The sequence below is a fragment of the Bacteroidales bacterium genome, assembly GCA_014860585.1.
Taxonomy (GTDB): Bacteria; Bacteroidota; Bacteroidia; order Bacteroidales; family 4484-276; genus RZYY01.
Map to the genome: position 1 here is coordinate 1 of JACZJL010000002.1, position 51,165 is coordinate 51,165.

The window sequence follows — 51,165 nt, forward strand, 5'->3', positions numbered from 1 at the left end:
GTTCCGAACAACTTGACATTCGGAAGGTTTTTGGTGTATGGAAACTCTTTTTCAGGGATTTTGTAGTTGGCTTTTTTGTAGCCGGTCTCCTCCATCTCGAGGATGGTTTTGATGTCAATCCCAATGTTGTAGCCGGTTGGAATTTTCATCACAATATGTTGATCGTCATCATTTTCGGAGCGCGGTAAAATAGTGCCCGCAAACGGCCCGCGGGTAGTATTCACTTTAGCCTGCCCCCAAACCCGCACATTGTATTTTTTCAATGTTTCGAGCGCTCCCCCTTTGTATCCCTGAAAAATGTCTTCGTTCATGCTTTTCCTTTAGTTTTTTTGATTGCTAATATTTCGGATTATCCGGGATAATTATTATTCAAAAACGCATTGATATTCCCTTCCACTCTTTTCAGCACAGCCGAAACATCGGCTTTTTGAAATTTCTCGCCGGTAATCTTTTCGTAGAGCTCGATGTAGCGTTCCGAAATTGAAGTGACAATGGCTTCGGTCATTTCGGGAACCTGCTGACCAGGGTCGCCCTTGAAGTTATTGGCCATCAGCCATTCACGTACGAACTCCTTTGAAAGTTGCTTTTGAGCCTCACCTTTGGCCTGCCTTTCTTCGTAACCTTCAAGGTAAAAATACCGCGATGAGTCGGGTGTATGGATTTCGTCAATCAGGTAGATTTTCCCGTCTTTTTTCCCAAATTCATACTTTGTATCCACGAGAATAAGCCCCTTTTGCGCAGCAATCTCGGTACCACGTTTGAATAGATCGAGTGTGTATTTTTCCAAAAGCTGGTAATCTTCATCCGAAACCAATCCCTGGTTGATGATTTCTTCGCGCGTGATGTCCTCATCGTGGCCGGTTTGTGCTTTTGTTGTGGGGGTGATGATTGGTTCGGGGAAGCGCTCGTGCTCTTTCATTCCATCGGGAACGGGAACGCCGCAAATTTCTCTTGCTCCTTTTTGATAAGTGCGCCATGAACTGCCGGTGAGGTAACCGCGGATGATCATTTCAACCGGGAAAGGATCGCAATAAACGCCCACTGTAACCATTGGATCAGGAACGGCAATTTTCCAGTTGGGGACAATGTCGGCAGTAGCATCAAGGAAGCGGGCTGCAATCTGGTTGAGCACCTGCCCTTTAAAAGGGATCCCTTCGGGTAATACGACATCAAAAGCTGAAATCCGATCGGTGGCGATCATCACCAGCAATTCGTCGTTGATGTTGTAAACATCGCGTACTTTGCCGGTGTAAAGGCTTTTTTGCCCAGAAAAACTAAAGTTTGTTTTGGTTATCGTTTCCATTGTTTTGTCTGTTTTGATTATTTGAATTGGATAATTTTCCGTAAGCATTGATAATTTGAACGACCAGTTTGTGGCGCACAATATCCTTTTCGTTCAGGTAAATGAAATCAATTCCGGGAATGTTATTCAGAATTTTGGTCACCTGAATAAGGCCTGAGGACTGGTTTCTCGGGAGGTCAATTTGTGTAATGTCGCCGGTAACTACAAATTTGGCTGAAGACCCCATGCGCGTGAGGAACATTTTCAACTGGTTTTCGGTGGCGTTCTGGGCTTCGTCGAGGATAGCGAAAACGTTGTCGAGCGTTCGTCCACGCATGAAAGCCAGCGGAGCTATCTCAATTGTTCCGTCTTCGAGGTAACCCAGCAGTTTTTGTGATGGAACCATGTCCCGAAGTGCATCATACAGAGGCTGGAGGTAGGGATCAAGCTTGTCTTTAAGATCGCCGGGAAGGAATCCAAGATTTTCTCCGGCCTCCACTGCAGGGCGGGTAAGAATTATTCGTTTAATTTCTTTATTCCGCAATGCCTGCACAGCCAGAGCCACAGCTGTATAAGTCTTTCCGGTTCCTGCCGGGCCAATGGCAAACACCAGGTCGTTCCGCTTGCAACTTTCAACCATTTTCTGTTGGTTTGGTGTACGGGCTTTTATCAGTTTGCCGTTACGGCCATGTACAAGTACATCGGTATTTTGCTGCAAACTTTGAGGCACATCATCCGCTTCGCCGTCGAGCAAATCCCTGACGTCGTATTCGCTCAGTTTGCCAAAACGTTCAAAATGAAGAATTAGCAACGAAAAGCGCTTTTCGAACAGATCAATTTCTCCTTCTTCACCAATCACCTTTAGTTCAGTACCGCGGGCAACAAGTTTTAGTTTAGGAAAGTGACTTTTCAGCAACTCGAAATTGGCATCGTTTACGCCAAAAATTTCAAGAGGATTAACAGACTCAAGTGATATGATTTTTTCGGACATTCTGTTTGTAGGTTTGGCATAAGTCAAATTTTCAACTTATCTTTCCTGATTTTCAAATTATTGAGATAAAAAAAACTCGAAACTTACCGCGAAAATTGATGGGCCAGCTATCATGTATTCGCACATTAATTTACTTCTTCTTTAATCTTCCTTTTTTTGGGCAAAGATTTTCGCAAGTAAAACGCTTTTCTTTTTTTAATAAATTCACTTATTTCCTGTTTTTCTTTATCAGTCAGCGGCTGACTTTCGATTAAAAAATCTATTCCCACTGGTTCTTTAATGTGTGCCATATTATTGCGTTTTGAAATATTTTTCAACAAGTATTTTAGAGGCAACCGTATCAATTATCATTCTCTGGTTTTTGAAATGAAAAGCGCCTAATGTTTTTTCGTAATGCTTAATTAACTGTGTTTTAGCTGTGAATGCAACAAATCCATCAAATCCTTTTTGAAAAGAAACTTTGCAAGCATAGGCAACCAGATTACCAGCAACGCCTTCATAAAGTTTATTCGTCCCAATATTAAATGGTGCACTTTCGAGTAAACGCATAAAAACGTGATCACTTTCAATTGTAATACTTAATAACCCCTGAATAATATGAGGATTGTTTACGATTGATAATTTGTATTGTTCAGACTTTTCATTTTTAAACTCAGCTTTCCAATCAAAATTCCATCCGCTTTTTTTGGTAATATTTTTGAGATCGGTTTTTGTTAAAATTGAAACCTCAGTCGAAAAACTATCCCCAGAAATAGTGTTCAGAATTGAATTGGTCAACCTGTCAATTAAAAAGTCATGTTCTACCATTTTTGTCCTGTCCATTTACAATTCAACATAGTTATTGAATATCAATACTTTTAAAATCATATTTTCTGTTTCCGGACATTTAGCTAATGTTGAAATAACATAGCTAAAATACGCGGATTCATAATTCTATCAACCCCCAAAATTATCAAAATTTGCCAAGCCGTGATGAAGAAATACTAATTTTGCTTTTTGTTTGGCTAAAACGAGTAATCAAGGGGATATGGCGCTTATCACGTTGCTTTCCGACTGGGGAACGAAAGATCATTATGCGGGTATGGTTAAAGGGAAGATTTTATCGAAAATCCCCGGAGCAACCATCGTTGATATTTCTCATACCATTCCCGCCTTCAATTTGAACAGTGCTGCTTTTGTGCTTAAAAACGCCTACTTTAATTTCCCTAAGGGAACAATTCACATAGTTGATATCACCTCTGAAGCCACCATCGAAATGCCACATGTACTGATTGCATATGACGGCATGTTTTTCATTGGTGCCGACAACGGGATTTTCTCCCTTGCCTTCGACCGCGAGCCGGACACCCTTATCGAAATTGACATTCACCAGGAATCCGATACCTTCACATTTGCAGCTTATGATGTCTTTGTAAAAGTAGCCCAGCATATTTCCGAGGGTAAAGATTTAAAGGAATTAGGCCCTGTAAGAGATGAACTGACCAAAAAAATCCCACTGCGTCCGGTGACCACCGACAACCTGATCAAAGGCCATGTGGTATACGTGGATAGCTATGAAAATGTGTTTACAAATATTGACCATGATTTGTTTGTTAAGATAGGTCAGAAACGCCCTTTCCGTGTGCTTTTCGGAGCATCGCGTTATAGCGTAAAAAAAATCAGCAATTCCTACAAAGATGTTCACGAAGGAGAGATCGTTGCCTTGTTCAGCTCTTCCGGTAACCTGCAGATTGCTGTCAGTATGGGTAATGCTTCCGGGTTACTCGGACTGAAAGTGGATGATACGGTGAGGGTGGAGTTTGGGTAAGAAAACAACTATGCTGATCTGAGCGATGAGAAACCAAACTTTGACAGTCAGAAATTACCTCAATCTTTTTCGCTAAAACTCTGGAAGCTGAATTTATCCCCGCGCTTAATGCCATGCTTTTTGACAAACCCTCCAGCCACTTCGATCACATATTTTGCCTTGTCACCTGATGGCAGGATCTCTTCTGATTCAGGTTTGGTATTTTCGTATATGCTTACAATTCCAAAATCTTTATTAGCGTAAAGAATATCCAGCGGAACGTGCGTGTTTTTCATCCAGTAACCCTGATACTGTTCCTCGTGATAGATAAAAAGCATGCCCATTGTATCAGGAACCAAATATCTGAACATCAGTCCTTTTTCACGGCTTTGCGGTGTTTCTGCAATTTCGATTGAAATGGTGGTAATAGAATCACCTCCGGCTGTGTAAAAACTCAATTGCCCGTCAACCCGGAATTGGATTTCATTTGGAACCTGCCGTATGCTTTCTGAAACATCTGCATTAGTAGGGTTCAATATTTCAATGGCAAAAACCAGTAAAAAAGCCAGAGGAATCAAAAAAAGCAACATGATCATCATCATGCGTTTAGGTTGCGGCTCCCTGCGGCTCCGAAAATTTTTTTTTGTAATCATAAGGCTCTATGGATTTGATTTCTAATACTTAGTGAAATCTGGATGCTTTTAATTATTTTACCGATAATGAAAAGTAAAACCAGGAAAAAGATAATTGCAGCACCGGATGGGAGATTAAAGTAATAGGATAAAAACAATCCGGAAAAACTACCCAGAAGACTGATTAAAATTGATAGCAGAATGATTTTTTCAAATTTTTTTGTAAAAATATTGGCAATGGCCTGAGGGATGGTGAGCAGCGAAATTACAAGGATGATACCTACAACCTTTATGTTTAGCACGATAGTAAGCGCCACCAGGGTAATCATCATATAGTTGACCTTTTCCACCGGAAGTTTTGCAGCACGCGCATATTGTTCGTCAAAAGCAACAAAGAGAATGGTTTTGTACATCAGAAGGAAGATGGCAATAATTACCAACGAAAGGGCAAGTAACAAGTAAAGGTTCAGGTTGGTCACAGTGAGGATATTTCCAAAAAGAAAGCTCATCAGGTTGGCTGAATAGCCGGGTGTGAGAAAGATAAAGATAATGCCGACGGCCATTCCAAACGACCACAGGATGGCAATTACGGAGTCTTCACGGACATTGGTTTTTTTTGCCATGTATTCAATTCCGAGTGCAGATAGCACGCTGAAAACCATTGCCCCGAGGATCGGATTGAAACCGAAGTAATACCCGATACCAATACCACCAAAAGAGGCATGTGTTATTCCACCGCTGATGAAGACGATCCTTTTGGAAACGATATAGGTGCCGATGATACCGCAGGCAAGGCTTGCCAGTACCGCAGCCAATGATGCATTGATAAAGAATTGGTATTGAAAAAGATTAAAAAATGATTCCATACAATCAGTGGGTGTGGTTATGTTGTTTTAAAATAGTGTGGGGTATGTCGCCATGTGCGATAATCTGAATCGGGCAATTGTAGGCCGCGAGTTGCTCCTGGCTGATGATGTTCGATTCGTGGTAATGCAGTTCGCGGTTTACACAGGCAATCGTTTTCACGAAATAGGTGATTGTTCCAACGTCATGCGAAACGATCATGATAGCCATACGTTTGTTCAGATCTTTCAGTGTTTTGTAAAGATCGCTTTCAAATTTGTTATCCACATAGGTGTTCGGTTCATCAAGGATTAGCAGCTTGGGGTCGGACACGATGGCACGGCAAAGAAAAGCGCGTTGCAGTTGCCCACCTGACAGTTCGCCGATGTTTTTTCCGGCCAGGTGGGAGATACCCATTGCTTCAAGCATCTCGCGGGCTTTGGCCAGGTGTGTTTTGGAGAAATGATTGACCAGCCGGTTTCTTCTTGCAAGCCCTGAAAGCACAACATTAAGCACCGTAATGGGGAAAACCCGGTCGGTACTACTCACCTGAGGAAGGTATCCGATTAACTTTCGTGTTTCGGCAGTTTCATCCTGCCGGTGATAGATTACTTTTCCTGAAACGGGTTTAATCAAACCGATGATCACCTTTACCAATGTGGTTTTGCCTCCGCCATTTGGACCAATCACCCCGATAAAATCGTTGTCGTGAATCGTAAAATTCACATCCCGAAGAATGATCTCATCCTCATATCCTGCCGTAACTGACTGCAATTCGACGATCTTTCCCATTGTGTCAATTATTTATTTGATGCATTAATAAGGGAAGCAATTTCCAGCATATTTTCATACCAGTTTTCCGAAAGCGGGTCAATCTGAACCACCCTGCAATTCAATTCTTTGGCAACAATCTGGGCATTGGTGGCATCGAACTCTTTTTGTATAAAAATAATTTTCACCCCTCCTTTTCTTGCCTGGTCAATGGAGGATTTCAACTGTGAGGGAGTAGGCTCTTTGCCTTCGTACTCAATCGAAATCTGCTCCAGCTGGTAATCCCTTGCAAAATAACCCAGGGTAGGGTGGAAGATTAAAAATTCCCTGTTCGGAAGGTTTGAAAGCAATTCGGCAATTTCTTCATCAAGTACATGAAGGTTAGCTTTCAATTGATCGTAGTTCCTTATGAATTCCTCTTTGTGTTCAGGAGCTGCCTCAATCAACGCGTTCAGGATGTTTGCTGCTTTAATGACCCCATTACGTGCCGAGAGCCAGGTGTGCGGGTCCACTCCTTCATGGTCATGGCTGTGTTCGGTATCTTCGGGATCACATTCATGGCCGGCAATCAGTTCAATCCCTTCGGTGATTTTGACCAGTTTGATGCCAGGGTAGTTGGCTTTGATCGAAGGGAGAAGCAGGTGCTCGAAAGTAAGGTTCCCGTTGTAGAAATAGACATCACTTTTACTGATGGTTTTCATCTGGCGTGGAGTGGGGTCGTAGATATGATGATTTGATCCGGGAGGAATAAGTATTTGGATATCAGCTAGGTCACCTGCAATCTGCTCCACAAAATATTTGTGTGGCAATATGCTGACCAGCACTTTGATTTTTCCGGAATCATCTTTTGTGGCATTTGTACACCCGGGGATAGAAATTAATGTAAATGCCGACAGCAGTATAGTAAGCATCGTTGCAGCTTTTTTCAGGCGATCACTTTTTTGCGTTTTTTTATTCATACCTTGATATTTATTCAAATCAATTATTTTAATTAAAAAGCGGGGTACAGGATCAAAACCCGAAGTGCCCCATGGATTGCAGCGCAAAATTCTGTTCACTGCCAGTTTGCCTCCTTTGACGGCTCCATGCAGCTTCAACGCCTCAGCTGCATATTCGGAGCAGGTAGGAACATGCCTGCATGATGCCGAAGTAAGAGGCGATATCCCATACTGATAAATCCTTATGGGGGCTATCAGGATCAATGATACGATATTTTTTGTCAACTTTTTCACCGACATAAAATCCCCGTTTTATTGTCCTCCGTCAAATTCTACGAAATTGCGGTCGGTTTCATAAAGTACAATCGAAAGTTCAAATTGTGGGTCAATGATTTCCCGCAAAATGCTCCAGATTTTTATGGCGATGTTTTCGGCACTCGGGTTCAGATCGGCAAAATCCTCCACATCCAGGTAAAGGTTTTTATGGTCGTAACGGTCTTCGATACTGGCTTTTACGATATCCTTGAGCTCTTTCATGTCCATCACGTAACCCGTCTCCGGATTGACCTCCCCTTTTACCTTCACAATCAGATTGTAATTGTGCCCGTGATAATTCGGATTGTTACACGAGCCAAACACCAGTTCGTTTTTTTGATCATCCCAATTGGGATTGTGAAGCCGGTGTGTGGCATTGAAATGTGTCTGGCGGCAGGCTGTTACTTTCATGTTTTTTTTATTTAAATTGAATGCGTTATTTCATTTATCAGTATTGCTGCAATCGTTGCAAAGGCCAAAAATCACAAAATTGGATTCGAGTTTTATAAATCCTTCCGGAAGGGCAACCGGCAGAATGGGTGAGTTGTGAAGGCATTTCACTACGCTGCAATTCATGCATTTAAAATGGATGTGCTCCCCGGCACTTTCTTCGGATTGCACACTGCGATCAGGTAAAACGTACTTTGACTCATGATTGTCAACAAAAATCTGATGCGCAATCCCCTTTTCGACAAATGTTTTCAAGTTTCTGTATAGCGTTACACGATCGCAACTCGTCTCCATGCGCTCGTTTATTTCGAGGGCAGATAAGGCAACCTCGGTGTTCATCAACACCTGCAGCAGATCCTCCCTGATTTTTGTCTGGCTCAGGTTATACTCTTTAAGTAAAACGGAAGGTTCGGTAACTGTTTTTTGCAACATGGTTGCAAAAATACATATTATTTTGAATCGTAAAAGAAACAATTTGTGGGCTTAGGGAAATTCAATGGATTTTTAATGAATACATTACCGAGAGAATACTCCTGGCCGGATTTTACATTTTGATGCTTAATTATTTAATACCCATTGAGAATGAAGTAATATTCTAGGGCATCGCAATGTTATGTATCCAGCAATTCAGGTAAATACTTAAATTTGCCAGTCAAAATGTCCTAAAATGAATATAGAAGCAGTTGAAATCAAAATTGATAAAGGAATCCAAGCCATCAGAATTCCAAAAGCGATGAGTATTAATGATAACAAGGTTTATCTCAAAAAAATGGGGAATATGTTATTCATTATTCCTTACCACAATCCCTGGCAAAATCTGATCGAAAGTACGGATGCTTTCACTGCGGATTTTATGGACCAAAGAAATCAACCAGACCAACAAACCAGAGATTTCTTTGAATTATGATTTACCTGCTCGATACAAATATCTGTATTTACATCATTAAGAAAAAGCCAGCTGAGGTATTTGAAAAATTCAAAAATCTGAGCCCCGGTGATGTTGGGATATCAACGATTTCACTTGCCGAACTTCAGTATGGCGCTTAGAAGAGTTCAAATCCGGCAGCAAACAAGGAAGCCTTAATAAAATTTCTTACACCGATTGAAATTGTTGATTTTGATTACGAAGCAACCATTACATATGGTGAAATACGTGCAGATTTAGAAAAAAAAGGTACTCCTATTGGACCGATGGATTTACTCATTGCTGCTCATGCATTAAGATTGGGAGTTATTATGGTAACCAACAATATCAAAGAATTCAGGAGAATTGAAACGCTACAATTAGAAAATTGGGTTAATGGCTGATGATGAGATTTACTTAATTCAACTGAATTTAAGCTACTTACCCGAGATTTAGAGAACAATTAGTAGAATACCATCAAACCCAATGTTTAGTGTAATTCAGAAATTGGACAATCTCAAAAATCTAATTTTTGTTATTTGGTTATCCATCTTATCAGTTGTTTCTATGGCATAATTTACTGAAGTCGCAATACTTGCAGATGTTCAGGTCATTTGTTTGGGAGAATGGAATTTCCTGGTTGAAAATTTCGTTGAGGATTTCGATCAACATCAGCTCAAATTGTACCAATTGGTTTTCGCCAATTAATTCCCCCGACTCCCCACGATGATCGGATTTGATATAAAAATTCATAAGTCCTTCACTGAGTTTCCTCATGCTAATCACTCCGCTCGTGTAATTGGGGGCGAGTTCAGGATGTTCTTGCTGGAATAGCCAGGCATACATCAGCACCTGAAAGGCTTTACCCTTAGCAGCCGAATCAACGAAGGCTTCCCATGAACTGAATGTCAGTTCTTTGCTCTCAACCAATCCGGTTTTGTAATCAACGATCCTGATGATGTCACCAGCCCTGTCCACCCGGTCAATAAAGCCTTTTAGTTTAACCTGAATGTTTTTGTCATCGGGCAAAGTAATAGAGGCTTCGAATCTTTTTTCAAGATTAAGAAGGGTAATGCTCTTATTTGTTTGTGCGAACTTTTTAAGGAATTCCTTTTCTTTTGCAAGAAATGACCTGACAAAATTGATGATTACTTCGCTTTTCAACTTGTTCCAACCAAAACTGATGTCACCACCGGAATATTTATCTGCAAAAGCAATTGCAATGGCCTGATCGGCTTTTTTTTGCATTTCGGAAATGTGGTCAGGTGTGAGGATTTGACTAACGTATGGCTGGTAGAGAATTTCCAGCGCTTTATGCACAATATTGCCGAGCGTGGCAGTTTCAAGGGTTTCTTCCACTTCGTCGGCTTCGGTAATTTTTGCAATCTCTTTGAGGTAAAACTGAAGAGAGCAATTAACGTAAAGATTGATGGCTGATGGTGAAAACCCTGTGCCGGCCTTTTCGATCAGCTTTTGGTAAATAGCATCGTCTTTAGGAATCGTTATTTCCTGAGGGGCAGAGAGGTTGGGGACGGGCAGGTTTAGGATAATTTCCTGAATTTTGTGTTGTGCCTGATACTTTGGTAACTCTTGTTGGAGTTGATAAATGAACCGGCTGGGTTCGCCGCCTCCAAGTTCGTCAGGCTCGGTGTTATAGACAAGATGAACCTCTTTGGCCTTTTGCAGTAAACGGTAGAAGTGATAAGCAAATACGGCATTTTTCTCCTTGAAAACAGGCAGTCCAAAATCCCGCTGGATGTCGAGTGGGATAAATGAGTTCCCGAAGGATGTGGAAGGCAAAATGCCCTCATTGACCGAAAGCAGGATCACTTTATCGAAATCAAGGGAGCGCGTCTCAAGCAGTCCCATGATCTGAAGGCCTTGCAACGGTTCTCCCTCAAAAGGAATCCTGGTTGTTTGAACAATGTAATCAAAAATCTTACGAAGGGTTTTTACCTGGTTAATGGATTGGTATTGAGTGATTAATCCACTGATTCGGGTAATTATTTTTGAGAAATGAAAAAGATACTCGATTTCAATAAGGCTGTTTCCGTCATTACCCGGGGGGCTTTCCATAATAAAATAGGTGCGGAACTCATTGATTAAAAAAGCAAACGTGTTTAGTATCTCTTTCGGTGAAGGGGAAATATTACTAAATATTTTTGAGTAAACCGCCCCGGGTTGTTCAGGCATGTTTTTTATCAATGCCTCAATTTGATTAGTTTGGTAGAAAACCCTGTTTGCCTGCCGGATAGTCGCAACAAGGGTTGTGTTTTCTGTCGTACGGTTAAGATAAGGATGTTGCAATAACTTCAACATGTCAACATAGTAGAATCCTTTGGGCTGGTTTTGGTCAACCGAAAGAAAGCGGACTGTATTTTCATAAAGCCGGAAAAGCTGGTTAAAAAACTGGCAGGCTGAGGTGAATTTTACCGGAAAGCCCATTGTGACATTAAATTGTGGTGTCTGATCGTGAAGTGAGCTGAGGACATGAAAAAGCAGGTTTTCATCGGCAAGAACCAACGCTGTATTGGTTAAAGTTTCCTGAACATTTTCTGTTTTCGATACATCGGCCCATTGTTGAATCACATCTGCTGCATACCTTGCTTGTCCGAGATTTTTTGGCACACCGCAAATCGTAATGTCCTTTTTCACCTCCCTGAAACCTTCATCAATCCATTTAAAATGCTCTTTCCCGGTTGAAGCCAGTTCTTTTCTTAAAAAGTGGCCGGCTTCCTGGTTCTTGTCCGAAAGGTAATAATCGTCGGTATCCCACAGTATTTCAGCTATTCCTGAATTTACCAGGGTGGACGTAATCTTTTGCTCGGACACAGTGAGTGCATTAAACCCGGCGAAATAGATCTTTTTCCAGGTCAATGTCAGGGAGATGTCATCGATTGTTTCAGCTACCTTTCGAAATATATGCCCTTTTTCAGCCTCCTTTTTGATTTCCGCTTGTTTACTCAATGCATGATAGTAGTCATACAACGACCGGTAAAAGCGCAGATAATTTTTCATCATCTCTGTAAGCTGGGGATTTCCGGGGTTCCACTTTTCTATTGCTTTGGCTTCAGTGAGGTAATTGAACAACGCTTTGGCATCCACCAGGTTCATGTCAATCTCACTGATGTCTTTCAGTAGTAACTGTCCCCATTGCAGAAACTCGTCGAATGGTTGTTGATTCTCACCTTCGATGGTTTTGTGTATTTCATAAAAATCGAAAAGCAAACCAACAGGGTCAGCAAGCCGGTAGCCCGAAACGTGCACACAAAAGTCCTCAATAGAGAAGATATCCGGCGACCAGGTAGTTTTACCCGTGATTTCAGGTAGCAGTTTTTTTAAAAACAGACCTGCCCGGCGGTTGGGCAGCACGATACACACATCGGCCAGGTTGCCGGGATGTCGTGAACAAATATGATAGGAAACTTTTGATAAAAAACTTTGCATATCAGAGGGGAGTTAATGAAAGGTCAAAAGTATGTTTTTTGGCTTTAAGGAGCCAAATTTATCGTTCTGAATCCATGTGTAATACCTTCAAGCGTTTACCGTGTTCCAGGAAGACAATTCTAATGAATAAACACAAAAAACCATCTGATAATCAGCATGCTGGTCTTTCCTCATGTTGATCTGAGATGAACTGTTTAGGCGTCATACCCGTATGTTTTTTAAAAGCCTGATAAAATGGTGATTTTGAATTAAACCCTGCTTTTAATGCAATAGCGTCAATGGTCATCTTGTTCACTTCATCTGAAACGAGGATATGTTTTGCCTCCTCAATCCTGTAAAAGTTAATATGATCGTTAAAATTGAGTAGTGTCTTTTCATTGATCACCTGTGAAAGTTCTTTTGGAGCTACATTGATGGCTCTTGATGCATCCTGCAACGACAATTTACTATTCAACCAGGGCTTGGATTGATCCTGAAGAAAAGTCATAAATCGATCAAGAATTTCGTTTTTATTATCCTCTTTGAGAAGAGAACGGCTGTATTTTTCCACAGGCCTTTTTTGGGAAGACAGGTAACCATATAATAAATCGGGGAAAAACAGCAAGGCAATGGTTGAAGTATAAAGGAACAGTGTCACCATGGTAATTGCATACCGGTAGGGGTCTTCAAACAGGTGTAAACCTGTAATATGGTCTGTTAAAAACCCCAAACCAAGCATCAGCTGTCCTGAAAGAAATATCGAGAACCAGAGGACTAATGATTTTTGGCCGTCATCAGCTACTTTTTGCCTGAACTTCAAAAAATATAAAACTTGTAAAGCAAAATACGCAATCACGCTGATTGTTTTGAACAGATAATGTAGCGGGATGATCACCGAACCTCCTTCAACAAGTTCATAATAAAACTCTACCTTCTCTTCCGGACTGCTTAAGTAGAAAGGCAAAAATTCGATGATATTCAATAAAAAAGGCAACAGGTGAAGCAAATGAATCCAGCGAAATCTGAAATTGGCATGCAATGAAGAGTAGGTATAAAAGAAACAAGCCGGAGGAAAAAGATAGTGAATGGGACTTTCGATACGGATTAGGTGGGGTATTGAGCCCGTTTTGCCTGAATACATCAATGCGCCGAGTATTACTGTTACAGAAGCCACAAGTATAGAAAGTGCCAGGCTGATCCTGATTTCCTTTTTCCCTTGCATTTTCGTAAAAATGATCATACTTACAATTATTCCCAGAAGGCTGCCAAAATAACTGAACAGTTCAGAAAAAGTGAAACTCATTGGGGATCATTTTTAATCTTGCGAAAATAGAAAATGTCCTGAATAATGATTCGAGACAACAAAATCATTTTGAAAGATTAATATATGATGCTGAAATAGTGGTTTTTACGGAAAAAGGAAAAGATTTATTTGAAGTACATTAAAATTGAATTCAACAAGGACATCTCTACATTGTTTGTATGAATAATTTTGCTAAAATCTTACATAGATCATTCAAAAGTTGACTTCTCAACAATTTATTCAATTTTTTATTCATTCATTCAATCAATTTCAATTATCATGTTTAAAATCAGATTTTTAGCCTTAATCTTATTGTTGCCGATCTTGTTGGCAGCACAGGAGAGCAAAAAGCCAAATATCCTCGTTATCTGGGGTGATGATATCGGCACCTGGAACATCAGCCACAACAATCGCGGGATGATGGGTTACCGTACGCCCAACATTGACCGCATTGCCAGTGAAGGAGTATCGTTCACAGACTATTACGCTCAACAAAGTTGCACTGCGGGTAGGGCTGCATTTCTCAGTGGTTCAGTTCCGGTTCGTTCGGGAATGACCAAAGTTGGAATGCCCGGAGCTAAAGAGGGGTGGCAGCAAACTGATGTAACTATTGCCACTGTTATGAAAGGGGCAGGTTATGCAACTGGTCAGTTTGGTAAAAATCACCAAGGTGACCGTGATGAACATTTACCGACAATGCACGGTTTCGATGAATTTTTTGGTAACCTGTATCATTTAAATGCGGAAGAAGAACCAGAAAATGAAGATTATCCGGCTGATATGATTTTGAAAAGCGGAAAAACCTTTGCAGAAACCTATGCACCGCGTGGTGTTTTAAAAAGTAAAGCCGATGGAAAAGGTGGACAGACCATCGAAAACACTGGTCCATTAACAAAAAAACGCATGGAGTCAATTGATGATGAGTCTGTTGCTGCGGCGATTGATTTTATCAAACGCAAAAATGCTGACGGCGAACCATTCTTTTGTTGGTGGAATGGTACCCGTATGCATTTTCGAACACATGTTAAAGATGAACTTCGCGGTATTTCAGGACAAGACGAATACGGTGATGGAATGGTTGAACATGATATGCACGTTGGGCAATTGCTCCAGCTCCTTGACGAATTGGGAATTGCTGATAATACAGTTGTACTTTATTCTACTGATAATGGTCCACATTACAACACATGGCCTGATGCCGGCACAACACCTTTTCATGGAGAAAAGAACTCAAGTTGGGAAGGTGCCTTTCGTGTACCTGCCTTTATTCGCTGGCCAGGGCATTTCCCTGAAAATGTAACCTTAAACGGGATTGTTGCACACGAAGACTGGTTGCCAACTTTTGCAGCTATTGCAGGCGATACAGATGTGAAAGAAAGATTACTAAGCGGAACAACAATTAATGGGCGATCCTATAAAAATTACATTGATGGTGAAAATCAATTGTATTATTTAACAGGAAATGTGAAAGAATCGCCCCGGAAGGGATTTATTTATGTAAACGATGCCGGGGAAATTGCTGCGTTACGGTATGGCGACTGGAAAGCGATGTTCCTTGAAAACAGAGCAAAACAATTACAAATTTGGCTTGAGCCTTTCGTAGAATTGCGCGCTCCTTATTTGATAAATCTGCGTAGAGATCCATTTGAAAAGGCTATTGAAGGATCCAACACATATTATGATTGGTATATTGACAGGGCCTATATTTTGATTGCAATGCAGGGATATGCTTTTAATTTCCTTTCTACTTTGATCGATTACCCACCAAGCCAAACTGCAGGTGACTGGAGTTTGTCAAAAACACAGAAAAAGATAGAATCGATGACAAGCGGCTCAATCGGAGGGCATTAATTTGAAGGTTAAAAATTATGATTGCTCTGTCATTTGGCAGGACAATCATAATTTTTAAACAAATAAGAACCAACATGAAAACAATGACATTTTTATTTCTTGTAATTGCAATTTCCGCTTGTAATTCGCATACAGAACAAGGAACGTCATCTTCAAATTCAAAACCCGACCCGCTTCCCACATGGAACGAAGGGCCGGCAAAACAATCGGTGATTGATTTTGTGAAAGCCGTCACCAACAAGGCAGGCGCGGATTTTATTCAGCCAGCCGACCGCATTGCTGTGTTTGATAATGATGGAACACTCTGGTCGGAGCAACCGTATTACTTTCAGTTGCAATTTGCCCTCGACCGCGTGAAAGCAATGGCTATTGAACATCCCGAGTGGAAAACAAATCCTTTGATTCAAGCGGTACTTGCTGACGATTTAAACACTGTACTTTCGTTTGGTGATAAGGGTTTGGCAGAACTGGTTATGACCACCCATGCCGGAATGACAACTGATGAGTTTTCGCAAAGTGTAACCGATTGGATTACCACAGCCAAACACCCGAAAACCGGTAAATTATACAAGGAAATGGTTTTTCAGCCGATGATTGAAGTGCTTGAATTTATGCAGGCCAATGGTTTTAAAACCTACATCGTTTCAGGAGGGGGTATTGATTTTATGCGCCCGTGGACTGAGGAAGTTTATGGCATTCCGGCTGAACAGGTAATTGGCAGTTCGGTAAAAGCAGCTTTTGAGATTCGCAATGGAAAACCGGTTCTGGTCAAACTCCCTGAACTAAACTTCTTTGATGATAAGGAAGGGAAACCTGTTGCCATTCATCAGCATATTGGTAAAAAGCCGGTAGCAGCTTTCGGAAATTCTGATGGCGACCTGCAAATGCTTCAATGGGCTTCAGCAGGAGATGGAAAACGGTTGATGGTTTTTATACATCACACCGATGCTGACCGGGAATGGGCATACGACCGCGAATCGCACATCGGCAGGTTTGATAAAGGACTTGACGAAGCATTGGTAGAAGGCTGGACAGTAGTGGACATGAAAAAAGACTGGAAAGTTATTTATCCTTTTGAATCGAAGGAATAGTTGAGTTCGTTTGTTTTATCAGAATTTTAACTTTGCAAATTGTTGTTTAAAAACAATAGTTGAATGAAAAAGAAGATTCTGTTTTGGACGCTGGGGGTAATTCTTTTGGTTATTGTAATCAGCCTGGTTTTGCTTCCAGGTATTATCAGGCGCTATGCCGTAAAACACAGCAAGGAACTGGTCGGGCGACAGATTGAACTGGCCAATCTCAGGGTTAACTACTTCACCGGTAAAATCCTGATGACTGATTTTATACTGTTTGAGGCCAACGGGGAGGATGAGTTTGTTTCATTTGATACCTTACTTATCAGGTTGAAACCGTTTAAGCTGCTTAAAGATGAATTTGTGATGGACCGGTTTTATATCAGCGGGTTGTCGGCAAAAGTAATTCAATATGATTCAACATTCAACTTCGACGACCTGGTTGCATTCCACTCATCCGAAGGCGATTCGGCAGTCACAGACACTACATCTTCATCGTCTTTTAAATTTCATCTGTCAAATATTGAATTCAAACATTCCCAATTGGAGTTTGATAACAGAAGCCTTGGAGATACCAAGATGCTCAGCGACATCTCATTTTTTATCCCTTACATCGGGTGGAACCAGAGCGAGAAAAGTGAAGCAGGCCTCCGTTTTTCGTTCAGGGATGAAGGATTTTTTGAGTCATCCATCAATGTTGATCCGGTGGGAGGCGATTTTGACGCCAAAATAGTCATCAATAACCTGCAGCTGGATTCTTTCAGGGCGTACACTACCGATTACATCAATATCAATGAGTTAAGAGGACAATTAAACTGCATGGTTGACATTGCAGGGAATATCAATGCAGCAGAAAAATCTATTGTTTCGGGGACTGTTGAAGTGAATGACTTCATGATGTCTGACACGAAAAGTAAGGAGTTTCTGGGCGCCGCCAAGGTGGATTGCAGGTTACAATCAATTGATTACTATAATAATAGCTATATCATCGATTCATTGATCTTTACCCAGCCTTATGTTTATTTTGAACTGGATACGGCAACCAACAACTTTTTCGAAATATTCAACATCACCTTTGATGAAGAGGAGTCAGATTTTACGGAAGAGGTTACAAACCAGGATACTGATCCATCGCTTTTTTATGCCATTAATCATCTGGTCATAAGGAGGGGAGTGATGGATTACAGGGATAATCTTACCGGCGAAGCATTTGACTACAGCCTCAGCGAGATCGAAATGCATACCGACAGCATCCTGAGTACATCCGACTGGTTGAATATTTATTCTACCATGCTCCTTAACAACAGGGGAAAGCTTGTGGCAGAAGTGGGTTTAGATCCTTCAAATCCTTATGAAATCATTCTCGATTATACCATCACCGGGTTTCAGCTTAGCGACCTGAACATTTACTCGAGGTTTTACATGGGGTTCCCGGTTTTGTATGGCGACATGTATTACCGGAGCCACACCGAAATCATCAAAAATCAGCTTACGAGCGAGAACAAGCTGATTATTCAACATGCTGAACTTGGCGAAAAATCAGGTGGCTTGTATGATTTACCGGTAAAATTTGCTCTTTTTCTGCTAAAAGACAGAAAAGGGGTGATTGACCTTGATATCCCCGTCAGAGGTGATTTGAACGATCCGACAGTCAGCATTGGCAAAATCGTTTGGAATACCTTCAAAAATCTTATCGTTAAAATTGCCACTGCACCTTTTGATTTTCTGGCACGGGTAATAAGCGCAGATCCAAGCGATATCAAGGCTATCGAATACGATTATCTCGACACCACTTTCACTGCAAAGAGACAGCATCAAATTGATCTGCTTCTTGAGCTCGAACAAAAAAAAGGTGGGTTGGTGATTGAACTGGTTTATTTCAATGATGTGGAAAAGGAAAAAGATCAGATAGCCATCAATGAAGCAGGGAAGATTTTTATGGCAAAAACTGGTAAGGATTATATGAAGGATGAAGACGAATTTATTGAATTCCTGAAAGTTGAAGCAAAATCAGATTCCCTTGAAATCCTTGATGCCTCAAAAGTGATCATCCCTGCGACAGCCCTTGATTCATTGGCTGATTTATTCGCAAACACCCGCAGAAACAGCCTCGAAAATTATCTTCGGGCAACGAGTGATTCAACACAAATTCAATTTATCAATCCTGACCCGAGATCTCCAAAAAATGTGGGTAGTTTCCCTCAGTTCGAAATTAAGTACTCCATGTCATCTGAGCAACTGGAGAAAAGATAATTGTTAGAACCTTATTTAAACGATAGTTGCAGCCAATTTAGGACGAAACTACACAAAACCAGTTGACAAAAAAAAATCACAAAAGCCGTAACCCTTGTGATTTTTTAAAAATGAACATAAAGTTCTATGATTATGCAGAAACACCACCCAAAACCGAATCGAGTTGCATTTCTTTCAAAATTCTGTCTTGTATAGGTTGCGTTAGCTTGTTGATTTCATCTGTGCCCCAGGAGATACCTACTACGGTTCTTGTAGGCCTTTTGCCAGCAGGCATTTCTGCCAGTTTCATATAAGCATCCACTACCCATTGTGGGTCGGGTGAGCCTTCACTTTGTAACATTTGAGCAAAACTCTCGCCCATTACTTTAGGAACACCAGCCAACTCACCATAAGATTCCAAAACTTCGCTATGTCCGGGTACTTGACCTGAAGCCAAAAGCCCCGTACCAAATGGTCCTGGCTCCACCAGTACGATATCCACACCAAAGGGTGAAACTTCATAGCGCAAAGCCTGCGAATATCCTTCTAAAGCGTGTTTGGTAGCGGTATAGGTTCCAAAAAACGGTGGCGACATACGACCTACCAACGATGAAGTATTGATAATTAAACCTGAACCAGCTTTACGCATAGACGGTAAAACAGCTTGCATCACTCTGATGGCTCCAAAATAATTGGTTTCCATTTGAAATTTTGCTTGCTCAACGCTGAATGCTTCGGTAATGCCTAAATACATTATCCCTGCATTGTTGATAAGAATATCAATATTTCCTGCTTCTGCAAAAATATTAGCCATTGCTTCCTTTACAGATGTATCTTTTGTGACATCCATATCTACGACTTTGATGTGGGCAGAATGTCCTTCTAATTCTGTTTTTGCAGTAGCATTTTTCCCGTTTGGATTACGCATTGTTGCAAAAACCTGATGGCCTTTGTCGGCAAAATCTTTAGCGGCCTTTAAGCCAAATCCGTTACTGCTTCCTGTGATGATTACATTTTTCATTTTTGATATTATTTAAAATTAAACATTCCATTATTATTCGCCATTCCTTCTGTAGGAATCTCCTGAATCACATCCCAATGCTCTACGATTTTACCGCCTTTCATTCTGAAGAGGTCATAAAATACGTGTTTTTTCCCACCATTCCATTCGCCTTCGCTTACTGTAAGCACGAAGTTTCCTTCACCCAACACTTTATGGATTTTGGTGTATTTAAACATATTGTTTTGAGAAGTGAGATACTCTACTGCTTCTACTATTCCACTCAATCCGTCTTTGATTTGTGGGTTGTGTTGATGGTATTCTTCTGCACTGATGTATTCAGATATTTTACTCGGATTTTTACCCATCAATACATCTTCTACTAGAGATACTGCCAATGCCTTGTTCGCTTCGGTTTTGTCCAGGTCTTCTGCAGTTACAGGGCCATCGGTTTGTGATCTTCCGCTGGCTGTTTCTTTTACAAGGACAGTCATAGCGTCCCAATGTTCAGCTACTTTTCCGTTTTCATCTACACGGATAATGTCGAATGCCACCATTTCATCTGCTCCAAAAGGTTTGGCATTTTTCCAGATGTTGTGCATAAACACATAGTTGCCATCTTGAAACATTCTCACGTTTTCAGCATATGTTCCGTGTTCTTTTAAGACGGGTAGCAATTTGATAAACGGTTCAAGTCCGGTGGGAACAAACGGATTGTGCTGAATATAATCAGCATTTGCAAATTTGCGCATTGTTTCAGCGTCTTGTTTAGCAACAGCACCTAAGAAAGTGCCTACGATTTCTTTGTTGGTCATTGATTTTGTTTTTGATGAATTATCCTCGCTTGTTGATTTAGAATGATTCGTGCCACAGGAAGCGAGAATGCCTGATAACACAAATACGCTTATTACTTTTCTCATTGTTTTTGTCATTTGATAAAAAATATTACTTTTGTTTCGCCAGCAAAATTATTAAATTACTTTCAAAAGACAAGTAAAATTGAAAAAAGTTCATTTTAGAAATAAAATTTAACATAGCCTTAACATATGCGATCGGATTTCAGATGTAATTGCCCGTTTACTTCAGCCCTGGATGTTTTGGGCGATAAGTGGATGTTGGTTATTGTAAAGCAGATGCTGATACAAGACAAGGAAACTTTTAAGGACTTTACGGAAAGTGAGGAAGCCATTGCTACCAATATTCTTTCGGCCAAGCTTAAACTCCTGGAAGAACTTGGGATCATCATCAAAACAAAACCACCTAATAATAAAAAGACCAACCTCTATCTTTTAACTGATAAGGGATTGGCTTTGACACCTATACTTGTAGAGCTTGCAATCTGGAGCGATAATCACCTTAGAGACATCCATCCGACTATTGTGAATGGAGAAGCAATGGGATTTCTGCGGGATGACAAAGCAGCTTTTGCAAGTGTGTTAGAGAAAAAATACAGGGAAAAACTGGCTACAAGAGCACTTACACGTAAGTAGTGGTTTGTTGCTTCGCAGGACCCGCCTGCTCTACTTTACTGACGGGCAGGCAGGAAACGCTAAATTTGAAGTTAAGTTACCCGCGCGTGCGGGATTAAGTACTAAAAATCTCTGCCTGCGTTTAGATGAGGCACGTTTTGATCAGTTTATACAAGTAGTTTACGCGAAAGATTTCCAGTCGGATATTTCTATTAACTTTGGAACCTCAAACCAATGTGTTTATTGAGTGGCAGGTTAAACTACTGGCGTTTTATTCATGCGAAATATTCTCTTACATCTTCATCCACCAAGGGTAAACGAAGCCTCCATCCAACTCAACCGTACGTTCGGTCTTGGCGGGATGGCCGCTCTGCTGATTGTAATCCAGATTTTTACCGGAATCCTGCTGCGGTTCAACTACACGCCATCGGTGGCCGAAGCTTACGACTCAGTGTTGTTTCTCACTAGGAATATCCCGTTTGGCGCTTTTATGCGAAACATTCATTACTGGGGAGGTGTTTTTCTGCTGCTGATTGCCTTTTCGCATTTTCTCAGGGTATTCTTTACCGGCGCTTACAGGGAAAAAAGAAAGGTAAACTGGCTATTCGGGCTAGTGCTCCTGGTGTTGATTGTTTTCCTGAATTTCACAGGTTATCTACTCCCCTGGGATCAGCTGGCTTACTGGGCTATTAACGTCAGCACCAATATTGTCGGATATTTACCGCTGATCGGGGATAACCTTCAGCGATGGATTGTCGGTGGTGATGAGCTGAATGCAGGCACATTGCAGACATTTTTCAATTTTCACACCGCCGTTTTGCCATTTTTAATTGTGGTAATTTCAGTTTACCATTTCTGGCGGGTGCGCAAAGCCGGAGGAGTCCTGGTTCCGGCGACCAATGAAAAGATTAACATGGTTCCGGTGATGCCTGATCTTGTGTACAAGGAATTCATCGTTTCCCTTGTCCTGATTGCAGTTTTGTTCCTATTTTCAGCACTTTTCAATGCGCCGCTGCTCGAAAAGGCCAATCCGGCTTACAGCCCAAACCCCACCAAAGCCCCGTGGTACTTTGCCGGTGTGCAGGAGTTGCTTATGCATTTTCATCCCTTTTTCGCTGCTTTTGTAATCCCAATTGGAGCCATGGTGTTTTTTGCGTGGATTCCATTTTTGAAAGATAATGAACCACCACAAGGGCGTTGGTTTATTTCGGAAAAAGGAAAGCAATCCGCCAGATCCACGGCAATTTTTGCTGCTGCTGTAACGCTTTCCGGGATTCTGTTTAATGAATATGTCCTCAATTTCGAAATACTGCTACCGGCCATCCCTGCTGTGATCACCAACGGAGCAATACCCATTTTTATCCTGCTGGTTTTTGTGGCCGGTTTTTACAGGTTACATATTAAGTGCCTGATGCTTTCGAAAGAGGAGCTGGTGCAGGTTGTTTTTGTGTTTATCATTGCGGCTTTCGTTGTACTGACAATTATAGGGGTGTTTTTTAGGGGAAAAGATATGGCGTTATGATTAATTTTGTAAGGAATAATGATCTAAATAGTTTATTATGAAAGCTTTAATATTAATAGCTGTACATGTTCTGTTTGGTTGTCAGGTAATTTTTTCACAGGTTACAACTAACTGTTCAATCATTAGTTTAATGTCAGGTGATACAGTCGTTTTAGGGCGCAATCATGATGTAACCGTTCCGAATGGCCTTTTGGTCTTTAATCCCAGAAATATTAATAAAGAAGGTTTTGAATTTCCGGATGAAGATATTCCACGATGGACATCGAAATATTCCAGCATCACATTAAATGTTTTTGGTGTTGGTTTTGCAATTTGCGGGATGAACGAGAAGGGGCTTTCAATGGGACATGTCGGATTTGCCGAAGCCAAATACCCCTCAATCAAAGGCGCCCCCGTAATTGACCAGATTCATTTCATCACCTACATGCTTGATAATTTTGCAAGTACTCATGAGGTAGTTTCGGCAGTAAATGAAATCAGTATTTCGGATGAATCAATTACCAGAGAGCATTATTACGTTTGTGATGCAATTGGGCGTACAGCAATTTTAGAGCCGATTGAAGGCGAATGGGTTATATTCACCAATGAAACAATGCCTTATCCGATACTCAGCAACGATAATTATGAGCAGTCAATAAATTACCTGAAGGATTACCAGGGTTTTGGTGGGAACAGAATAATTCCCGAAAGGAATTTTGGTGTAGAAGAAATAATGGCCATGGGGGCGACCTATATTCAAGATTTTCAAAATCATAAAAATCAGCATGTTGTAAAATCAGCATTTGAACTTTTAAATAATATCGGCTTCAATAAATTTCCTCCCCCAGAACATGTTGATGTTCCGCAGAATTATGGCACTCTTATTACAACTGTTTTCGATCTTAAAAATCTGATCGTTTATTTTAGAACTAAATCGTACCCTGAAATTAAGATGGTTAGATTCGACCAATTCAAACCTGATTGTCCTGACCCGATTATGATGATGGAAGTCGAGACTGATAAAGAGGGTAATGTCACCAATTCGTTTGAGAATTACACCTTTGAGAAAAACCTGCATTTTGTCAATGAGCGCCTGAAAAATGATGTTCCCGGTGATATAATCGAATTATTGGGTTCATACCCTGAAACATTTAAGTGTAAATGAAAAACCGTGATTTCAGCCAATATTTGCAAATGGATTATAAAAGTTTAACTGTAAACAGCATGATATTCCACATTTGGATTGAAAATTTGCTTTTAGTACATTCCAGACCAGGCGTGTTAAGGTTCACAAGATGAAAGATTCGGAGAATAAACAACAGTCAATGGCAACCAATGCCTCACTCCCAGATCGGATTACCCGCCAGGATTTTTTCCGTCGTGCCTGGAAATGGCTGGGAATTGTCGCTTCAGTTGAAGTGATTGCGATGGTTGCAGCCTATTCTTTTTCAGGTAAAAAGCAAAAAACGGCGCCTCCCGGGCAATTGTTTGCAGCTGGTCCGGTGGATGTATTTTCTCTCAACACTGTTACGGCATTTATGGGAGGACGATTTTACCTGGCACGGCAGCAGGACGGCGGATTCATCGCCCTGTCGCTCCGATGCACCCATCTGGGCTGTTCGGTAACCTGGGAGGAGGACAAGCAAAGGTTTATCTGCCCCTGCCATTCGTCTGCCTTCAACATCAAAGGAGAAGTTTTGAATCCCCCTGCAGCAAGGGCGCTCAGTTATTATCCCGTTTACATCGAAAATGGCCTGGTGAAAGTAGATATCGGCGCTATCAAAAAACGAAATTCATTCGATAAAGATCAACTTGTTTATGCATAACCGCCATGAATCATAAAAGCTGGAACATAACAGGACTGATCGCCACTGCAGTGATTGCGCTGAGCATTCCACTGTCGCTACTGGTCAACCGTCCTGCCGGCGAAGTTTGGAAGCCTGAGGCTGTTTTTACCGGCGGTCATGCCTGCATCGAATGTCATCAGCCCGAGTACCGGCTGTGGAAAGAATCGGATCACGCCAAAGCCATGATGTTTGCCTCGGACAGCTCCGTGTTGGGTGATTTCAACAATGCGGAATTTATTTTTAATGGAAAGACTTTCCGTTTTTTCCGGCGCGATGGTAAATTCATGGTTTTTACCGAAGGGGTAGGAGGGGAGATGCAGGAGTTTGAGGTGAAATATACTTTCGGAATCCGCCCTCTTCAGCAATACCTGATCCCTTTTGAAAATGGCCGCTACCAATGCCTTCCGATTGCCTGGAATACGTTGAAAAATGAATGGTTTCACATGGCTGCTATGGTTTACAATCCCGAAGACCTTAAACCGGATAGCTGGCTTTACTGGACCAACCAGAGTCAGAACTGGAACAGCATGTGCGCCGAATGTCACTCCACCAACCTGCAAAAGAACTTTGACCTGGAAACGAAAAGCTACTATACCACCTGGGTTGACATCAGTGTGAACTGTGAAGCCTGTCATGGCCCGGGGTCGTTGCATATCGAATGGGCACAGTTACCCGAAATGGGCAGGCCGCAGAATGTGAATACCAGCCTGGTGTTGCAAACAAGCAACCTCACTTCACGCCAGTATGTCGAATCGTGTGCTCCCTGCCACTCCCGACGAAGTTCGATGGGCGCCAACGATCACCGGAGCAGCGATTTCTATAGTTATGCCGTTCCGCAACTGCCCATGAGGCCCAATTACCATGTGGACGGCCAGATTCATGAGGAGGTGTTCGACTGGGGATCATTCACACAAAGCAAAATGTACATGAACGATGTTTTCTGCGGTGATTGTCACGATCCGCACAGCAGTAAGCCGTTGTTGGAAGGAAATGCTTTGTGCACCCAATGCCACATCGAAGAGCAATACAATACCTTTAACCATCATTTTCATAAAGCAAAAGGAGAAGACGGGATTACGTTTGTGAACAAATCAGGTCAAAAACTTGGCCCCGGCGATGGAAACCTTTGCCGCGACTGCCACATGCCCGGACAGTATTTCATGGGTGTGGATAAGCGATTCGACCACAGCATGCGCATCCCGCGCCCGGACCTTTCCATCCAACTGGGTACACCCAACGCCTGCATCAATTGCCACGATGGCGAAACCAATGAATGGGCGCTCGAGTTTATTGATAAATGGTACGGCAAAGCCAAAAAAGCGCATTATGCAACCATTCTGGCCGTTGCTTACGAGCGTAAACCCGGCTCAGATATGGAGCTGATCCGGCTGATCAACAACGATCTGTATCCTGAAATCATCAGGGCTACGGCCATAAGTTACCTTTCGGGATATGGTAATCAGAACGCCAAGGAAACTATCAGAAGGTTGCTTAATAATCCTGATCCGCTACTCAGGTATATGGCTGCCAACAATTATTCACCTGCCGACTCCGTAATTTTGTTAACCAACCTGGTGCCTTTGCTCAGCGACCCGGTTAAGTCGGTCAGGATTGAGGCAGCCAGCAAGTTATTGACATTTAATAATTCAGATTTTAATGAATTTCAGCTAACCGCTTTTCGCAATGCCGTTGAAGAATACAGGCAATCACTCTGGTGGGCTGGAGATTTTCCGGCCGGGCGTTACAACCTTGGGAATTATTATTCAAAAATGAACGACCGCCCGAAAGCGATGGAGAATTATGCTGAAGCACTGGCGCTTGACCAGTTATTCTATCCGGCAAGGATCAATCTTGGCATCCAAAGCTATGCTGATGGCAAAACCGAATTAGCCGATCGTCTTTTCAGCGAGATGATCCGTTTTCACCCCGAAATGACCGAAGGCTATTATTACCTTGCGTTGCTTTATGCCGAGCAAAACCGGAATTCGGAAGCCATTGCTTTGCTGGAGACTGCAGTTTCGTTACCAAACGCCAACCCACGAATATTCTACAACCTGGGTTTGCTTTACCAGTCAACAGGTCAGGACGCAAAATCCAGCGCGACTTTCGAAAAAGGGCTGGTCCTTGATCCATGCAATTTCGATTTACTTTATGCCCTTTTCGTTTTTCACCTTAACCGGAGCGACCGGACAAAAGCCTCAAATTATCTGGAAAAGTTAACTCAATGCTATCCCGGTGAAGCAAGCGTCCAGAGTTTGTACCGGGATTTTTTTAAGGAAGTTAGTAGGTAACTCTGTTTACTTATCAAAAATCATATTTGAGTATTCTCATTTCCAGATTAAACTACTTTTGCGCTGACTCAATAGTTGAATGTAATGCCTGGCTTTTAAGTCAAAGATTATTTTCCACGATCATTTTTAGTTGGTAAATAGGGCATGGCAGACTTCACTCAGAATTGATTTCCATATGGTTTTACATAAAAATTTTGTTCAAACAATTAAACTTACACAAAATGAAACATCAATTATTCAAAAAACTGTTTTTTATGCTGTTTGCAGGGACAATGTTATTTTCCTGCGCACCGAAGCAAAATGCAGAAAGTGATAAGGAAATCGCCAATGACGGCACTGGCATTGATCGAACAGTGCTTCCCATCAAAGAACCCCTTCGTCAAACCACGAAAGAGCTGGACGTAAGGAATGCAACAATTCCCGAACGTTTCGATGTAAATGCTCCGGAAAATGCACCCAATGTGTTGCTTGTGCTATTGGACGACCTTGGCTTTGCCGGAACCAGCACTTTTGGTGGCCCGGTTTCAACCCCTACATTTGACCGGTTGGCTGGTGAGGGATTGGTTTACAACAATTTTCACACAACCGCGGTTTGCTCTCCAACCAGAGCTGCATTAAAAAGTGGTCGCAACCACCATGTAAATAACATGGGCGCCATTATCGAGACAGGGACAGGTTTTCCGGGTAATACCGGCCAGATTCCGGCAAGTGTAGCTCCTGTTGCTGAGATGCTTCGTTTGAATGGTTACAGCACCGGTGCATTTGGAAAATGGCACGAGCTTGCAGCCTGGGAAACCAGTGTTTCCGGCCCCTTTGATCGTTGGCCGACACGCCAGGGTTTTGATAAATTTTATGGATTTCTCGGTGGAGAAACAAATCAGTGGGCGCCATTTATCTATGACGGCACACACCCTGTTGAACTGCCCGAAGATCCCGACTACCACTTTATGCGCGACATGACCGATCAAGCCGTTGCTTGGATGCTTTACCAAAAGGCATTAACCCCTGATAAGCCCTTCTTCATGTACTTCGCACCGGGTGCTGTGCATGCCCCTCACCATGTTCCGGAGAGCTACATTAAGAAGTGGAAAGGAAAATTTGATGCCGGCTGGGACGCGATGCGTGAGCAAATTCTTGAAAGGCAAATCGCTTTAGGGATTGTCCCTGCTGGAACTAAACTGGCGCCTAAGCCGGAGGCAATACAAGATTGGGAATCTCTTACGGCCGATCAAAAACGCCTGTTTACCAAACAGGCTGAAGTGTATGCTGCTTTTCTCGACATGACCGATTATGAAGTAGGACGCTTACTGGATGCTATTGACCAGATCGGACAGGCTGACAATACCCTTGTTCTCTTTGTTTACGGCGATAATGGTACAAGCGCTGAAGGTGGCATGAACGGGATGTTCAGCGAAATGACCTACTTTAACGGAGTGCAGGAAACCGTGGAGGACATGCTGAAGAAAATTGATAAGTGGGGCGGTCCGGAAACCTATCCGCACATGGCTGCTGGGTGGGCTGTTATGTTTGATACTCCATATACCTGGACCAAACAGATAGGATCAGACCACGGCGGCACCAAGGTGGGCATGGCCATTCGCTGGCCTAAAGGAATAAAATCCAAGGGAGAAGTGCGTACCCAATTCACTCATGTTATTGATGTAGCCCCAACCATTCTCGAGGCTGCCAACCTTCCCGAGCCAAAAAGTGTAAATGGCGTCGAGCAGCGCCCGATGGACGGAATCAGTATAGTTTATTCGTTTAACGATGGTAATACCAAAGAAAAGCACAAAACACAATATTTCGAAATGTTCGGTAACCGTGCAATCTATCACGAAGGATGGTACGCTCGTACTATTCACAGGGCGCCCTGGGAACCAACACCACGCAGACCACTGCTGGAGGATATCTGGGAACTGTATGATGTGGCCAATGACTTCAGTTTAATCAATGATCTGGCAGCAGAACATCCTGAAAAACTAAAAGAATTGCAGGATCTTTTCCTGAAGGAAGCGGAAAAGAATTTTGCGCTACCGATTGATGACCGTGTATTTGAGCGTCTTATCGCTGAAAAAGTGGGACGTCCCGACATCATGCAGGGGCGCACTTCGCTGACCCTTGCTCAAGGGATGACCGGAATGACAGAGAACGTCTTCCTGAATGTGAAAAACAAGTCAAAAACGATCACTGCAGAAGTTGAAATACCCGAAGGAAAAGCGGCTCACGGAACCATCATTGCTCAGGGAGGACGCTTTGGCGGGTGGTCACTGTATGTCAGGAACGGCGTACCTGCATATGATTATAACTTCATAGGAATGGAGCGCTACACTATTTCTTCCACTGAAAAATTAACACCGGGGAACCATACCATCAAGTTCGATTTTGCTTATGATGGCGAGGGCATCGGAAAAGGTGGTTTGGCAACACTATACATTGATGATAAAAAGGTCGGAGAAGGCCGTATCGAACGTACCCAGTCAGGGATTTTCTCTGCTGACGAAACTGCCGATGTGGGCATTGATCTCGCTACCCCAGTGGTTGAAACCATTGGATCCGAGCATAAATCGAAGTTTACCGGGAGAATTCCGAAAGTGACTGTGGAAGTCCGCTAAAATTTTGAATAAATAGTACTGCCAGAAAACTCTTAATGTTGATAATCAATTTTTAGGAGTTTTCCGGCGGTTGCTATGTACAAAAACCTTCGCCTAATACTCAAATCATAATAGTACTTTTGTACTATCTAATGCAGACAATAAACCATAAGCATAATTGTTGATTATTAGATTTTTTGGGTAAAACTATTTCAAACAAAACTACAACACGTGAAAAAATTTGTACTTCTATTTTTTGTTGCTACTGCGTTGATAACCAAAGCACAAACACATCAAATTGACACCACAGCCATTATCATCTTCGACCGGATGAGCGACCTCATCGGAGACTTAGGGTCGGTAAGTTTCACAGTGAACACTTCACAGGACATTATTGATGTGGAACTCGGCCTGGTGAAATATTTCAACGAAAGCCAGGTGTATATGGTCGGTCCTGATAAAATGATGATCCACTCTAACGGCAATAAAGGTCACAGGGGGATGTGGTACAACGGCGAAGAACTGGTTTACTATTCCTTCACCGAAAGCACCTATGCGGTGATTGATACTCCGCCTACTATCATAGAAACCTTTGATGAAGTGAACCGACAATACGACATCGAATTCCCGGCAGCCGATTTCTTTTACCCTACCTTTACTGATGATCTGATTGCAACCATGGATGACATCATCCTTGCCGGAAGAAGCGTAGTTGAAGGAAAAGCCTGTTACCATATCATTACAAGAAACAAGGCGATGGGCGCACAATTCTGGATTTCGGATGATGAATGGTTTCTTCCGGTGAAAATGATCATTACTTATTATGATGAAAGTCCCAATGCACAATATTCGGCCACTTTTTCTGACTGGAAGGTGAATCCGGATTTACCGAATGCGATGTTCAATTTTACTCCACCCCCTAAGGCCAGGAAAATTAAAATTCTGGCCAAATCATTTTGATAATTACCCATTAAACAATATTGAAACATGAGAATAATTTCGATAAAATTCAGGTACCTGCTTTACATAGCAGTTTTTGCAATGATCTTACCCTTAAGTGCGACGGCACAGCGAATGGGGCACGGAGGAGGTGGAGCCCGCGGAGGTGGTGGAGGTGGCGCGCGAATGGGAGGCAGCTCTCAGATGTCGCGGCCATCTACCCAGCAAGCACGTCCGGCATCCCAGCCTTCAAGACAATCCAGCCAGCAGGCAAGGCCTTCTACTTCGGATCGCTCCATTAACGGTGGTCATCAAAAATCTCCCGATCGCACACTTTCGGGTCAAAGTGGCAATAAAGGGGTTTCGACTAATGATACCAGAAACAGAAATCAAACAAATATCAAGGGAAACTCAGGAAAAGTCAATACGGGAGATGTAAACAACAACCGGAACAACATCAACAACAGCAATAATATCAATAACAGCGGAAACAGATACAATCAGAACAATATTTATGTAAGGCCCCCTGCAAGACCTTATCCAAGACCACCATACGCTTACGGCGGATATCACTACAACTGCTACCATCCCTATCACCCCTATCCCTATAATCCCTATTACTATGGGCCATCATACAACCCATGGGGCGTATTTGTTGCTGCGGTGGCTGTAACTGCCATTGTGATCAGTATTGATAACGCTGAAGAAGAAGACGACAACCAGGTGTATTACGACTCCGGGGTTTATTATGTCAAAGAGGGTGATGGTTTTAAAGTCATCCAGCCACCACCCGGAGCCACAATTCCTTCTCTGCCTGATGGCTCTGAGACTGTGGTTGTAAACGAAACCACCAACAACTACTATTATGCCGGAACGTATTACGAAAAGGATGATAAGGGGTATGTAGTCGTGCCCCCAACCGCAGGAACCCTCGTTCCCAGTCTGCCCGAAGGCGGTGAAGAGGTGAAAATCGGCGACATCACTTACGTTAAATTGGGCGAAACCTATTACCAGCCCGTAGTTGTTGAAGGGAAAAATATGTACGAAGTGGTGAACGTGGAGACAGCAGGGTAAACTTACTGAGCGTTAGCCATCTTACGCAGGAACATTTCATATTCGCCATGTCATTGCGAGGATTTGCAAGTATGAAGCTCCATGATTTATCTGTATAATTCCTGAATCGGAGGCAATAACAAGTTTTCCCGGAAATCTATGCATTTGAAATAATATTCGAAACTTAAAAAAGTAATTATCTTTATCGCACAAAATTCAGCTTGATCCAATGAAAACCAGAGTGCTTTTGTTCCTTATGATTTTTGCATCTTTGGATCTCTCTGCACAATTGATGCTCGGCAGTGCAAGATCTGAAATCAATTTCAGGGAGGGGCCGGGTTTGCAATTTAAGGTAGCCTTTACGATTAATCATTCCAACCTGCTTGTTATTCTTCCACGCGAAGCAAAAAATGACTTTATCGAAGTGTTTGATATCGAGTCAAGTTCTTATGGTTATGTAGCAAAAAATTTAATTGTGGTTACCGACACTCTGTACTTTCAACAGCAGCAAATTTTCACTGCAACCGGCGAAACCCGCACCGGAGAAATTGAAATGGAATTGGTCAACCAGACTTCAAAAACACTTTTTACCTGGATTAATGGCAATTCATACCGTCTCGACCCTTTTGAAAAGAAGGTTCTGATTTTAGATGTCGAAGAGATCATCTACTTTTCATCTGCTCCCGGGTTGTATCCGGTTTTTGGGAAAGAAAGCGTGGCAAGAGGCAAGACATATCGCTGGAATTTTTCTATATGATACAAACCACCCGGCTCAAAATGAATGCACAGAATGTTTTTATCCCGAAATTCACTGTTATGGCCAAAACATCTGTTTTGCTTTTCTTAATGTTTCTCTGTTTTTTTGCCTCCGCACAGCAACGAGACACGCTTAAAGTTACCATTACGGAGATTAATAAACGCATAAAGCCAGATACCATTTTTTCTTTTTCAAGCCGCGTGGACACCATAGCCTTACAAGCAGTAAAAACCGATACAAGCAAAATTGTCAGGGATGTGAATGTGCAGGATCTGGAAGATTCGAAGTATAATGTAAAGTTTATGGGAAGTGCAAGGGTAAACGGTTACTTTGATTTTGCAGGGTTAACCAGCACCGAAGGCTTCATCCCTTACGAAATACCCGTAGGAGTTGGGGAAATTCCCGGATTATCCAGCATTTATATCGGCGCCAGGCAATCCAGGATTGGTGTGGAAGGAAACGCCAATACCAAAGTCGGGAAAATAAAAACTTATCTCGAAGTTGATTTTGCCAGTAATACCGAGTCCTATTTAAGGCTCAGGCATGCTTATGCCGAATGGAATTATTTAAAACTTGGTTATACCTGGAGTACATTTATGGATAACGCCTCATTGCCCCAAACGGTTGAGTTCGAAGGACCCAACAGTTCGCTGAGCAAGCGGCACGGATTAATCAGGTACGAAAGAATAGTAAAGCCCGGAAATATAATTGGAGTCTCGCTCGAAAGCCCAAAAGCTGACTATTACAATCCGGCCGATACAATATTGGTTACTTCACCGGATCAAAGAAATTTAGATGTTGCCGGGCGCTACAAATACTTTGATAAATGGGGGCATGTTCAGGTTGCCGGAATTATCCGAAAAATCGATTTTATTCAGCAAGGAAAAATTGACACACAACTTGGATGGGGTATTCTCTTAAGTACAACCCTATTCATCAACAAACATCATCAGATAAACTCCCAATATTCAATTGGCAAAGGAATTTCTTACTATTCTGTGGGGCTCACCAGGAGGCAGCTGGATGCGGTATATGATCCCAACACCAACACTATGATTCTTAAAGACATAGGCGGAGGTTTTATCAATTACTCGTTCAAACCCGTCTCGAATATAGTCCTTTCTGCTATTGCAGGAATCTCTCATATCGAATGTCATGAGTTTGAATCCGGAGACTCCTTCAGGTCAAGTCAGTATTATGGCGCTAACGCTTTTTATAATCCGATCGAAACCATTAGTCTTGGCATTGAAATCACTGCCGGAACACGTAAAAACTTCGATAATCAGATTGGGGGTGCAACACGGATTTCAATGCTGGCAAAATTTGATTTCTAAATACTGTCCTTTGCCAACATCGAATAGTCGTTTTAGCATCACGACGGGGTTTGTTTCTTTTTCTATCCAGCACTTGTATAGAAATCCGAACTGTTCTTTCAGTTTCTCTTTCGTAAAGGCGACACCTTTACGTGCTATCATCAGATGATACTCAAACATAAAAAAAAGTGCGCTTGCTTGTTGTATCGCAGGCGCACCCTTTTTACTAAAAATTAAAAACTTGTTGAGTTATCTATTTGAAGTTAAAGCCAAGATTAATGGTGACATAATTTTGTGCTTCCAGGTCGCCGCCTTTGAAGCCTGCATAATATTTAGCAGCAAGCATCAGATCAAGACCTTCTGATACATTGAAAAGCACACCCACCTCAGGACGCAGTGCAAATTGCCATGCTTCATCCTCAACTGTGTACAAACCCATATCCAGATCTCTGCGGTTGTAAATTGTACCAAGACCAAGCCCTAGAAAGGGATTGATCTGAGCGTCTGGCTGGAAGTAGTAATCAGCCGCTGCAAGGATAGGAATTGTATTGATGTACCTGTATTGAACACCCGAGAGAGAGATGGTTCCATCTGTGTAGGTGTCATAGTCTTTATTCTCATAAAAAGTATTCATTCCTGATTCAATACCAAGACCAACATTGGGAGAAACGAAGTTGCGGAATTCAAAGGAAATACCTCGCCAACTCGTTTTTTCAATAAACTCTCCCATATCCCCGGTTCCAAATCCAACAGAATACTGCATGGAAAAGAAGTTCTCCTGAGCGTTTAGTTGCGTAATCCCGATGATACCTGTTACCAGTAAAACAAAAAATATCTTTTTCATAGTAATGTTCCTTTCTTAGGTTTATTGAATTAATTGGTTTTCAGGTAAGATGATTGTTCAAATGCCTGATCAATGGCATTGTTGACCCTGCTTGCATTGTAAGTCCCCTGATAAAGTCCGTTGATGGCACTGGTCCAAACAGCCAACCGGCTGCCATCGGTGCTCTCATAATTTGGATCAACCATTGTCATTAAGAATGTTCCCGTTGTGTAGCTGCTGTAAACAGGGTAAGGGTAATACCATCCATACCCGCCGCAATAATAAGGATCCCAATAACACCAGTAGCCACCCCAGCCACCGGAAACCACTATTGTTGTGGATGTCCAGGCTGCAGGAAAGAGATGAGTATCCGGATTTTGATCCTGCGCTACTTTTGTCCAGCCTAATGCCGCCATGTTCTTTTCGATCTGAGCCAGCGTTGGTTGTGCATAAATATTGTTGACATACTCAATGTCAGCATCTTCATCACCTGTAATTTTAACAATTTTGTCAGGGATGGAGTAGGTGCCTTTGCTCTCGAAGTCGAAACCTGGATCGTAATTCGAATAAACAATATCCAGTTCATCCACATATTCCGGTCCGTCAGGGTAACATCCCCAGAGCAGACCCAAACTGGTTAATAAAACCAATGAAAATAATTTACGTTTCATAATTTTCTGTTCTTATTTAATAATAAATATTGATTTTCTGTTTTCTATTTAAATGTAACTCGTGTATTGGTTGCCCAATACTATTTAATCAACCCTTTCTTTTGCCATTCATACCTGAGCGTGGCAAAAATATCATCTATCGTTTTATCAAGCTTGGTCGGATTTAGTGATGAAGTTGTACCAGACCACAAGAGCTTCCCCTGATCGAGGGAATAAAGATTTGTTTCGACTAGAAAACTGGTGTTCTCAGAATAATAGCCAGGGGTTGCATAACGATAGCCATACCAGCCGCCGTAAGAAGTGCCGGGTTGATAGGTGGTTTCCTTTTCCACATCTTTCAGCCGGATGAGTATTGTACCGTCAAAACCGTCATTTTTTAGCTTTTCAACCACCTGGTTCTGGTCAGTATCAGCAGCCGTCAGATAAAGATAGGATTGAACAGCTTCAACGTTTTTGAGCAACGCAACAAGCTTATCCTCAGCGATACGCTGAGAGGTTTCGTCTTTCAATGGCGCCACAACCAAAACTTTCCGGAACGATTTTACCGTTTCGGCCGTTAAGGAAGGATCAGCCCAACTTTTTTCGAGCCGGGTTGCTGGTGAGCAGGAAAATAATACTGCTGCCAGACTGAGTAAAACAAATAATTTAATTTTCATGACATCAGTTTTTTAATTGTTTTTGAAAATTGATTTATAGATCCCGCAAGCGAATCATTTTTTACTTGAGTTTAAATGTCAATCCACCGCCCAGGCCCCACTGATACATGGTTGAATAGGTACTAACACCTGCGCCGGCGCCTCCGGTTCCAAAATACAATCCACCGCCTGCTGATTGAACTGCTGAGGCAAGATCGGCCTGAAGTTTTATTCCTACCTTTTCGCTTACCCAGATATTGGTTCCCAACTTCAGCTCCCATGCAAATTTAATTGCGCTGTCGTCGGTTGAACTGCTTTCAGGATTTTGAATTTTAAAAATTGCCATGCCAATACCAAGGCCGCCATAAGGCTCAACCTTTCCCCCTGTCTTAAAATAATTGTTTCCGCCAAGCAGCACGTAATTAATATTCACATCAAAAGTTTTCGTTTTTACCCCATTGAGGTAATAACTCATTGGGACCTGAGCTTCCTGACGCAGGTATTTCAATTCAATGCCTTTGGTTGGATGTGCCATATACTCCAGCCCCAACCCCCACTGGAAGCCACCTTCAATGGTTCCTTCGAAATAGGACGTGCTGCTGTAATAAGAGTCAACCTTATCGTCAAAAACATATTTCGAAAAGGCATTTAACCGGATTTCCTGTGCGGTCACTATACTTGATACCACGAAGAAAACAAACAGGCTGAGAATAATTCGTTTCATTTGGATGATGTTAGTTTATTGATTTTTAAATTTTTAAAACAATGCAAAAGTAATGATTATCAGAATTTGCATCAATTGATGTCAAAAAAGTGAAACGGCATCCGAAGATACGCAGTTAACCTGGAAAACATTCGGATGCCGATTCTGAAAAGAATGATTAATTACCTTGTAATAGTGGAATTTCAACAGCAAGTTCTGCATTCACCAGGGTTTCAATTTTATTCTCCAATTGGAAATAGCTGGCAACTTTGGTTAAAGGAAGTACTTTCTTAAACTTCTTGTAGTAGGTCTGATCCAATTTCAGCAATTCTCCTTTGATGGCAAACATCCTTTTCACCAGGTCATCGGCTACTTCGGGAGTCATGTTTTCATAATTTTTAGCGAAATCTTTGATCAACTGTACGCGCTTGGTTTGAACGGTGTACATTTTCCCATTGTATTCATCATAAAGCGGCCAGAAAACGGTTGCTTCGGCATCGGATAACTGAAGCACTTCCATTACAACAACTTTTTTCTCTGCTTTGAGCTGGGTTCTTACCAACTCAACGTAATCGCTCGTAGTTTGAGCGTTTACAAAACTAAATGCCACAAGGGCAAAAAAACCAAGAATAAACTTTTTCATTTTAAATGTGAATTAAAAGATTAAAAGATTGATAAAAAAAAGCCTAATTGAATTAGCAATAAATACTTTAATATAGTGATTGAACAGCATGTCAATTTGTTGTTGACTTTAAAAACTAAATTGACAATTAACAACAGGCAAAACTAATCTTTGTTTTCTTCATCGACAGAAAAAATAAAAGGAGTAGTACCAAAGTACTAAGTGATTAAACTATTATTTTTGAAAGTCTAAGGCATTGGTTTGATATTATTTTCCACTTTTTTCAGGACATTTGTTTTGAAAAATTACCTAACGATAAGTAGTACCGGCATGAAAACACCCTGATTTTGATTTTAAAATTTAGGCTAATATCCGGTCATAGTAAACAGACTATTTTTGCAGATATGAAAATCATCAGTAAATATTTCACCGAACTCACGCAGGATCAAACGGACCGGTTCATTCAACTGAACCCACTTTATTCAGAGCTGAACGAGAAAATTAATGTAATCTCCCGCAGGGACATAGAAAATCTGTATGAGCGTCATGTGCTGCACTCGTTGGCCATTGCAAGGGTTATCAGTTTTGAACCGGGAACCAGCGTCCTTGATGCCGGCACGGGTGGTGGTTTTCCGGGCATTCCACTGGCTATAATATTTCCCGATGTTCAATTTCATTTAATTGACTCAATTGGCAAAAAAATTAAAGGAGTTGAAAGTATTATTCAAGGATTGGGTTTGAAAAATGTTACGACTGATCAAACGCGGCTTGAGGATTTGAATCAGAAGTACGACTTCATTGTCAGCCGTGCGGTTGCTACTATTCCACAAATGCTGTCCTGGTCAAAAGGGCTGATTGAACCCGCCGGTTTCAATGCTCTGCCCAATGGCATGTTGTACCTCAAGGGCGGCGATTTTTCTGAAGAACTTAAACAGGTCGGAAGGAATTACATTGTTTACAACCTGAGCAATTTTTTTGAAGAAGAATTTTTCGAAACCAAACGCCTGATCCACCTTTGGTAGTCATTGGAGTGCGTTTTTTAAGAGCAATGAAAACCAACTTGGTTGGTTAAACTGAGGCTTAGAAGTCCGATTTTCCTTTGTCACCTCAAGAAATTTTACGTATTTAGCACCTCCATTTTAATATGACTTATTTATCAACGATAATCCATTAATTATGACAGAAAAACAGAAGTTTGTACCCTTTGTTTCGTCGGAAAGCGACATGAAGGAGTTTACCTTTCGGGCGTTGCTGATCGGATTGGTGCTGTCGGTAGTGCTGGGCGCTGCCAATGCCTACCTTGGTTTGAAAGCCGGGATGACTATTGCTGCTGTTTATCCGGCTGCAGTTGTAGGGATGGCTCTGCTGAGAATGGTAAAAGGCACCATCCTCGAAGAAAACTTTGCCCGTACAGTGGGCGCCATTGGCGAATCGGTGGCTGCCGGCGCTATTTTCACCTTGCCGGCATTTTTTGTTGCCGGATTGTGGGATCCCTTCTTCACGCCGGGCAATTACGTTACCTCCACCTTCATTCTAATTATCGGCGGTGTGCTCGGTATTATGTTTGTCGCTCTGCTGCGCCGTGTGATGGTCGAAGACACTGATCTCCCGTTTCCTGAAAGTGTAGCTGCTGCCGAAATCCATAAAGCCGGCCGTTCCGGGGGCGGAGGTTCCAAATTTTTATTCGGAACCATGATTGTTGGTGCAGTGATTAAACTGCTGGCCGAGTTAAAATTGTTTTCAACAGCCTGGGAGCATTTTGTGCTCTGGGGGAAACAAACAATTGCCGGTACAGCATTTACCGGTAAAGGAGGTATGTTTCTCGGTTCACCGGGGGTCAGCCCTGCCTATATCGGTGTCGGTTACATCATCGGGCCAACACTGGGTTCGCTTGCGTTCAGCGGTGGAATTATCGCCTGGGGGCTGATGACGCCGATCATTTTATACTTTCTCGGCCCCACACTGGCCGTTCCAGAAGCTGCAACCTCTGCAGAGTGGCTCGTTGTAGCCAAGCAGGTCTGGTCGAGCATCGTCCGCCCGATTGCCATTGGCGGAATGCTGGTCGGCGCCATTTTTACCTTGTTCAAAATGCGCCACAGCTTGATTGCCGGTATCAGTCGGTCAATCGGCGATGTGAAAAAAGCAGCATCCGGCACCTCAGTTCAGGTGGAACGGATCGAACGCGACATCAAATTCTCCTACGTGGTCATGGGTATCATTGGCGTTGCTATTGCCACTTTTGCCATTACCTTCTTTATTTTCCATACATTGCTGTGGGTTGCCATCGTCGTTGCGATTGTCATGACGATTCTTGCTTTCTTTTTTGCCGCAGTTTCTGGCTACCTGGTTGGTATCATCGGTTCGTCCAACAACCCGATCAGCGGTTTAACGCTCACTGCATTGGTTATTACTGCATTGATCCTTGTGCTGTTGGGAATTGACAAAGGCGATTCCGGAGTACTTGCCGTGTTGGGCGTTGCTGCCATTGTTTGCGTTTCGGCGGCGGTGGCCGGCGAGATGCTGCAGGACCTCAAGTCAGGTCACATTTTGGGTGGAACTCCCTGGAAAATGGAAGTTGGGAATATTATTGGTGTGGTTGCCTCCGGCGCTGTTATGTTCTTTATCCTTACTATTCTTAATGATGGAGACGTTGCCCGCGGTATGATTGAAGGTTACAAGGGCGGCTTCGGCAGTGCCGAATTGCCGGCGCCACAGGCAAGCCTTATGGCCATCCTGTCGCGCGGTATTGTTGGTGGCGAAATGGCCTGGCCGTTGATTATTGTCGGAATGTTCATGGGAGTAGGTTTTATCCTGATGAAGGTGAAAAGCCCGATGCTGGTAAGTGTTGGGATGTACCTGCCACTGACTACCACTTTTGCTATTTTCATTGGCGGCCTTATCAAGGGGATCACTGATAATATGGCTGAAAAGCGCAAACACAACGACGCGCAGAAAACAAGGAGTGAAAATATCGGGATTCTGCTGGCTTCCGGATTGATTGCCGGTGAAGCATTGATGGGACTTGTCATTGCCATGTTTGCTGTGGGTGGAGTTTTCTTCTTCAACTACTTCGTATTTTTCAGCAACCCGACATTCCTCATCAGTTTTGTCGTGATCATTTTGATTGCTTTAATCCTGATTTACTACCCGATCAAAAATGCCGGCGATCCTGATCAACCGGCTCCTCCGTCGGTAAGTGGCCATTAATTGCTGATTGGCGTATAATTTTTTTTATTGATAAACCTGAAAATATTGGAGTGCAACATGCTGCACTCCAATATTTTCTTTTAGGATTAACACGATGGGAATGAACTATTTCAAAAAGCGAAAACTCCTTAAAGATGCCAACTACCTCGACCTTGTACCGGTTCGCAGTTGTAATTTCGAATCGGATCAGGCCGGAAAAGTCACGTTGCTGATTCCTAAATTTAAAAGTGACTTCCTGCGGCGCTTGTTAGTACCCCAGCGCAAATCACCGGATTTCCGGATCAAACTGGATGAGCTGGGTTCGGCTGTGTGGCTTGCTGCCGACGGGATAAGAAATGTCGCGGAAATTTCAGCATTACTCATCGAAACGATGGGAGAGAAGGTAGCCCCTGCCGAAGAGCGAATTCCCAAATTCCTCTCCATACTTTTCAGGCAGGGTTTTATCAATTTTAAGCAGTTGATCGAAGCCTTGGAGAATAAACGCGGATAGGCGAAACCTCCGGGCCGGAGAAAGGTATTTACTCTGCGGTAAAAAGAGATTGAACAGCAGATAACCGCAGAGTTTTCTAACAGAGAGCCGCAAAGCTGCAACTGGAATATTTGATCAATAATTCGCACTCCAAATTTGCACCGGCATCCCTTCAATACGGTTTTCTTCATTTGTTTAATTTCGCAGCCATCAATCTTCATTATTATTGAAAAAAGCTATTGTATCGGTAATTAACGACCTGGCGACCGACCGCCGGGTGGATAAAACCTGCAACACGCTGGTTGATCTTGGTTTTGATGTGCTGCTTGTTGGACGAAAACTCCCGGGCAGCCTCCCGATTATGCCCCGCAGGTACCAGACCCGACGTATGAATTTGTTGTTTACAAAAGGACCGCTGTTTTACGCCGAATTCAACATCAGGCTTTTTATTCTCCTGCTTTTTAAAAAAACTGATTTGCTTTTTGCCAATGACCTGGATACCCTATTGCCCAACTTCCTGATTTCAAAAGTGAAATCCATTCCGTTGGTTTACGACAGCCACGAGTATTTTACCGAGACCCCCGAACTGATTAATCGCAGGTTTGTGCAGGGTGTTTGGAGAGCGATTGAAAAAATGCTTTTCCCGAAGTTAAAGGATATAATCACTGTTAATGAGTCCATTGCCGGACTGTTTTTCGAAAAATACGGGAAGGATGTTCATGTTGTAAGAAATATTCCTCCTTCACCCGGTCTATCCTCCGTCAAAACAAGAACAGAGCTTGGTCTGCCTTCTGATACTTCAATTATCCTGCTGCAAGGTTCGGGTATCAACATCCAGCGGGGCGCCGAGGAACTCGTCGAAGCCATGCAATACGTCGAAGGCGCCAGACTGCTGATCATCGGCGGTGGTGATGTGATTGACAAGCTGAAGCAGAAGCGACAAGACCTGCAACTGGAAGAGAAAATTACTTTTTTACCAAAAATGCCCTTTGACCGGCTTATTCATTACACGGCCAATGCTGACCTGGGGTTGACGCTCGACAAGGACACCAATATCAACTACCGGTTCTCTTTGCCGAATAAGCTGTTCGACTATATTCATGCCGGAGTACCGGTGTTAGCAACCCCTTTAGTTGAGGTTAAAAAGATCATCGACGAATATGGAGTAGGGGAGACCATCGGAAGCCATGAAGCTGAGCAATTGGCAGTAAAAATTTCTGCGATGCTGACTGACAGGGAAAAATTGTCTGCTTATCGGGAGAATTGCAGAAAAGCAGCCAGCGTTTTAACATGGGAAAATGAACAAAAAGTTTTAATTGAGGTCTTAGAAAAATATGCCTGAAAAACACCTCCATATTGTCTCCTTCGATGTGCCTTTTCCTCCGAATTATGGTGGAGTGATTGATGTTTATTTCAAATTGGTTGCACTGAAAAAAGCAGGGGTAAAAATTCATCTCCATTGTTTTAGCTATGGTCGTGAGCCAGCGCATGACCTGGATCAATGGTGTGAAGAAGTACATTATTATCCCCGAAAGACGGGTTTTATCAACTCATTGGGTCTTCGCCCATATATCGTCCAAAGCAGGCAGTCTGAAGCATTGATCCAGCGATTGGCAAAAGATAACTATCCCATTTTGTTTGAGGGATTGCACTCTTGCTTTTATATTGATGATGCAAGGTTAAAAGGCCGGAAAAAGATCTATCGTGAAAGCAACATTGAGCACCATTATTACTTTCACCTTTTCAGGGCTGAGCGAAACTTTTTCAGGAAATTCTATTTTATCTCGGCCAGTTTGAAGTTGCGGCTCTATCAAAATATTCTGAAGCATGCCACCATGATGCTGGTGGTTTCGAAAAGTGACACAGAATATTTACAAAAACAGTTCAAAAGCCAAAGGGTAATCTACCTTCCAAGTTTTCATCCCAATGATGAGTTTTCTGTTATTCAGGGAAAGGGTGATTATGCACTTTATCATGGGAAACTTTCGGTAACTGAAAACCACCAGGCAGCCAGGTATCTCATCGAAAAGGTGTTTTCGGTTTTGGATCATCGACTGGTGATTGCCGGGTTGGAACCGCCTGAACACCTCATCAAACTGATACGGTCACACCCAAACGTAGAATTAGTTGCCAATCCTGACGATGAGGCAATGTTTGATCTGATCCGCAACGCCCAGGCCAATGTATTGGTTACTTTCCAGCCTACCGGCCTAAAGTTGAAACTGCTCAACACCCTCTACCAGGGTAGGTTTTGCTTGGTAAACCCTGAAATGGTTGTTGGGACGGGGCTTGATTCACTTTGTGAAATTGCCGGTGATACCGAAGAGTTAAAGGAAAAGGTCCACCTGGTTTTCGATCGTGCATTTGATTTTGACGAGGTTGAGCGGCGGCGGAAAATCCTTGATGCAAATTATGCTAATTCGGCCAAAGCGGAAAAATTGATTGAGTTGGTTTTTGGATCAGATTAGTTAGTTCAACTGCTTAACCAGCTTTGATCAGATACCGTAATCATGAACTATTTCACCAACAAATTTTTCGTCAACTCCTCCATTTTCAAGTGCAGCACGATGGTTCACAACCCATCGCCACCAATCACCCCGCAATCCAGCCCGTCCATCCGTTTCACTGTCTCTAATAAATGATCAACTTATTAACCCAAGTATGCCGATTTTCGGACAGTACGAAAATCTGGTAGCTGCCTTTTGCTGGAAGGAAAACCTCAAAACCGGCAGCTGTGCAGGTGTATTGCCCGACCTGCTGTCCGAGGCTATTGGTGATGACAATGGTTTTTGGTAAATCATTGTCAAACTTCAGGTGGATCAAACCTCTGGATGGGTTGGGGTAAATCATGAAAGATGGTTGATCGGGTTGCTCAGTTTGAATTGAAGTGAGATTGTCCAGGGAAAATTGCCTGAAAAATCTCCAAATCTCCACGCTGGCGCTAAAATCCATATTCGTGATGTTGATGTTGAAAGGTGCTCCTGGCCATGAGTGACCGCCGCCCAATACTTTGAAAAGTTCGACTGAGGATTCCTGGTCGCCCTCTCCGAAAATATGCTGTTCGGCAGTACAGCCATCGTTTGGGGCAATGTCAGGGATCTGGATTATCTGGGGATTGGGGAGGCAGTTATTGAAATTTACCCAGTACTTTACCAGTGTATCAATGTGGACAAAAAAAGCATTCCCGTTATAAGGCACTGTAGCGTCGGCAGTTCCGTGAATCTGCATCACCGGCATCGGATGTTGGGGATTGCAGGTAGCCAATCTTGACCACATCATGCTTCCGGTAACTGAGGCAATCGCTGTGATGCGGGGGCTCAGAAAACAAGCCAGGTCGTGACTCATAAAACCGCCGTTACTCATTCCTGTGCTGTAAATCCGGTTCGAATCAATGTTGTAGCCTGCACTTATGGTGTCGATCAGCGCAGAAAGAAAACCCAGATCGTCCACCGATGAATTATCAAAGGTGTTCCAGAATCGATTTCCGTTACCATCCACCGTTCCGTTAGGGTGAGCAATGATGAAACCTGCCGTATCGGCTATGGGCCTGAAGTCGCCATAAACTTCCTGTTGTGTATTGTTCGAACCGTACCCGTGAAGATTAAAGACCAGCGGCACTGCCGTTGCCGGATTATACATTGCCGGAATGTAAAGCCGGTAAGTTCGCATTATTCCGCCATAGGTAAAACTCCCGTTGATAATCGTTTGCGAATAAGCGCCCTGTGAAAAAAACAAGATCATCAGACCGGCAATCGTGGTTTTGAAATTTGTTGATGTTTTCATGACAGAAGGATTATTTAGTGAGAAGAAGCTCATCTGCAATTATTACTAGATGGTTCAATAAGTCGTCGAGGGTTGAATCCCCAGTGAAAGGATTCATCAGTGAAACCCGAAGCCAGGTATTTCCGTTCAAAGTTGTGTGTACAATATAAAAGTCTCCCAATTCAAGAACTTTTCTTCTTATCAGGCTATTGAGGTCGTTAAGCGCTGTGTCATCAAGTATTTCAGTAAAATACCGGAAACAAACAATATTTGAATCCGGCTCAAGGAAGAGTTCAAAGTTTTTGTGTTGCCTGATTTTTTCAGCAAATGTTTTTCCCAAATCATATTGTCTTGTTACGAATTCATCAAAAATTCCAATTCCGTAGGCTTTAACAATTGTATAAAACTTCACGCTCATCATCAGTTTAGTACATTCAAAAGTGCGTTTTGCATAGTTGTACCACTCTTCTTCTTCCTGCTTTTCCCATAGATACAGTGCTTTCTGGTTGAAGGTCGCATAGGAATGAACTTTGTTTTTAAACAGGAGGAAAGTCGCAAGCACCGGCGCCATCATCATCTTGTGTGCGTCAATGACCACTGAGTCAGCCATTTCGATCCCTTTCAGCAGGTGCTTGTATTTTAGCGAAAAAATAGCAGCTCCGCCATGAGCACCGTCCACATGAAACCAAAGGCTGTGTTTCCGGCAAAACCTACCGATTTCCTCCAGATCATCATACATTCCTGAGGCTGTCGAGGGGGCGCTGCCGGCAACTGCAATAACAGTAATACCTTTGGTAGCGGCATCCTGTAAATATTGCTCAAGCAGCATGGTATCCATGCAAAACCTTTTATCCACCGGAATTTTTATTATCCCTTCAGAGCCAAAACCCATGATACGCAGAGAACGGTCAACGCAATAGTGGGCTTCTGAAGAAACCATCACTGCGAGCTTTTCGGTGTGTCCTTCCTGCCAGATGTCCTTTTCCGACATTGCTTTTCGGGCCGCCAGCAAAGCAGTGAGATTGGCCAGTGTTCCGCCGGAAGTAATATATCCATCACCATCTGCTCCATAGCCCAACTTTTTGAGAAACAAACCAACCACTACATTCTCGATGGCCGAGGCTGCCGGCCCCATCTCATAAATTGCCATTCCATTGTTAAGCAGGGCGCCCAGCATGTCGGTAAGTGCAGCAACAGGCGCGGTAGCCCCAACCTGGTGACCCATGTAGCGGGGATTATGAATGTGGATGGAGTTTTCGATGATTTCTCTGAAAAAATCGACAAGCGGCTGATCAGTCAGAATATTTTCCTGCCAGTTTTTTAATTGGTCAGCAGGGGATTTCCATTTCAGTACTTTGCCCTCGCCTTTGACAGCTCCTTCCAGGTGACCGGCAAGCAGGTCAATCAGGTCGTGTCCGAGTGCTCTGAATTTTTCAGGATTGTAGGCTTGTTCGAGTAATCTATCCATGTTGAGATTCTAATTAATGCTCCGTTAAGTTGTGTAATAGAAAAAATTTGTAAAGCAAATTCCCTGCATATTCGCCTGGTAAACAAAAAAAGCAACCCCTGAGTGTTGAGATTGCTTTTTTATCTGATTGGCCATAGATTAAACAGCCATCAGGTCTTTTTCTTTGGCTTCGAAGAGATCGTCCACTTTTTTCACGTATTTGTCTGTCAGTTTCTGGATATCATCTTCGAGTTTTTTTGCTTCATCTTCGGGCAAACCGTCTTTTTTCAGCTGTTTGGCATCGTCGTTGGCGCTGCGGCGGATGTTACGGATGGCAACTTTAGCGTTTTCGGCTTCATTTTTAGCTTGTTTAACCAGGTCGCGCCTGCGCTGCTCGGTGATTGGTGGTACCTGGATGCGCAACACTTCACCATTGTTTTGAGGATTGAACCCTAGATTGGCTGCCATGATGGCTTTTTCCATTACTGATAGCATGTTTTTATCAAATGGCTGTACGACGATTAACCTGCTGTCGGGCGTATTGATATTCGCAGCCTGGTTCAGTGGTGTCAGTGCTCCGTAATAATCGAATCGGACATCTTCGAGCATATCGGGACTGGCTTTACCTGCTCTGATTTTATGAAAATCACGCTCGAGGTGTACAATGGTATTTTCCATTCCCTCTATGGCCTCGTCCAGCACAAATTGACTTTCTTCGTTCATAATGTCACTATTTTAATGTTTGGAATGCAAAAATAATTGTTTATGACAAATGAGATGGAATTTTTATTCAGCCTTTATATGACCTTTATTTTGGTCTCATTTCAGATCCAGCATTATTCTTTACTGACCCTTGTTCCGATATTTCCTTCTTCGAGCACTTTTATCAGGTTTCCCTTCTGATTCATATCAAAAACATGAATGGGCATGTTGTTTTCCTGGCAAAGGGTAAATGCCGTCAGGTCCATCACTTTCAGCTTTTTCACAATGGCTTCATCAAAAGTAAGTTTGTCATACTTAGTGGCGGTTGGATCTTTTTCAGGGTCAGCACTATAAATTCCGTCAACGCGCGTCCCCTTGAGTATAGCATCAGCATGCATCTCAATGGCTCTAAGTGCAGATGCAGTGTCGGTCGTAAAAAAAGGATTTCCGGTACCACCGCTGATTAAAACCACTTTTCCCTCTTTCAGGTAATTGGCCACTCGCTGGCCGCTTGTTTCTTCAACGATAGGCTCGATGGCGAGGCCACCTAGTAGTTTTGTCGGCACACCCATGGCTTCGAGCGTACCCTGAAGGGCCAGGCTGTTGATCACTGTGGCAAGCATCCCCATGTAATCGCCCTGTACCCGGTCAACACCTTTGGCCACACCCTGCATCCCGCGGAAAATGTTACCTCCGCCAATTACAATGGCAATTTGGGCTCCGTGATCAACTGCAGCTTTTACCTCTACAGCATAGTCAGACAACCGGACAGGATCTATGCCATATTGCTGATCACCCATCAGGGCTTCACCACTGAGTTTTAGGAGTATTCTTTTGTATTTCATTACTTTATGATTTTATTGTTGAAAATGAAATTATCGTTTAAACGGATTGACAAGCTTTTGCCTGATAATCAATGTAAAAAAAGAAATTACCACGTAGGTTACCGCAAAATAGATGACCGAAAGCATCAGCGCAAAAAAGAGTAACTGGTTAAAATAGGCGATAAAAGGAACAGTATAAAGCAGAATGTTTTTCAGGTTGCTGAACAACATGCTATAAACCAGTGTAATGAAGAACATCAGCAGAAAAATAAAGAGGAAACCGATTCCCATTTCTTTCAGGTCAGCAGGACTAAGTTCCATGTGGGCTGCAATGGACATTGTCAGGAAAAGAAAGACCCAAAACTGCCAGTTCCCGATATTTTCAGCGTTGAACATACTCACACTCACAGTCCAAAGGCCGTCAAAGATCATTTTCAGGTAAGCAACCACTCCCGCTTCAGCCTGATGAATGGCATAGCTGTCTTTTTGTAACAGGCTGATGATCTCCTTTCCACCGGGAAGCAAGAACTGGAGTAAAGCCAATATGACCAACGCCCCAAAAATGATGGGGCCGGCGCCGATAAAAAAGCTTCCGATCCTGTGATATAAGTTTTTCTTGTTGTAACTGTGCTCCACCAACCCGAGTGTACCATCCTTGGAGTTGGGTGTGAACAGATTAATTTTAGTGATCTTATGACCGAACAGAAGGCAAAACAAGGCATGTCCAAGTTCGTGAACCGGAGCGCCGATCCACGCCGTGAAAAACACCTCGGCACGCAAACCAAGGGTTTTGGCAAAGGTAGTCCGGCTGAATCTCGCAAACAGATAAAGCAACAATCCAAGAATGAACATGAGCCCGAACATCGAAACAGCAATACCGAAGGTGAGCACAAAAGTGCCCCATATCATATCCCATACTTTTGTCAGAAATTCCATAATAGTAATGCTTTAAAATCTATATCCAAGGTTAAAATACCCTAACCATTTGCCACTGTAATCCGAGTGCATGGCTGAAACTTCAATTGGACCAATGGGTGTTTTGACACCCAATGAAATTCCATAACCATTCACTACTCCGTTTTCGGAAAGTAAATCACTTAAATATTCCGAATAAAATCCCAGGTTCCATTTTGCCGTTGCAAAAACATTATTTAAAACTTCGTAACGCAGGTCGATCCGACCACTTAGCGTGTGATTGGCTTTAATCTGCATAAACTCTAAACCCACAAAAGGAAATATTCCGTTCCCGTATTTTTCTGTTAGTCCGCCAAGATAGGATTGATATTTTGGCAGGGTCGCATCTCCATAACTCAATAAAGATCCTCCGTTAAATTGGGGAAGTAAAGTAAATTTATTTCGAAGCGGGATGGCTTGTAAGAACCTAACGTTTGCGAACAACAGAGGATCTGCTTTCTGACCAAGTGTATCATTTACATTGGTTACCAATTTCATTTCCCCAAAGAAATTTCGTCCATATTGCGGGTAGGTTTTCCTGTCGAGATCATCCAACTTAAAATTTAAGAAGAAATTGAGGTTCCATTCTTTGTAATTTTCCACATCGAAGGCAAAGATGTCGGACCGCATATCCGCATATTCCAGTTCCATTCCTCCTCTAAGGGTCGAACGGGTTGAAACATTTGATTGTGTATAGAGTTGACTGACCAAACTCGAAAAGTCGAAGGAGGCTACTTTATCGGAACCTTCAAAAAGTGGCGCATCAAGCGAGAATGCCTTGATATTAATGCCGATTCCTGGCTTCCATCCCCTGTCGATCAGATAGTCGGCATCGAACCCGGAATTGTCTCCAAGGTCAAGACTCAGGCTCAACCGATCATTGGGAAATGCCAGGTTACGAAAGGTTGCGTTGAGTAAAAAAGCTGCTTGCAGATCCGTATTGTAGTTAATTCCTACGCTGAGGTCGGCGCCCGTTTTTTCGCTAACCTGAAGCGTCAACCTGTAACCGCCTCGTTCCAGAGGTGTCAGGTCATAGTAAATGTAGTTGAAACTTTTTGTAGCGTAAAGCATCTCAATATTCTGAATGACCGTCTTCACATCAATGTGACTGGGGACATCAATTTGTAAATGACTGTTGACAAATGTTGGAGCTACCTTTTTTATCCCTTGAATAACAACCTCCTGAATTAAAATGGATTCTAATGGTTTTGCAGGTTCCATATTGTATGGCTCAAAATCATCGTAATGCTTAAGTTCTTCCAGTAATTTTTGAATTTCAGGCAGCATTTCTCTGGCGGCAAATTCGCCAAGTTTGATAATGGTATCGGCTGAAGTAAATGAAGAAACGCCAAAGTTGGTCATATCCGGTTTTATGTAAAGGTCAGTCAGTTCAAGACCTTTTTCATATAAAGGTCTCCTTAGGAAAGCCGTGGACTGGTCCAGAATTTTAACAAATGAGTTGAGTTCCTCTTTCGTAGCATATTTTCCCTGAACATCAATTCCGATGATAAAATCAGCACCCATATCCAGCACTTCCTGCACCGGGAAGTTATTCACCAGGCCACCGTCAACCAGCAGCCTGCCATCAATTTCGATCGGGGAAAACACGGTGGGGATGGCCATTGTAGCGCGCATTGCTTTGGGTAGATGTCCCTTGTTGAGAATAACCGATTCACCTGTTTCAATATCAGCTGCAATGCACAAAAACGGGATTGGGAAATCACTAAAATTTGTATAATCGGCCGCCGGACTTCCATAATAGGATAAAATGTTAAAAACCGACTGTCCGGCTACCAAACCGGCAGGGAGTTGAATTTTTTTATCCCTGATCGGTAAAGTGAAAAAATACTTTTCGTCCTGTTCTTTTTCCTTCATCGAAAGTTCACGGCGCGATATTTCATCCGAAAGCACTGCCATCCAGTTTTGACTAAGAACCAACTTTTCAAGTGAATCAGGCGAATAGCCCAGCGCAAAAAGTCCTCCCATAATCCCACCCATGCTCGTCCCGCCAATGTAATCTATTGGAACCCCGGCCTCGACCAATACTTTCAACGCGCCAATGTGCGCAAAACCTTTTGCCCCACCACCACTCAATACAACCCCTATTTTTGGTCGTTTTTCATTTCCCTGTGGATAAACTACCGATGGCAAAAACATTAGGATAAGCAACACAACAGGCAAGCAAATTGAAGTCCTCATAAATGCATCATCAGATTTTTCGGTCTCAAAAGTATAGATTTCTTTGAAATGCCGATAAGATGGATTTTACAGGAAAGGAGACTTTCCTGCTTTTGCCATTTTAAAGAGCAACTTAGGGCGATCCAAAATGTCTAACAAGAAAAGGAATAAACGTAGCGTTAACCTGGCCAGTTGAGATTACTGAAGGAAACAGAAAATGATAATTACCAGAGAAGAAATGGGTACAAATTAAAATGCTTTGGGTTTGAAATTTTCTTCATTAACAACGGCTGCGCTGCTCCCGGTAGCTTTGATAACAAAAAAGCCCGATTTTTCAGCCATTCGATCGCTGGCGCCTTCGGCAGTAATGGATGCAACGCCTCCATAAACGACCATATTTTTGTACTCGGGCATAAAAATTTTTGCTTTCCACAGTTTCTCATGGAATTCATTTACATCCTGGGGTCTCAGGGTCGTTTTCACTTCAACAATAACAATCTCGCCTCCGTTAATGGCAATCAGATCAAATTCAAAATTTATCCCTTCACGGTTGCCTTTTCTGCGCTGAATTATACTTTCTACTTTAATCCCTCTCGAATTCAGCAATTTG

47 protein-coding genes and 1 pseudogene are annotated in these 51,165 nt (G+C 42.6%); 21 read left to right on the top strand and 27 right to left on the bottom strand.

Annotated elements, in window-relative coordinates; all coding sequences use genetic code 11:
* The 5 genes from IH598_00030 to IH598_00050 all read right to left on the bottom strand — a co-directional run.
* On the bottom strand, positions 1-311 hold a 311-nt coding region (locus IH598_00030; protein MBE0636888.1), incomplete at its 3' end, for a Glu-tRNA(Gln) amidotransferase GatDE subunit D.
* Between the two features lie 38 nt (positions 312-349).
* A complete protein-coding gene (locus tag IH598_00035) occupies positions 350-1,303 on the bottom strand; it encodes a phosphoribosylaminoimidazolesuccinocarboxamide synthase (protein MBE0636889.1) in 954 nt (317 codons plus the stop codon).
* Positions 1,275-2,273 carry a PhoH family protein gene (locus tag IH598_00040; GenBank protein MBE0636890.1) on the bottom strand — a complete coding sequence of 333 codons (999 nt, stop codon included), beginning with the start codon at positions 2,271-2,273 and terminating at the stop codon, positions 1,275-1,277. Before IH598_00040 ends, IH598_00035 begins: the two co-directional genes overlap by 29 nt.
* Positions 2,274-2,398: 125 nt before the next feature.
* Entirely contained in the window at positions 2,399-2,563 is a 165-nt protein-coding gene (locus IH598_00045) for a hypothetical protein (GenBank protein ID MBE0636891.1), read from the bottom strand.
* 1 nt (position 2,564) lies between these two features.
* Positions 2,565-3,095, bottom strand: coding sequence for a hypothetical protein (locus tag IH598_00050; GenBank protein ID MBE0636892.1), 531 nt, complete (start codon positions 3,093-3,095; stop codon positions 2,565-2,567).
* A 205-nt stretch (positions 3,096-3,300) separates the two neighbouring features.
* Between IH598_00050 and IH598_00055 the strand changes: the two genes are divergently transcribed.
* A complete protein-coding gene (locus tag IH598_00055; protein ID MBE0636893.1) occupies positions 3,301-4,080 on the top strand; it encodes an SAM-dependent chlorinase/fluorinase in 780 nt (259 codons plus the stop codon).
* Between the two features lie 59 nt (positions 4,081-4,139).
* Here IH598_00055 and IH598_00060 read toward each other — a convergent pair whose 3' ends face one another.
* From IH598_00060 to IH598_00085, 6 genes are read right to left on the bottom strand one after another with little or no spacing between them, the layout of a single operon-like run.
* Positions 4,140-4,712 carry a DUF192 domain-containing protein gene (locus IH598_00060; protein ID MBE0636894.1) on the bottom strand — a complete coding sequence of 191 codons (573 nt, stop codon included), beginning with the start codon at positions 4,710-4,712 and terminating at the stop codon, positions 4,140-4,142.
* Entirely contained in the window at positions 4,709-5,557 is an 849-nt protein-coding gene (locus IH598_00065) for a metal ABC transporter permease (GenBank protein MBE0636895.1), read from the bottom strand. The genes IH598_00060 and IH598_00065 overlap by 4 nt, the downstream gene beginning before the upstream one ends.
* Positions 5,558-5,561: 4 nt before the next feature.
* Positions 5,562-6,326: an ABC transporter ATP-binding protein gene (locus IH598_00070; GenBank protein MBE0636896.1), complete on the bottom strand. Its 765-nt coding sequence runs from the start codon at positions 6,324-6,326 to the stop codon at positions 5,562-5,564.
* An 8-nt stretch (positions 6,327-6,334) separates the two neighbouring features.
* Entirely contained in the window at positions 6,335-7,543 is a 1,209-nt protein-coding gene (gene yidD / locus IH598_00075; GenBank protein ID MBE0636897.1) for a membrane protein insertion efficiency factor YidD, read from the bottom strand.
* A 12-nt stretch (positions 7,544-7,555) separates the two neighbouring features.
* Positions 7,556-7,969, bottom strand: a complete 414-nt coding sequence (locus IH598_00080) for a 6-carboxytetrahydropterin synthase (GenBank protein ID MBE0636898.1) — start codon at positions 7,967-7,969, stop codon at positions 7,556-7,558.
* A 30-nt stretch (positions 7,970-7,999) separates the two neighbouring features.
* Positions 8,000-8,440 carry a transcriptional repressor gene (locus tag IH598_00085; protein ID MBE0636899.1) on the bottom strand — a complete coding sequence of 147 codons (441 nt, stop codon included), beginning with the start codon at positions 8,438-8,440 and terminating at the stop codon, positions 8,000-8,002.
* 235 nt (positions 8,441-8,675) lie between these two features.
* Here IH598_00085 and IH598_00090 point away from each other — a divergent pair, with 235 nt between their 5' ends.
* A complete protein-coding gene (locus IH598_00090) occupies positions 8,676-8,915 on the top strand; it encodes an AbrB/MazE/SpoVT family DNA-binding domain-containing protein (protein ID MBE0636900.1) in 240 nt (79 codons plus the stop codon).
* Positions 8,912-9,316 (top strand): annotated as a pseudogene (locus IH598_00095) (type II toxin-antitoxin system VapC family toxin). The gene IH598_00090 and the pseudogene IH598_00095 overlap by 4 nt, the downstream one beginning before the upstream one ends.
* A 151-nt stretch (positions 9,317-9,467) precedes the next feature.
* Here the strand turns inward: IH598_00095 and IH598_00100 are convergent.
* Together IH598_00100 and IH598_00105 are read right to left on the bottom strand one after the other, a co-directional pair.
* Positions 9,468-12,359, bottom strand: a complete 2,892-nt coding sequence (locus IH598_00100) for a PD-(D/E)XK nuclease family protein (protein MBE0636901.1) — start codon at positions 12,357-12,359, stop codon at positions 9,468-9,470.
* Positions 12,360-12,510: 151 nt separating this feature from the next.
* Complete coding sequence (locus IH598_00105) at positions 12,511-13,641, bottom strand: AraC family transcriptional regulator (GenBank protein MBE0636902.1); 1,131 nt, start codon at positions 13,639-13,641, stop codon at positions 12,511-12,513.
* Positions 13,642-13,920: 279 nt separating this feature from the next.
* Here IH598_00105 and IH598_00110 point away from each other — a divergent pair, with 279 nt between their 5' ends.
* The 3 genes from IH598_00110 (at position 13,921) to IH598_00120 (ending at position 18,818) form a co-directional block, all read left to right on the top strand.
* Positions 13,921-15,492 (top strand): arylsulfatase, encoded by a 1,572-nt coding sequence (locus IH598_00110; GenBank protein MBE0636903.1) that lies wholly within the window; start codon positions 13,921-13,923, stop codon positions 15,490-15,492.
* Between the two features lie 83 nt (positions 15,493-15,575).
* On the top strand, positions 15,576-16,583 hold the full coding sequence (locus tag IH598_00115; protein ID MBE0636904.1) for a haloacid dehalogenase-like hydrolase: 1,008 nt from the start codon (positions 15,576-15,578) through the stop codon (positions 16,581-16,583).
* A 63-nt stretch (positions 16,584-16,646) separates the two neighbouring features.
* Positions 16,647-18,818 carry a DUF748 domain-containing protein gene (locus IH598_00120; GenBank protein MBE0636905.1) on the top strand — a complete coding sequence of 724 codons (2,172 nt, stop codon included), beginning with the start codon at positions 16,647-16,649 and terminating at the stop codon, positions 18,816-18,818.
* A 130-nt stretch (positions 18,819-18,948) separates the two neighbouring features.
* Here the strand turns inward: IH598_00120 and IH598_00125 are convergent, their stop codons facing one another.
* Together IH598_00125 and IH598_00130 are read right to left on the bottom strand one after the other, a co-directional pair.
* Positions 18,949-19,818: an SDR family oxidoreductase gene (locus IH598_00125; GenBank protein MBE0636906.1), complete on the bottom strand. Its 870-nt coding sequence runs from the start codon at positions 19,816-19,818 to the stop codon at positions 18,949-18,951.
* An 8-nt stretch (positions 19,819-19,826) separates the two neighbouring features.
* Positions 19,827-20,717: a nuclear transport factor 2 family protein gene (locus IH598_00130; GenBank protein MBE0636907.1), complete on the bottom strand. Its 891-nt coding sequence runs from the start codon at positions 20,715-20,717 to the stop codon at positions 19,827-19,829.
* 126 nt (positions 20,718-20,843) lie between these two features.
* Between IH598_00130 and IH598_00135 the strand changes: the two genes are divergently transcribed.
* The 10 genes from IH598_00135 to IH598_00180 all read left to right on the top strand — a co-directional run bounded on the left by IH598_00135 (position 20,844) and on the right by IH598_00180 (position 33,579).
* Positions 20,844-21,287 carry a helix-turn-helix transcriptional regulator gene (locus IH598_00135; protein MBE0636908.1) on the top strand — a complete coding sequence of 148 codons (444 nt, stop codon included), beginning with the start codon at positions 20,844-20,846 and terminating at the stop codon, positions 21,285-21,287.
* Between the two features lie 256 nt (positions 21,288-21,543).
* Positions 21,544-22,788: a cytochrome b N-terminal domain-containing protein gene (locus IH598_00140; protein ID MBE0636909.1), complete on the top strand. Its 1,245-nt coding sequence runs from the start codon at positions 21,544-21,546 to the stop codon at positions 22,786-22,788.
* Positions 22,789-22,918: 130 nt separating this feature from the next.
* On the top strand, positions 22,919-23,932 hold the full coding sequence (locus IH598_00145) for a linear amide C-N hydrolase (protein ID MBE0636910.1): 1,014 nt from the start codon (positions 22,919-22,921) through the stop codon (positions 23,930-23,932).
* Between the two features lie 160 nt (positions 23,933-24,092).
* Positions 24,093-24,593 (top strand): Rieske 2Fe-2S domain-containing protein, encoded by a 501-nt coding sequence (locus IH598_00150; GenBank protein ID MBE0636911.1) that lies wholly within the window; start codon positions 24,093-24,095, stop codon positions 24,591-24,593.
* A gap of 5 nt (positions 24,594-24,598) precedes the next feature.
* Positions 24,599-26,905 (top strand): tetratricopeptide repeat protein, encoded by a 2,307-nt coding sequence (locus IH598_00155; GenBank protein ID MBE0636912.1) that lies wholly within the window; start codon positions 24,599-24,601, stop codon positions 26,903-26,905.
* A 254-nt stretch (positions 26,906-27,159) separates the two neighbouring features.
* The gene (locus tag IH598_00160; GenBank protein MBE0636913.1) at positions 27,160-29,517 is read left to right on the top strand and encodes an arylsulfatase; all 2,358 of its coding nucleotides are present in this window, start codon (positions 27,160-27,162) and stop codon (positions 29,515-29,517) included.
* Positions 29,518-29,727: 210 nt separating this feature from the next.
* On the top strand, positions 29,728-30,456 hold the full coding sequence (locus tag IH598_00165) for a DUF2092 domain-containing protein (protein MBE0636914.1): 729 nt from the start codon (positions 29,728-29,730) through the stop codon (positions 30,454-30,456).
* Between the two features lie 27 nt (positions 30,457-30,483).
* The gene (locus IH598_00170) at positions 30,484-31,509 is read left to right on the top strand and encodes a hypothetical protein (GenBank protein MBE0636915.1); all 1,026 of its coding nucleotides are present in this window, start codon (positions 30,484-30,486) and stop codon (positions 31,507-31,509) included.
* Between the two features lie 208 nt (positions 31,510-31,717).
* Positions 31,718-32,245: a hypothetical protein gene (locus IH598_00175; protein MBE0636916.1), complete on the top strand. Its 528-nt coding sequence runs from the start codon at positions 31,718-31,720 to the stop codon at positions 32,243-32,245.
* A gap of 20 nt (positions 32,246-32,265) precedes the next feature.
* Entirely contained in the window at positions 32,266-33,579 is a 1,314-nt protein-coding gene (locus tag IH598_00180) for a hypothetical protein (GenBank protein MBE0636917.1), read from the top strand.
* A 232-nt stretch (positions 33,580-33,811) separates the two neighbouring features.
* Here IH598_00180 and IH598_00185 read toward each other — a convergent pair whose 3' ends face one another.
* The 5 genes from IH598_00185 to IH598_00205 all read right to left on the bottom strand — a co-directional run bounded on the left by IH598_00185 (position 33,812) and on the right by IH598_00205 (position 37,033).
* Positions 33,812-34,402 carry an OmpW family protein gene (locus IH598_00185; GenBank protein ID MBE0636918.1) on the bottom strand — a complete coding sequence of 197 codons (591 nt, stop codon included), beginning with the start codon at positions 34,400-34,402 and terminating at the stop codon, positions 33,812-33,814.
* A gap of 29 nt (positions 34,403-34,431) precedes the next feature.
* Positions 34,432-35,052 carry a DUF4136 domain-containing protein gene (locus IH598_00190; protein MBE0636919.1) on the bottom strand — a complete coding sequence of 207 codons (621 nt, stop codon included), beginning with the start codon at positions 35,050-35,052 and terminating at the stop codon, positions 34,432-34,434.
* 80 nt (positions 35,053-35,132) lie between these two features.
* A complete protein-coding gene (locus tag IH598_00195) occupies positions 35,133-35,708 on the bottom strand; it encodes a hypothetical protein (protein MBE0636920.1) in 576 nt (191 codons plus the stop codon).
* 61 nt (positions 35,709-35,769) lie between these two features.
* Entirely contained in the window at positions 35,770-36,411 is a 642-nt protein-coding gene (locus IH598_00200) for a porin family protein (GenBank protein MBE0636921.1), read from the bottom strand.
* 157 nt (positions 36,412-36,568) lie between these two features.
* The gene (locus IH598_00205; GenBank protein ID MBE0636922.1) at positions 36,569-37,033 is read right to left on the bottom strand and encodes a hypothetical protein; all 465 of its coding nucleotides are present in this window, start codon (positions 37,031-37,033) and stop codon (positions 36,569-36,571) included.
* Between the two features lie 383 nt (positions 37,034-37,416).
* On the opposite strand from IH598_00205, the gene rsmG reads away from it, so the two are divergent.
* The 5 genes from rsmG to IH598_00230 all read left to right on the top strand — a co-directional run bounded on the left by rsmG (position 37,417) and on the right by IH598_00230 (position 43,156).
* Entirely contained in the window at positions 37,417-38,034 is a 618-nt protein-coding gene (gene rsmG, locus IH598_00210) for a 16S rRNA (guanine(527)-N(7))-methyltransferase RsmG (GenBank protein ID MBE0636923.1), read from the top strand.
* Between the two features lie 154 nt (positions 38,035-38,188).
* Positions 38,189-40,219 (top strand): oligopeptide transporter, OPT family, encoded by a 2,031-nt coding sequence (locus tag IH598_00215; GenBank protein ID MBE0636924.1) that lies wholly within the window; start codon positions 38,189-38,191, stop codon positions 40,217-40,219.
* Between the two features lie 100 nt (positions 40,220-40,319).
* Complete coding sequence (locus tag IH598_00220) at positions 40,320-40,709, top strand: PqqD family protein (protein ID MBE0636925.1); 390 nt, start codon at positions 40,320-40,322, stop codon at positions 40,707-40,709.
* Between the two features lie 205 nt (positions 40,710-40,914).
* A complete protein-coding gene (locus IH598_00225; protein ID MBE0636926.1) occupies positions 40,915-42,030 on the top strand; it encodes a glycosyltransferase in 1,116 nt (371 codons plus the stop codon).
* Complete coding sequence (locus IH598_00230) at positions 42,023-43,156, top strand: glycosyltransferase family 1 protein (GenBank protein ID MBE0636927.1); 1,134 nt, start codon at positions 42,023-42,025, stop codon at positions 43,154-43,156. Before IH598_00225 ends, IH598_00230 begins: the two co-directional genes overlap by 8 nt.
* Before the next feature lie 163 nt (positions 43,157-43,319).
* On the opposite strand, the gene IH598_00235 is transcribed toward IH598_00230, so the two are convergent.
* From IH598_00235 to IH598_00265, 7 genes are all read right to left on the bottom strand, one after another.
* Positions 43,320-44,471 (bottom strand): hypothetical protein, encoded by a 1,152-nt coding sequence (locus tag IH598_00235; GenBank protein ID MBE0636928.1) that lies wholly within the window; start codon positions 44,469-44,471, stop codon positions 43,320-43,322.
* Positions 44,472-44,481: 10 nt separating this feature from the next.
* On the bottom strand, positions 44,482-45,918 hold the full coding sequence (locus tag IH598_00240; GenBank protein ID MBE0636929.1) for an aminotransferase class V-fold PLP-dependent enzyme: 1,437 nt from the start codon (positions 45,916-45,918) through the stop codon (positions 44,482-44,484).
* 138 nt (positions 45,919-46,056) lie between these two features.
* Complete coding sequence (gene frr, locus IH598_00245) at positions 46,057-46,620, bottom strand: ribosome recycling factor (GenBank protein ID MBE0636930.1); 564 nt, start codon at positions 46,618-46,620, stop codon at positions 46,057-46,059.
* A gap of 113 nt (positions 46,621-46,733) precedes the next feature.
* Positions 46,734-47,444 (bottom strand): UMP kinase, encoded by a 711-nt coding sequence (locus IH598_00250; GenBank protein MBE0636931.1) that lies wholly within the window; start codon positions 47,442-47,444, stop codon positions 46,734-46,736.
* A 30-nt stretch (positions 47,445-47,474) separates the two neighbouring features.
* Complete coding sequence (locus IH598_00255; GenBank protein MBE0636932.1) at positions 47,475-48,359, bottom strand: hypothetical protein; 885 nt, start codon at positions 48,357-48,359, stop codon at positions 47,475-47,477.
* A gap of 12 nt (positions 48,360-48,371) precedes the next feature.
* Positions 48,372-50,576 (bottom strand): patatin-like phospholipase family protein, encoded by a 2,205-nt coding sequence (locus IH598_00260; GenBank protein MBE0636933.1) that lies wholly within the window; start codon positions 50,574-50,576, stop codon positions 48,372-48,374.
* Positions 50,577-50,804: 228 nt separating this feature from the next.
* A partial coding sequence (locus IH598_00265; GenBank protein ID MBE0636934.1) for a hypothetical protein occupies positions 50,805-51,165 on the bottom strand: 361 nt, incomplete at its 5' end.

Coding starts and splice junctions, on each gene's coding strand:
- IH598_00035 (MBE0636889.1), bottom strand. CDS start 1,303: ATGGAAACGATAACCAAAACAAACTTTAGTTTTTCTGGGCAAAAAAGC.
- IH598_00040 (MBE0636890.1), bottom strand. CDS start 2,273: ATGTCCGAAAAAATCATATCACTTGAGTCTGTTAATCCTCTTGAAATT.
- IH598_00045 (MBE0636891.1), bottom strand. CDS start 2,563: ATGGCACACATTAAAGAACCAGTGGGAATAGATTTTTTAATCGAAAGT.
- IH598_00050 (MBE0636892.1), bottom strand. CDS start 3,095: ATGGACAGGACAAAAATGGTAGAACATGACTTTTTAATTGACAGGTTG.
- IH598_00055 (MBE0636893.1), top strand. CDS start 3,301: ATGGCGCTTATCACGTTGCTTTCCGACTGGGGAACGAAAGATCATTAT.
- IH598_00060 (MBE0636894.1), bottom strand. CDS start 4,712: ATGATTACAAAAAAAAATTTTCGGAGCCGCAGGGAGCCGCAACCTAAA.
- IH598_00065 (MBE0636895.1), bottom strand. CDS start 5,557: ATGGAATCATTTTTTAATCTTTTTCAATACCAATTCTTTATCAATGCA.
- IH598_00070 (MBE0636896.1), bottom strand. CDS start 6,326: ATGGGAAAGATCGTCGAATTGCAGTCAGTTACGGCAGGATATGAGGAT.
- yidD (MBE0636897.1), bottom strand. CDS start 7,543: ATGTCGGTGAAAAAGTTGACAAAAAATATCGTATCATTGATCCTGATA.
- IH598_00080 (MBE0636898.1), bottom strand. CDS start 7,969: ATGAAAGTAACAGCCTGCCGCCAGACACATTTCAATGCCACACACCGG.
- IH598_00085 (MBE0636899.1), bottom strand. CDS start 8,440: ATGTTGCAAAAAACAGTTACCGAACCTTCCGTTTTACTTAAAGAGTAT.
- IH598_00090 (MBE0636900.1), top strand. CDS start 8,676: ATGAATATAGAAGCAGTTGAAATCAAAATTGATAAAGGAATCCAAGCC.
- IH598_00100 (MBE0636901.1), bottom strand. CDS start 12,359: ATGCAAAGTTTTTTATCAAAAGTTTCCTATCATATTTGTTCACGACAT.
- IH598_00105 (MBE0636902.1), bottom strand. CDS start 13,641: ATGAGTTTCACTTTTTCTGAACTGTTCAGTTATTTTGGCAGCCTTCTG.
- IH598_00110 (MBE0636903.1), top strand. CDS start 13,921: ATGTTTAAAATCAGATTTTTAGCCTTAATCTTATTGTTGCCGATCTTG.
- IH598_00115 (MBE0636904.1), top strand. CDS start 15,576: ATGACATTTTTATTTCTTGTAATTGCAATTTCCGCTTGTAATTCGCAT.
- IH598_00120 (MBE0636905.1), top strand. CDS start 16,647: ATGAAAAAGAAGATTCTGTTTTGGACGCTGGGGGTAATTCTTTTGGTT.
- IH598_00125 (MBE0636906.1), bottom strand. CDS start 19,818: ATGAAAAATGTAATCATCACAGGAAGCAGTAACGGATTTGGCTTAAAG.
- IH598_00130 (MBE0636907.1), bottom strand. CDS start 20,717: ATGAGAAAAGTAATAAGCGTATTTGTGTTATCAGGCATTCTCGCTTCC.
- IH598_00135 (MBE0636908.1), top strand. CDS start 20,844: ATGCGATCGGATTTCAGATGTAATTGCCCGTTTACTTCAGCCCTGGAT.
- IH598_00140 (MBE0636909.1), top strand. CDS start 21,544: ATGCGAAATATTCTCTTACATCTTCATCCACCAAGGGTAAACGAAGCC.
- IH598_00145 (MBE0636910.1), top strand. CDS start 22,919: ATGTCAGGTGATACAGTCGTTTTAGGGCGCAATCATGATGTAACCGTT.
- IH598_00150 (MBE0636911.1), top strand. CDS start 24,093: ATGGCAACCAATGCCTCACTCCCAGATCGGATTACCCGCCAGGATTTT.
- IH598_00155 (MBE0636912.1), top strand. CDS start 24,599: ATGAATCATAAAAGCTGGAACATAACAGGACTGATCGCCACTGCAGTG.
- IH598_00160 (MBE0636913.1), top strand. CDS start 27,160: ATGCTGTTTGCAGGGACAATGTTATTTTCCTGCGCACCGAAGCAAAAT.
- IH598_00170 (MBE0636915.1), top strand. CDS start 30,484: ATGAGAATAATTTCGATAAAATTCAGGTACCTGCTTTACATAGCAGTT.
- IH598_00175 (MBE0636916.1), top strand. CDS start 31,718: ATGAAAACCAGAGTGCTTTTGTTCCTTATGATTTTTGCATCTTTGGAT.
- IH598_00180 (MBE0636917.1), top strand. CDS start 32,266: ATGAATGCACAGAATGTTTTTATCCCGAAATTCACTGTTATGGCCAAA.
- IH598_00185 (MBE0636918.1), bottom strand. CDS start 34,402: ATGAAAAAGATATTTTTTGTTTTACTGGTAACAGGTATCATCGGGATT.
- IH598_00190 (MBE0636919.1), bottom strand. CDS start 35,052: ATGAAACGTAAATTATTTTCATTGGTTTTATTAACCAGTTTGGGTCTG.
- IH598_00195 (MBE0636920.1), bottom strand. CDS start 35,708: ATGAAAATTAAATTATTTGTTTTACTCAGTCTGGCAGCAGTATTATTT.
- IH598_00200 (MBE0636921.1), bottom strand. CDS start 36,411: ATGAAACGAATTATTCTCAGCCTGTTTGTTTTCTTCGTGGTATCAAGT.
- IH598_00205 (MBE0636922.1), bottom strand. CDS start 37,033: ATGAAAAAGTTTATTCTTGGTTTTTTTGCCCTTGTGGCATTTAGTTTT.
- rsmG (MBE0636923.1), top strand. CDS start 37,417: ATGAAAATCATCAGTAAATATTTCACCGAACTCACGCAGGATCAAACG.
- IH598_00215 (MBE0636924.1), top strand. CDS start 38,189: ATGACAGAAAAACAGAAGTTTGTACCCTTTGTTTCGTCGGAAAGCGAC.
- IH598_00220 (MBE0636925.1), top strand. CDS start 40,320: ATGAACTATTTCAAAAAGCGAAAACTCCTTAAAGATGCCAACTACCTC.
- IH598_00230 (MBE0636927.1), top strand. CDS start 42,023: ATGCCTGAAAAACACCTCCATATTGTCTCCTTCGATGTGCCTTTTCCT.
- IH598_00235 (MBE0636928.1), bottom strand. CDS start 44,471: ATGAAAACATCAACAAATTTCAAAACCACGATTGCCGGTCTGATGATC.
- IH598_00240 (MBE0636929.1), bottom strand. CDS start 45,918: ATGGATAGATTACTCGAACAAGCCTACAATCCTGAAAAATTCAGAGCA.
- frr (MBE0636930.1), bottom strand. CDS start 46,620: ATGAACGAAGAAAGTCAATTTGTGCTGGACGAGGCCATAGAGGGAATG.
- IH598_00250 (MBE0636931.1), bottom strand. CDS start 47,444: ATGAAATACAAAAGAATACTCCTAAAACTCAGTGGTGAAGCCCTGATG.
- IH598_00255 (MBE0636932.1), bottom strand. CDS start 48,359: ATGGAATTTCTGACAAAAGTATGGGATATGATATGGGGCACTTTTGTG.
- IH598_00260 (MBE0636933.1), bottom strand. CDS start 50,576: ATGAGGACTTCAATTTGCTTGCCTGTTGTGTTGCTTATCCTAATGTTT.